At 65.1% G+C, this 56,738-nt stretch carries 51 protein-coding genes, 1 rRNA gene and 1 riboswitch (1 of these 53 running past the window's edge); of the genes, 25 read left to right on the plus strand and 27 right to left on the minus strand.

The features are described from left to right. Positions 1–55 precede the first annotated feature (55 nt). A 16S ribosomal RNA gene (locus GDN70_RS34450) occupies positions 56–1,544 on the minus strand. Positions 1,545–2,685: 1,141 nt separating this feature from the next. Between GDN70_RS34450 and GDN70_RS34455 the strand changes: the two genes are divergently transcribed. Continuing rightward, entirely contained in the window at positions 2,686–4,749 is a 2,064-nt protein-coding gene (locus GDN70_RS34455; protein WP_038948503.1) for a M23 family metallopeptidase, read from the plus strand. A gap of 154 nt (positions 4,750–4,903) precedes the next feature. Next, complete coding sequence (locus tag GDN70_RS34460; RefSeq protein ID WP_038971933.1) at positions 4,904–6,523, plus strand: SMP-30/gluconolactonase/LRE family protein; 1,620 nt, start codon at positions 4,904–4,906, stop codon at positions 6,521–6,523. Positions 6,524–6,668: 145 nt separating this feature from the next. Here GDN70_RS34460 and clpB read toward each other — a convergent pair whose 3' ends face one another. Next, positions 6,669–9,308: an ATP-dependent chaperone ClpB gene (clpB, locus tag GDN70_RS34465; protein WP_038948504.1), complete on the minus strand. Its 2,640-nt coding sequence runs from the start codon at positions 9,306–9,308 to the stop codon at positions 6,669–6,671. Positions 9,309–9,547: 239 nt separating this feature from the next. Between clpB and GDN70_RS34470 the strand changes: the two genes are divergently transcribed. Beyond that, complete coding sequence (locus GDN70_RS34470) at positions 9,548–10,336, plus strand: MOSC domain-containing protein (protein ID WP_038948505.1); 789 nt, start codon at positions 9,548–9,550, stop codon at positions 10,334–10,336. Between the two features lie 127 nt (positions 10,337–10,463). Here GDN70_RS34470 and GDN70_RS34475 read toward each other — a convergent pair whose 3' ends face one another. After that, positions 10,464–11,138, minus strand: a complete 675-nt coding sequence (locus GDN70_RS34475; RefSeq protein ID WP_038971929.1) for a TIGR02594 family protein — start codon at positions 11,136–11,138, stop codon at positions 10,464–10,466. A gap of 217 nt (positions 11,139–11,355) precedes the next feature. On the opposite strand from GDN70_RS34475, the gene GDN70_RS34480 reads away from it, so the two are divergent. After that, positions 11,356–12,219, plus strand: a complete 864-nt coding sequence (locus tag GDN70_RS34480; protein WP_038971928.1) for an alpha/beta fold hydrolase — start codon at positions 11,356–11,358, stop codon at positions 12,217–12,219. 115 nt (positions 12,220–12,334) lie between these two features. Here GDN70_RS34480 and metW read toward each other — a convergent pair whose 3' ends face one another. Beyond that, positions 12,335–12,997 carry a methionine biosynthesis protein MetW gene (gene metW / locus GDN70_RS34485; protein WP_038948508.1) on the minus strand — a complete coding sequence of 221 codons (663 nt, stop codon included), beginning with the start codon at positions 12,995–12,997 and terminating at the stop codon, positions 12,335–12,337. Between the two features lies 1 nt (position 12,998). After that, positions 12,999–14,195 (minus strand): homoserine O-acetyltransferase, encoded by a 1,197-nt coding sequence (locus GDN70_RS34490; RefSeq protein WP_038971930.1) that lies wholly within the window; start codon positions 14,193–14,195, stop codon positions 12,999–13,001. Positions 14,196–14,286: 91 nt separating this feature from the next. Then, a riboswitch (SAM riboswitch) is annotated at positions 14,287–14,366 on the minus strand. A 156-nt stretch (positions 14,367–14,522) separates the two neighbouring features. Between GDN70_RS34490 and GDN70_RS34495 the strand changes: the two genes are divergently transcribed. The 3 genes from GDN70_RS34495 to GDN70_RS34505 are packed head-to-tail and all read left to right on the plus strand — an operon-like array spanning position 14,523 to position 17,440. After that, entirely contained in the window at positions 14,523–15,371 is an 849-nt protein-coding gene (locus GDN70_RS34495) for a chorismate mutase (RefSeq protein ID WP_028139945.1), read from the plus strand. A 36-nt stretch (positions 15,372–15,407) separates the two neighbouring features. Continuing rightward, positions 15,408–16,505, plus strand: a complete 1,098-nt coding sequence (gene hisC / locus GDN70_RS34500) for a histidinol-phosphate transaminase (protein ID WP_038948510.1) — start codon at positions 15,408–15,410, stop codon at positions 16,503–16,505. Further along, positions 16,502–17,440 (plus strand): prephenate/arogenate dehydrogenase family protein, encoded by a 939-nt coding sequence (locus GDN70_RS34505; protein WP_038948511.1) that lies wholly within the window; start codon positions 16,502–16,504, stop codon positions 17,438–17,440. Before hisC ends, GDN70_RS34505 begins: the two co-directional genes overlap by 4 nt. A gap of 54 nt (positions 17,441–17,494) precedes the next feature. Here GDN70_RS34505 and GDN70_RS34510 read toward each other — a convergent pair whose 3' ends face one another. Further along, positions 17,495–18,385, minus strand: coding sequence for a LysR family transcriptional regulator (locus GDN70_RS34510; RefSeq protein WP_038971927.1), 891 nt, complete (start codon positions 18,383–18,385; stop codon positions 17,495–17,497). A gap of 105 nt (positions 18,386–18,490) precedes the next feature. Between GDN70_RS34510 and GDN70_RS34515 the strand changes: the two genes are divergently transcribed. Both GDN70_RS34515 and GDN70_RS34520 read left to right on the plus strand, forming a co-directional pair. Continuing rightward, positions 18,491–19,360 (plus strand): SDR family oxidoreductase, encoded by an 870-nt coding sequence (locus GDN70_RS34515; RefSeq protein ID WP_028139941.1) that lies wholly within the window; start codon positions 18,491–18,493, stop codon positions 19,358–19,360. A gap of 122 nt (positions 19,361–19,482) precedes the next feature. Continuing rightward, entirely contained in the window at positions 19,483–20,151 is a 669-nt protein-coding gene (locus GDN70_RS34520) for an NAD(P)-dependent oxidoreductase (RefSeq protein ID WP_038948514.1), read from the plus strand. 14 nt (positions 20,152–20,165) lie between these two features. Here the strand turns inward: GDN70_RS34520 and GDN70_RS34525 are convergent, their stop codons facing one another. Continuing rightward, positions 20,166–21,350 carry a DUF2125 domain-containing protein gene (locus tag GDN70_RS34525; protein WP_028139939.1) on the minus strand — a complete coding sequence of 395 codons (1,185 nt, stop codon included), beginning with the start codon at positions 21,348–21,350 and terminating at the stop codon, positions 20,166–20,168. 110 nt (positions 21,351–21,460) lie between these two features. Here GDN70_RS34525 and GDN70_RS34530 point away from each other — a divergent pair, with 110 nt between their 5' ends. Further along, the gene (locus GDN70_RS34530) at positions 21,461–22,069 is read left to right on the plus strand and encodes a gamma-glutamylcyclotransferase (RefSeq protein ID WP_028139938.1); all 609 of its coding nucleotides are present in this window, start codon (positions 21,461–21,463) and stop codon (positions 22,067–22,069) included. Here GDN70_RS34530 and GDN70_RS34535 read toward each other — a convergent pair. The 4 genes from GDN70_RS34535 to ftsE form a co-directional block, all read right to left on the minus strand. Continuing rightward, positions 22,066–22,839 carry a 1-acyl-sn-glycerol-3-phosphate acyltransferase gene (locus tag GDN70_RS34535; RefSeq protein WP_038948516.1) on the minus strand — a complete coding sequence of 258 codons (774 nt, stop codon included), beginning with the start codon at positions 22,837–22,839 and terminating at the stop codon, positions 22,066–22,068. The two genes, GDN70_RS34530 and GDN70_RS34535, sit on opposite strands and share 4 nt — an antisense overlap. A 48-nt stretch (positions 22,840–22,887) precedes the next feature. Continuing rightward, positions 22,888–23,592, minus strand: a complete 705-nt coding sequence (locus GDN70_RS34540; RefSeq protein ID WP_028139936.1) for a YdcF family protein — start codon at positions 23,590–23,592, stop codon at positions 22,888–22,890. A 103-nt stretch (positions 23,593–23,695) separates the two neighbouring features. Then, on the minus strand, positions 23,696–24,664 hold the full coding sequence (locus GDN70_RS34545; RefSeq protein WP_028139935.1) for an ABC transporter permease: 969 nt from the start codon (positions 24,662–24,664) through the stop codon (positions 23,696–23,698). Further along, entirely contained in the window at positions 24,657–25,316 is a 660-nt protein-coding gene (gene ftsE / locus GDN70_RS34550; RefSeq protein WP_152103638.1) for a cell division ATP-binding protein FtsE, read from the minus strand. The genes GDN70_RS34545 and ftsE overlap by 8 nt, the downstream gene beginning before the upstream one ends. A 173-nt stretch (positions 25,317–25,489) precedes the next feature. On the opposite strand from ftsE, the gene GDN70_RS34555 reads away from it, so the two are divergent. Next, on the plus strand, positions 25,490–26,368 hold the full coding sequence (locus tag GDN70_RS34555) for an MJ0042-type zinc finger domain-containing protein (RefSeq protein WP_028139934.1): 879 nt from the start codon (positions 25,490–25,492) through the stop codon (positions 26,366–26,368). A gap of 41 nt (positions 26,369–26,409) precedes the next feature. Further along, positions 26,410–26,784 (plus strand): response regulator, encoded by a 375-nt coding sequence (locus tag GDN70_RS34560; RefSeq protein WP_028139933.1) that lies wholly within the window; start codon positions 26,410–26,412, stop codon positions 26,782–26,784. Between the two features lie 288 nt (positions 26,785–27,072). Here the strand turns inward: GDN70_RS34560 and GDN70_RS34565 are convergent, their stop codons facing one another. Together GDN70_RS34565 and GDN70_RS34570 are read right to left on the minus strand one after the other, a co-directional pair. After that, on the minus strand, positions 27,073–28,218 hold the full coding sequence (locus GDN70_RS34565; protein WP_028139932.1) for a DUF4175 family protein: 1,146 nt from the start codon (positions 28,216–28,218) through the stop codon (positions 27,073–27,075). Beyond that, on the minus strand, positions 28,206–30,155 hold the full coding sequence (locus GDN70_RS34570; protein ID WP_152103639.1) for a TIGR02302 family protein: 1,950 nt from the start codon (positions 30,153–30,155) through the stop codon (positions 28,206–28,208). Before GDN70_RS34570 ends, GDN70_RS34565 begins: the two co-directional genes overlap by 13 nt. A 165-nt stretch (positions 30,156–30,320) precedes the next feature. Between GDN70_RS34570 and GDN70_RS34575 the strand changes: the two genes are divergently transcribed. Together GDN70_RS34575 and GDN70_RS34580 are read left to right on the plus strand one after the other, a co-directional pair. After that, the gene (locus tag GDN70_RS34575) at positions 30,321–30,704 is read left to right on the plus strand and encodes a carboxymuconolactone decarboxylase family protein (RefSeq protein ID WP_018316258.1); all 384 of its coding nucleotides are present in this window, start codon (positions 30,321–30,323) and stop codon (positions 30,702–30,704) included. A gap of 245 nt (positions 30,705–30,949) precedes the next feature. Next, the gene (locus GDN70_RS34580) at positions 30,950–31,858 is read left to right on the plus strand and encodes an NAD(P)-dependent oxidoreductase (RefSeq protein ID WP_152103640.1); all 909 of its coding nucleotides are present in this window, start codon (positions 30,950–30,952) and stop codon (positions 31,856–31,858) included. Positions 31,859–32,036: 178 nt separating this feature from the next. Here the strand turns inward: GDN70_RS34580 and lysA are convergent, their stop codons facing one another. From lysA to argH, 3 genes are all read right to left on the minus strand, one after another. Continuing rightward, positions 32,037–33,302, minus strand: coding sequence for a diaminopimelate decarboxylase (gene lysA, locus GDN70_RS34585; RefSeq protein ID WP_028139929.1), 1,266 nt, complete (start codon positions 33,300–33,302; stop codon positions 32,037–32,039). A gap of 23 nt (positions 33,303–33,325) precedes the next feature. Next, entirely contained in the window at positions 33,326–33,616 is a 291-nt protein-coding gene (locus GDN70_RS34590; protein WP_038948523.1) for a lipoprotein, read from the minus strand. A gap of 94 nt (positions 33,617–33,710) precedes the next feature. Further along, positions 33,711–35,108: an argininosuccinate lyase gene (argH, locus tag GDN70_RS34595; RefSeq protein ID WP_028139927.1), complete on the minus strand. Its 1,398-nt coding sequence runs from the start codon at positions 35,106–35,108 to the stop codon at positions 33,711–33,713. 101 nt (positions 35,109–35,209) lie between these two features. Between argH and GDN70_RS34600 the strand changes: the two genes are divergently transcribed. Then, on the plus strand, positions 35,210–35,875 hold the full coding sequence (locus tag GDN70_RS34600) for a TlpA disulfide reductase family protein (RefSeq protein WP_028139926.1): 666 nt from the start codon (positions 35,210–35,212) through the stop codon (positions 35,873–35,875). Positions 35,876–35,881: 6 nt separating this feature from the next. Here GDN70_RS34600 and GDN70_RS34605 read toward each other — a convergent pair whose 3' ends face one another. The 6 genes from GDN70_RS34605 to GDN70_RS34630 form a co-directional block, all read right to left on the minus strand. After that, the gene (locus GDN70_RS34605; protein WP_028139925.1) at positions 35,882–36,076 is read right to left on the minus strand and encodes a hypothetical protein; all 195 of its coding nucleotides are present in this window, start codon (positions 36,074–36,076) and stop codon (positions 35,882–35,884) included. A gap of 225 nt (positions 36,077–36,301) precedes the next feature. Beyond that, the gene (locus GDN70_RS34610; protein ID WP_028139924.1) at positions 36,302–37,183 is read right to left on the minus strand and encodes a 3-hydroxybutyryl-CoA dehydrogenase; all 882 of its coding nucleotides are present in this window, start codon (positions 37,181–37,183) and stop codon (positions 36,302–36,304) included. Between the two features lie 209 nt (positions 37,184–37,392). After that, positions 37,393–38,337, minus strand: coding sequence for an electron transfer flavoprotein subunit alpha/FixB family protein (locus GDN70_RS34615; RefSeq protein WP_152103641.1), 945 nt, complete (start codon positions 38,335–38,337; stop codon positions 37,393–37,395). Continuing rightward, the gene (locus GDN70_RS34620) at positions 38,337–39,086 is read right to left on the minus strand and encodes an electron transfer flavoprotein subunit beta/FixA family protein (RefSeq protein ID WP_018316267.1); all 750 of its coding nucleotides are present in this window, start codon (positions 39,084–39,086) and stop codon (positions 38,337–38,339) included. The genes GDN70_RS34615 and GDN70_RS34620 overlap by 1 nt, the downstream gene beginning before the upstream one ends. Positions 39,087–39,212: 126 nt before the next feature. Then, a complete protein-coding gene (locus tag GDN70_RS34625) occupies positions 39,213–39,785 on the minus strand; it encodes a cob(I)yrinic acid a,c-diamide adenosyltransferase (RefSeq protein WP_028139922.1) in 573 nt (190 codons plus the stop codon). Between the two features lie 86 nt (positions 39,786–39,871). Next, a complete protein-coding gene (locus tag GDN70_RS34630) occupies positions 39,872–40,066 on the minus strand; it encodes a twin transmembrane helix small protein (protein ID WP_028139921.1) in 195 nt (64 codons plus the stop codon). A 316-nt stretch (positions 40,067–40,382) separates the two neighbouring features. Here GDN70_RS34630 and GDN70_RS34635 point away from each other — a divergent pair, with 316 nt between their 5' ends. Then, positions 40,383–41,276 carry a YihY/virulence factor BrkB family protein gene (locus GDN70_RS34635; protein ID WP_028139920.1) on the plus strand — a complete coding sequence of 298 codons (894 nt, stop codon included), beginning with the start codon at positions 40,383–40,385 and terminating at the stop codon, positions 41,274–41,276. Here GDN70_RS34635 and GDN70_RS34640 read toward each other — a convergent pair. Both GDN70_RS34640 and gluQRS read right to left on the minus strand, forming a co-directional pair. Next, positions 41,203–42,483, minus strand: coding sequence for an ATP-binding protein (locus GDN70_RS34640; protein WP_038971916.1), 1,281 nt, complete (start codon positions 42,481–42,483; stop codon positions 41,203–41,205). The genes GDN70_RS34635 and GDN70_RS34640 overlap by 74 nt on opposite strands. Positions 42,484–42,587: 104 nt before the next feature. Beyond that, entirely contained in the window at positions 42,588–43,460 is an 873-nt protein-coding gene (gene gluQRS, locus GDN70_RS34645; RefSeq protein WP_038971919.1) for a tRNA glutamyl-Q(34) synthetase GluQRS, read from the minus strand. Between the two features lie 185 nt (positions 43,461–43,645). Here gluQRS and GDN70_RS34650 point away from each other — a divergent pair, with 185 nt between their 5' ends. After that, a complete protein-coding gene (locus GDN70_RS34650; RefSeq protein WP_028139917.1) occupies positions 43,646–44,299 on the plus strand; it encodes a DNA-3-methyladenine glycosylase in 654 nt (217 codons plus the stop codon). Between the two features lie 72 nt (positions 44,300–44,371). Here GDN70_RS34650 and GDN70_RS34655 read toward each other — a convergent pair whose 3' ends face one another. Continuing rightward, entirely contained in the window at positions 44,372–45,259 is an 888-nt protein-coding gene (locus GDN70_RS34655; RefSeq protein ID WP_152103642.1) for a LysR family transcriptional regulator, read from the minus strand. A 181-nt stretch (positions 45,260–45,440) separates the two neighbouring features. On the opposite strand from GDN70_RS34655, the gene GDN70_RS34660 reads away from it, so the two are divergent. The 6 genes from GDN70_RS34660 (at position 45,441) to GDN70_RS34685 (ending at position 53,005) form a co-directional block, all read left to right on the plus strand. Further along, complete coding sequence (locus GDN70_RS34660) at positions 45,441–46,415, plus strand: nitronate monooxygenase family protein (RefSeq protein WP_028139915.1); 975 nt, start codon at positions 45,441–45,443, stop codon at positions 46,413–46,415. 35 nt (positions 46,416–46,450) lie between these two features. Further along, positions 46,451–47,635 carry an ABC transporter substrate-binding protein gene (locus tag GDN70_RS34665; protein WP_095425148.1) on the plus strand — a complete coding sequence of 395 codons (1,185 nt, stop codon included), beginning with the start codon at positions 46,451–46,453 and terminating at the stop codon, positions 47,633–47,635. Between the two features lie 24 nt (positions 47,636–47,659). Continuing rightward, positions 47,660–49,186, plus strand: coding sequence for an acyl-CoA synthetase (locus tag GDN70_RS34670; protein ID WP_038971915.1), 1,527 nt, complete (start codon positions 47,660–47,662; stop codon positions 49,184–49,186). A gap of 164 nt (positions 49,187–49,350) precedes the next feature. After that, positions 49,351–51,114: an NAD(P)/FAD-dependent oxidoreductase gene (locus GDN70_RS34675; RefSeq protein WP_152103643.1), complete on the plus strand. Its 1,764-nt coding sequence runs from the start codon at positions 49,351–49,353 to the stop codon at positions 51,112–51,114. A gap of 146 nt (positions 51,115–51,260) precedes the next feature. After that, positions 51,261–52,238 (plus strand): peptidyl-alpha-hydroxyglycine alpha-amidating lyase family protein, encoded by a 978-nt coding sequence (locus GDN70_RS34680; RefSeq protein ID WP_038971913.1) that lies wholly within the window; start codon positions 51,261–51,263, stop codon positions 52,236–52,238. A 209-nt stretch (positions 52,239–52,447) separates the two neighbouring features. Continuing rightward, on the plus strand, positions 52,448–53,005 hold the full coding sequence (locus tag GDN70_RS34685; RefSeq protein WP_018316280.1) for an HNH endonuclease: 558 nt from the start codon (positions 52,448–52,450) through the stop codon (positions 53,003–53,005). 9 nt (positions 53,006–53,014) lie between these two features. Here the strand turns inward: GDN70_RS34685 and GDN70_RS34690 are convergent, their stop codons facing one another. Both GDN70_RS34690 and GDN70_RS34695 read right to left on the minus strand, forming a co-directional pair. Then, a complete protein-coding gene (locus GDN70_RS34690) occupies positions 53,015–54,484 on the minus strand; it encodes a GH1 family beta-glucosidase (protein WP_038971912.1) in 1,470 nt (489 codons plus the stop codon). 2 nt (positions 54,485–54,486) lie between these two features. After that, on the minus strand, positions 54,487–55,488 hold the full coding sequence (locus tag GDN70_RS34695) for a family 16 glycosylhydrolase (RefSeq protein ID WP_152103644.1): 1,002 nt from the start codon (positions 55,486–55,488) through the stop codon (positions 54,487–54,489). A 238-nt stretch (positions 55,489–55,726) separates the two neighbouring features. On the opposite strand from GDN70_RS34695, the gene GDN70_RS34700 reads away from it, so the two are divergent. Together GDN70_RS34700 and GDN70_RS34705 are read left to right on the plus strand one after the other, a co-directional pair. Then, positions 55,727–55,948: a dodecin gene (locus GDN70_RS34700; RefSeq protein ID WP_018316283.1), complete on the plus strand. Its 222-nt coding sequence runs from the start codon at positions 55,727–55,729 to the stop codon at positions 55,946–55,948. A 173-nt stretch (positions 55,949–56,121) separates the two neighbouring features. Continuing rightward, a protein-coding gene (locus tag GDN70_RS34705) for a sensor domain-containing diguanylate cyclase (protein WP_173015928.1) crosses the window boundary here: on the plus strand, positions 56,122–56,738 show its beginning. It continues 1,288 nt past the right edge of the window; the window shows 617 of its 1,905 coding nt (coding positions 1–617); it begins with the start codon at positions 56,122–56,124; its stop codon lies beyond the right edge, outside the window.

The raw sequence follows: 56,738 nt of genomic DNA on the forward strand, positions 1-56,738 counted from the left end.
ATGTTTCTAAAACGATCCGATAGTGAGCCGAAGCTCGCTGAAGGATCATCCTTAGAAAGGAGGTGATCCAGCCGCAGGTTCCCCTACGGCTACCTTGTTACGACTTCACCCCAGTCGCTGACCCTACCGTGGCCGGCTGCCTCCCTTGCGGGTTAGCGCACCGTCTTCAGGTAAAACCAACTCCCATGGTGTGACGGGCGGTGTGTACAAGGCCCGGGAACGTATTCACCGTGGCGTGCTGATCCACGATTACTAGCGATTCCAACTTCATGGGCTCGAGTTGCAGAGCCCAATCCGAACTGAGACGGCTTTTTGAGATTTGCGAAGGGTCGCCCCTTAGCATCCCATTGTCACCGCCATTGTAGCACGTGTGTAGCCCAGCCCGTAAGGGCCATGAGGACTTGACGTCATCCCCACCTTCCTCGCGGCTTATCACCGGCAGTCTCCTTAGAGTGCTCAACTAAATGGTAGCAACTAAGGACGGGGGTTGCGCTCGTTGCGGGACTTAACCCAACATCTCACGACACGAGCTGACGACAGCCATGCAGCACCTGTGTTCCAGGCTCCGAAGAGAAGGTCACATCTCTGCGACCGGTCCTGGACATGTCAAGGGCTGGTAAGGTTCTGCGCGTTGCGTCGAATTAAACCACATGCTCCACCGCTTGTGCGGGCCCCCGTCAATTCCTTTGAGTTTTAATCTTGCGACCGTACTCCCCAGGCGGAATGCTTAAAGCGTTAGCTGCGCCACTAGTGAGTAAACCCACTAACGGCTGGCATTCATCGTTTACGGCGTGGACTACCAGGGTATCTAATCCTGTTTGCTCCCCACGCTTTCGTGCCTCAGCGTCAGTATCGGGCCAGTGAGCCGCCTTCGCCACTGGTGTTCTTGCGAATATCTACGAATTTCACCTCTACACTCGCAGTTCCACTCACCTCTCCCGAACTCAAGATCTTCAGTATCAAAGGCAGTTCTGGAGTTGAGCTCCAGGATTTCACCCCTGACTTAAAGACCCGCCTACGCACCCTTTACGCCCAGTGATTCCGAGCAACGCTAGCCCCCTTCGTATTACCGCGGCTGCTGGCACGAAGTTAGCCGGGGCTTATTCTTGCGGTACCGTCATTATCTTCCCGCACAAAAGAGCTTTACAACCCTAGGGCCTTCATCACTCACGCGGCATGGCTGGATCAGGGTTGCCCCCATTGTCCAATATTCCCCACTGCTGCCTCCCGTAGGAGTTTGGGCCGTGTCTCAGTCCCAATGTGGCTGATCATCCTCTCAGACCAGCTACTGATCGTCGCCTTGGTGAGCCATTACCTCACCAACTAGCTAATCAGACGCGGGCCAATCTTTCGGCGATAAATCTTTCCCCGTAAGGGCTTATCCGGTATTAGCACAAGTTTCCCTGTGTTGTTCCGAACCAAAAGGTATGTTCCCACGCGTTACTCACCCGTCTGCCGCTGACGTATTGCTACGCCCGCTCGACTTGCATGTGTTAAGCCTGCCGCCAGCGTTCGCTCTGAGCCAGGATCAAACTCTCAAGTTGGACTTGAACTTTGAACCGGCTGATCACAACGTTTGACGAGGTCCCACCATTATCGACCGAAGTCGATGTGCTGCCTGCGATTCACATCGCTGGCAACGATGGTGTTTCCTTTGAAACGTGTACCGCCGAAGTCTTTCGTCCGGTCCCGACCAGAAAAGCCGAAGCTTTTCAGGAGCGAGACCCGCAAGGACTCCGCCGTCCACGTTTCTCTTTCTTCATCTTCACTTGTCAAACAGCCCGAGACCGTGGAGGCCTCAACCTTCCCGAGAGGAAGGGTTCCGACACCCTTACCGACGATGGATGAACTCCAATCGACTTACGTCGACTGTTGTGTCACTCAACAAGGTGAGGAGCATCAGTGGCGCGTTCGCTCGCCTTGGTCAGTGACCCGGCGGCGCCGCGCTCAGTGGTCGGGTTATAGGCCCCCGCACTCGGGATTGTCAACGCCCATTGTCAACAAATCGTCGCACGGTGGATTATCGCTAAAAACAACGCGTTTCCAGATGGTTACAAGGATCGCGGATGCGTCGATCCGATCGGGGCGGTGAAAAAACTTGAAAAAAGTTTGGGCCCCAGGGGGCTCCGGAGCCGACCTGGGAGGGGTCGTGGGAGGGGACCGGGAAGCGACCTGGCAAGCGACCTGGCAAGCCACCTGGGGAACGGCTTGGCGAGTGGATTGGCGCGCGGGTCGGGATCGACAAAGGGCACTTGGGGAGAGCTTGAGGGGCGGCTTACCGTACCTTCGCGGTGGGACGCAGCTGGCGGCCCCCTCTCGGGAGGCCCCCGCCCTCCGGCGGTTCAGGAAACTTTTTCGATGACAGGCGCCGTACTTGAGCCACAATCCCGCGGCGTTCTGATAAGAGACAAGCTTGAATCGCAGGGATGCCAGTGGGGGCTGCCGGCGGTTTTCATGGGGTCAGAGGAAGGCGATCTTGCAGATGACGCGGCCTTCCTCCGACATTCGAGAGACATCGAGAGAGCTTCACCCGTACAGCTGTTCGTAATTTCGGCCGGCCCCATCGCGGGCCTTCTGAGCACGGACGCCTGCGCGGCTTGCCTTTTCCGGCGATCCCCCATCAAGAGGGCGACCAGGACAAGGTTCGAAAGCGGGCATCTTGGGTCGTTGATTGGGGGACTTGCGTTGAACCACAGGACATCACGCGGCGCTTACGGGCGTGAGACCGGGATCATCGATCTCGGCCACGAGCCGCCGCTGTCCGTCGATGGTTCTGAAGCCGCCGTAATCGACCGCCGCCGCGTCTCGGTGCAATGGTTCAGCGGGACAATCTTGACCGGACTCTGCGGCGCAGCCCTGATTGGCGGCGCCGTTTTCGCATCGCTCGACGGCGAGATGACCTTCGCCAAGGTGCCGGAGCGGGTCGAGGGCGCGCTGCGCGGTGCATTCGGCGCCGCCGATCGCGCCGCCACGCTGCACAAGAGCGACCGCCTGCCGCCGCCGAGCGAATCCACGGCGTCCCGCAACATCATGCGCGTCTCCACGGTGGCCCGCGTCGGCAACCGCGACGTGATGCGGGTGCGCCCCTTCGTCCGGATCGCCGGCAATCTGTCGATGACGACGAGCGACCTGTCGGCGAAGATCCCGCCGTTCAACGCCCAACGCCTGCTCACCGATGTCGGCTCCGATCCGAAGACCGCATCCGACGATCCCAACAATCCCGAAGCGGTCGAGCCCGACGCCGAAGTGTCCTTTGTCACCAAGGACCTGTCGCCGGTGCTGCCGAAAGCCAAGATTTCCGCGGTGGTGGCGCTCGACGACATCCTGATGCGGGTGCGCGATGCCGCCAACTGGCGCGGCAATGGCGGGGTGCGCTACGCCTCGCTCGCCAATGCCGCAGCCGACGTCTCCGGTGCGACCGGCCCGTCCGACATCAGAAGCGCCTACGCCGCGGAAGCCTCGCCGTCCGATCCCTATGCCGGCTTCGAGACGCGCGTGGTGCCGGAAAACGTCACGCTGCTGCCCAAGACCAAGGAGCAGATCACCGGCGGCAATCCCAACGGCGAACGCGTCCATCTGGTCAAGAAGGGCGACAGCGTCGCCTCGGTGCTGCGCGATCTCGGCGCGAACGCCGACGAGATCAAGGCGATCACCGCAACGCTCGGCCCTCGCGGCCGCGACGGCGGCCTCAAGGACGGCGAGAAGCTCCGCATCCTGATGGCGCCGGCGAGCCCCGGTGCCCGCCTCCAGCCCTACCGCGTCGTCGTCGCCAACGAGACCATGGTCGAGGCGATCGCTGCGCTGTCCGATCTCGGCAAATACGTCGCGGTCGACGTCTCCAGCATGAACACCGTCGCCGATGCCGCGGCCAGCGCCAGCAGCGATGACGACGATGATGACGACGGCTCCGGCGTGCGGCTCTACCAGAGCATCTACGAGACCGCGATGCGCAACAAAGTGCCGATGCCCGTCATCGACGACATGATCAAGATCTACTCCTACGACGTCGATTTCCAGCGCAAGGTGCAGCCGGGCGATTCCTTCGACGTGTTCTACGCCGGCGAGGACGAGGGCGTGACGTCGACGGAGAAGAACGACGTGCTGTTCGCCTCCCTCACGGTCGGCGGCGAGACCAAGAAATACTACCGCTACCAGAGCCCCGACGACGGCGTCGTCGACTACTATGACGAGACCGGCAAGAGCGCGAAGAAATTCCTGGTCAGGAAGCCCGTCAACAACGCCATCATGCGCTCCGGCTTCGGCGGCCGCCGCCACCCGATCCTGGGCTATGTGAAGATGCACACCGGCGTCGACTGGGCCACGGCCTACGGCACGCCGATTTTCGCCTCCGGTAACGGCGTGATCGAGAAGGCCGGCCCCGAAGGCGGCTACGGCAAATATATCCGCATCAAGCACAACAACGGCTACGAGACGGCCTACGGTCACATGTCCGCCTTCGCCAAAGGCATGGAGATCGGCAAGAAGGTGCGGCAGGGCCAGGTGATCGGCTTCGTCGGCTCATCCGGCCTGTCGACCGGCCCGCACGTCCACTACGAGATCCTGGTCAACGGCCGCTTCGTCGATCCGATGCGCGTGAAGCTGCCGCGCGGCCGTTCGCTCGAGGGCCCGATGCTCGCAGGCTTCGAGAAGGAGCGCGACCGGCTCGACGGCATGATGAGCGGCCGCGGCGGCGCCATCGCCCGCATGTCGGATGCGACCGGCGGCCCGTTGCAGGTCAGCAACCGCTAATTGCAACCGGCCGACATCGGCCGGACATCTCCAGAACACGATCCGAATTCGACGTTCTCGCGCGAGGCCCCGCTTGGCGGCGTCTCAACGTCAAGTTTCGTTTGCCAAAGCGGCACCAGGGGCGAATACTTTCCAAAAAACGGGAGGTCTCGCCATGAAGAACAGGCTCGCCTGCGCAGCGGTCGTCGCTGCCCTTTTCGCCACCACGAGCGTATCGGCCGAGACTTGGGAGGTCACCAAGCTGGTCCAGGGCTCGGCATTCCATGGCGTGCATGGGCTCGGCATCGACAAGGCCGGCCATCTGTTCGCCGGCAGCGTCGCCGGCGCCGCTCTCTACGAGGTGGACGTATCAGGCGGTACCGCCAAGGTTGCAATCCCCTCGCCGATCGGAATGGCCGACGACATCGCGTTTGCGCCCGACGGCACCATGGCCTGGACCGGATTTCTCACCGGCGATCTCTATGCGCGCAAGGGCGACGGCCCGATCAAGAAGCTCGCGAGCGGCCTTCCCGGCATCAACTCGCTCGCCTTCCGCAAGGACGGCAGGCTCTATGCCACCACCGTTTTCCTCGGCGACACGCTCTATGAGATCGACGTCGAGGGCGTGAAGCCGCCGCGCCAGATCATGGAGAAGATGGGCGGCCTCAACGGCTTCGAGTTCGGTCCCGACGACAAGCTCTACGGTCCGCTCTGGTTCAAGGGCCAGGTCGCGAAAGTCGATGTCGACAAGGCCGAGCTGACCGTCGTCGCCGACGGCTTCAAGGTCCCGGCCGCGGTGAACTTCGATTCCAAGGGCAATCTCTTCGTGGTCGACACCGCGCTCGGTCAACTCGTCCGGGTCGATCCCAAGTCGGGCGCCAAGACCCTGGTCGCGCAACTGAAGCCGTCGCTGGACAATCTCGCGATCGACGACAAGGACCGCATCTACGTCTCCAACATGGCCGACAACGGCATCCAGGAGGTCGATCCCGCGACCGGCCAGGCCAAGCAGATCATCATCGGCAAGCTCGCTTTGCCCGGTGGCATCGGCGTCACCTCGGAGAACGGCAAGGATACGATCCACCTTGCCGACGTGTTCGCCTATCGCACGGTGGACGGCGCAACCGGCGAGGTCACCGAAAAGGCGCGCATGCACGCCGCAGGCACCACGCTGGAATATCCGATGAGCGCGACGGCGAAAGGCAACGACGTGGTGCTGTCGAGCTGGTTCACCGGCACGGTGCAGGTGATCGACGCCAAGACCGGCGCGACGCGCGACATGCTGCACGGCTTCAAGGCGCCGCACGATGCGATCACGCTCGCCGACGGCAGCATTTTGGTAGCCGAGCTCGGCACCAAGTCGCTGGTCAAGGTGAGCGGCGAGCACGGCAAGGATCGCACCACGCTGATCGGCGACCTCGAGGGCCCGGTCGGGCTCGTCCGAGGCAAGTCCGACGAAGTCTACGTCACCGAAGCCTTTGCAGGCACCGTGTCCCGGATCGACAGCAACGGCGAAAAGACCGTGGTCGCCAAGGAGCTGAAAATGCCCGAAGGCATCGCGCGCGGGAACGACGGCAAGCTCATCGTGGCGGAAGTCGGCGCCAAACGGCTGATCGAGATCGCGCCGGAAAGCGGCAAGATCACCGAGATCGCCGCCAATCTCCCGATCGGCCTCGCGGGCGCTCCCGGCGGATTGCCGACCAACATTCCGACGGGCGTCGGCATCGGAGCTTCAAGCGTGATCTATTTCTCGTCCGACATCGAGAACGCCATCTACAAGGTGGTGAAGAAATAGCGTCTGATCCCCACCGCGTTAGCTAAAGCGGGATGCTGCGCACCTTTTCGGACCACGCTTTTGCCAGCGCCCCCCAAAACAAAACGCCCCGGAGAGGCTGACCTCTCCGGGGCGGCTTGTCGTTTCAGGCTTTGATCGCCCGCGTTCAGTTCAGCTTCCGCTTCGCCACTGGCGCCTCGAACTGGGTGATCTCGGCGGTCTGCGGTGCCTTGCCGTTGAAGGTCAGCACGTTGCCTTCGGAGGAGATCGCGACACTGTCGCCGTCCCTGACGTCGCCGGCCAGGATCATCTCGGCGAGCGGGTCCTGGACGTGACGCTGGATCACGCGCTTGAGCGGCCTTGCGCCGTAGGCGGGGTCCCAGCCCTTGGCGGCGAGCCAGTCGCGGCCAGCGGCGTCGAGCGTCAGCACGATCTTGCGATCGGTCAGCAGCTTCTGCAGCCGCGCGAACTGGATCTCGACGATCCGGCCCATCTCGCTCCGCTGCAAGCGGTGGAACAGGATGATCTCGTCAACGCGGTTGAGGAATTCGGGGCGGAAATGCCCGCGCACCATTCCCATCACCTGCTCGCGCACGGCCGAGGTGTCCTCGCCCTCCGGCTGATTCACCAGGAATTCCGAACCGAGGTTCGAGGTCATGATGATCAGCGTGTTGCGGAAGTCGACGGTGCGGCCCTGGCCGTCGGTCAGGCGGCCGTCGTCGAGCACCTGCAACAGGACGTTGAAGACGTCGGGATGCGCCTTCTCGATCTCGTCGAACAGCACCACCTGATAGGGCCGGCGCCGCACCGCTTCGGTGAGCGCGCCGCCCTCGTCATAGCCGACATAGCCCGGAGGCGCGCCGATCAGCCGCGAGACCGAGTGCTTCTCCATGTATTCGGACATGTCGAGGCGGACCATCGCGGTCTCGTCGTTGAACAGATACTCCGCGAGCGCCTTGGTCAACTCGGTCTTGCCGACGCCGGTGGGCCCTAAGAACATGAACGAGCCCGTGGGGCGGTTCGGGTCCTGCAGGCCCGCGCGCGAGCGGCGCACGGCAGTTGCGACCGCACGCACGGCCTCGGCCTGGCCGACGACGCGGGTGCCGAGCTGCTCCTCCATCTTCAGGAGCTTTTCCTTCTCGCCCTCCAGCATCTTGTCGACGGGCACGCCGGTCCAGCGCGAGACCACCTGGGCGATGTGGTTGGCGGTGACCGCCTCCTCCATCATCTCGCCGGAGCCTTCGCGCGCCTCGATATCCGCAAGCTGCTTCTCGAGCTGCGGGATCCGGCCATAGGCCAGCTCGCCGGCCTTCTGGAATTCGCCGCGACGCTGGGCGTCGGCGAGATCGACGCGCAGGGCGTCCAGCTCCGATTTCAGCTTCTGGGCGTTGGAGAGCTTGTTCTTCTCCGCGCTCCAGCGTGCCGTCAGCGCCGCGGACTTCTCCTCGAGCTCGGCCAGCTCCTTCTGGAGCGCCTCGAGACGGGATTTGGAGCCGGGATCACTTTCCTTCTTGAGAGCTTCCTGCTCGATCTTGAGCCGGATGATCTCGCGGTCGAGCGAATCCAGCTCTTCCGGCTTGGAATCGACCTGCATCTTCAGCCGGGCCGCGGCCTCGTCCATCAGGTCGATCGCCTTGTCGGGCAGGAAGCGGTCGGTGATGTAACGGTTGGACAGCGTCGTCGCGGCAACAAGCGCGGAATCGGTGATCCGCACGCCATGGTGCTGCTCGTACTTGTCCTTGAGGCCGCGCAGGATCGAGATGGTGTCCTCGACCGAGGGCTCGCTGACAAAGATCGGCTGGAAGCGCCGCGCCAGCGCGGCGTCCTTTTCGACATGCTTCTGGTATTCGTCGAGCGTGGTCGCGCCGATGCAGTGCAGCTCGCCGCGGGCAAGCGCGGGCTTGAGCAGGTTGGAGGCGTCCATCGCGCCGTCGCCCTTGCCGGCGCCGATCAGCGTGTGCATCTCGTCGATGAACAGGATGAAAGTGCCCTCGCTCCCGGTCACTTCCTGGAGCACGGCCTTCAGCCGCTCCTCGAACTCACCGCGGTATTTTGCACCCGCGATCAGCGCGCCGAGGTCGAGCGAGAGCAGCTTCTTGTCCTTCAGGCTCTCCGGCACGTCGCCGTTGACGATGCGCAGCGCGAGGCCTTCGGCGATGGCGGTCTTGCCGACGCCGGGCTCGCCGATCAGGACGGGATTGTTCTTGGTCCGGCGCGACAGCACCTGGATGGTGCGGCGGATCTCCTCGTCGCGGCCGATGACCGGATCGAGCTTGCCGTCGCGCGCGGCCTGGGTCAGGTCGCGGGCATATTTCTTCAGCGCGTCGTACGCGTTCTCGGCGGTGGCCGAGTCTGCGGTGCGGCCCTTGCGCAGGGCCTCGATCGCCGCATTGAGGTTTTGCGGGGTGACGCCGCCCTTGGCGAGGATGGTGCCGGCCTCGCTGGTCTTCTCCAGCGTCAGGCCGAGCAGCAGCCGCTCGACGGTGACGAAGCTGTCGCCGGCCTTCTCGCCGGCCTTTTCGGCGGCATCAAAAGTACGGGCGAGCTCGGGCGCCAGATAGATCTGCCCGGCGCCACCGCCACTGACCTTCGGCACCTTGCCGAGGGCATCCTCGGTCGCCTTCAGAATTGCACGGGAATTGCCGCCGGCGCGGTCGATCAGACCGGCAGCCAGCCCCTCATTGTCGTCCAGGAGGACCTTGAGCACGTGCAGGGTGGAAAACTGCTGGTGTCCCTCGCGCACCGCGAGCGACTGCGCTGACTGGACGAAGCCCCTGGAGCGTTCGGTGTATTTGTCGATATTCATCTTTTCTGTCCCTCGGCCTGCCCCTGGAGCCCTCTAAGGCACTCCAAACGGCATCTTCACTGGGTTTCCGATTACCGCATTGACGTTTCTCAACCGGTAACGGTCGTGTTTTGCCGACGTCGCCGCCGGCCTGAGGCAGATGTGGGAAGCAGGCTGCAGATGCGAAAGAGGCCAGTTCACAATTTCGTGCGCTGATCCGCCGGCTTGGCGGGGCCGGCTCGAATCCCTTAAGTAGCGGCATGACAGCTAGCCAGACCGCCGAGATCACCGGCCTTTACCGCTACCCGATCAAGGGCCTGACACCGGAGCTCCTGCACCGCGCCCCCTTGCGGACGGGCCAGACCCTGCCCGCCGACCGCCGCTACGCCATCGAGAACGGTCCGAGCGGCTTTGATCCCGAACGGCCCGAGTGGAGGCCGAAAATCCAGTTTCTGATGCTCGCACGCAATGAGCGGCTTGCCGAGCTCGACAGCCGGTTCGACGACGCTACCAATGTCTTGACCATCCGCAGGGACGGCCAGACCGTCGCCAGCGGCGATCTCGAGACCGCGGCCGGGCGCGCCGCCATCGAGCGCTACTTCGCGGAGAATTTTCAGCCGGAGCTGAAGGGGCCGCCAAAAGTCCTGTCAGGCCGCGACCACAGCTTCTCCGACGTCGCCCGCAAGGTGGTCTCCATCATCAATCTCGGCAGCGTCCGCGCCATCGAGACCATGCTGGGCGGCGCTGCCGTGCATCCGCTGCGCTTCCGCGCCAATCTCTATGTGAAGGGTTGGCCGGCCTGGTCGGAGCTCGATCTCGTCGGCCAGACGCTGGCGATCGGCGCGGCGCGCCTGAAAGTGGTCAAGCGCATCGTCCGCTGCCCGGCCACCAATGTCGACCCGTTGACGGCCAAGCGCGATCTCGAGATTCCGCCGACGCTCTCGCGCAACCTCGGCCACATGGACTGCGGCATCTATGCCGAGGTGATCGAAGGTGGCGACATCGGCGTCGGCGATGCGGTTGCGGCGGAAGAGCCGAAGCTGGTGTGAGCGAACTCCGCTGCCGTAGGGTGGGCAAAGGCGCTCTTGCGCCGTGCCCACCATCTTTATCGAGCGGACGGAAGTGGTGGGCACGCTTGCGCTTTGCCCACCCTACGGCACCGTCGCTATGGCACCGTTAGTTCGGCATGACATAGGCATAGATCCGGCCGCGCGAGACCGGCGCTTCGCGGACGCGGTTGCCGTTGTTGCCGGAGATCATGATCGGATTGCCCTGCGCGTCGATGCCGGTGATGATGCCGACATGACCGCCGCGGCGGCCGCGCGACATCACCGCGATGGCGCCGACCTGCGGACCGGAGACACGGGTGCCGTAACGCGCGAACGAGCTCGCCATGTCGGAGCCCGAACCCTTATGGCCGGTGTGCTCCAGCACCATGTTCATGAAACGCGCGCACCACAGGCTGCCGCGCCCGGTCGGGTTGCCGCCGACATAGCGGCGCGCCTCGGATACCAGGCTCGATCCGCCGCCGAAGCCGCCGCTATTGGCCATTGCGGTGTTAGCCATGGCGGTATGGGCCATGCCGCCGCTGTTGGCGTTCGGATCATAGCTCGCCTGGGTGTCGGCGAATCCGCCCGCCTGCAATTGCGCCGCGCTGCGCTCGAAGCGCGAGCTGCGGGCATGGTGGCGGTAATGATGATGCCTGGCGTGGTGCACGTAAGCGTGCCGCTCTGCGCTATGACGATGATGCGGCCGCGCTGAGGCCGGAGAAACCAATGCGGCAACCGCCGCGAACAAAATCGCCAGCGCGACAACACAACGCGACAGGCGAGACGCAAACAACTCAAACATTCTTCATCCTTCGTTGACACCCCACTTCCCAATCGGCCCGTGCAACGGCCGACATCGGTCTGGCCGTTAAGCCGTCCGATGTGGCGAGAAAAAGACGCGGGCTGCCTGCGAATAGCTGCGATGATTTTGCGCCGATACTGGCTTGAGGCTGCCGCATTGCCGACAACAGCATTAACTGCAATCCTGCAAAGGCGGCTTTAAGAGAGGGAAACGGTTAATGCCCCACGCCACGACCAGGGACGACGTCCGCATCTATTTCGAAGAAGCGGGTCAGGGAACGCCAATCATTTTTCTGCACGAGTTCGCGGCCGACTACACCAATTGGGAGCCGCAGATGCGCTACTTCTCGCGCGGCCACCGCTGCATCACCTATTCGGCGCGCGGCTACACGCCGTCGGACGTGCCTGAGGGCGAGGTCTACAGCTACACGCATTTCTACACCGATGCGCTCGCAGTGCTCGATCATCTCAGGATCGAGCGGGCCCATCTGGTCGGCCTGTCGATGGGCGCCTACTCGTCGCTTCAGATCGGATTGAACGCGCCGCAGCGCGCGCTGTCGATGACGCTGGCCGGCGTCGGCTCCGGCTCGGAGATCGAGAACATGGAGGCCTGGCGCAAGCAGTGCCGCGCCAATGCCGAGCAATTCGAGACGCTGGGCTCCGCCGAGGTCGCAAAGGTCACGCGCGAGGCGCCGAGCCGGATTCCCTTCCTGGTGAAGGACCCGCGCGGCCATGCCGATTTCTATGCCGCGCTGGCGCGCCACGATTCCAAGGGATCGGCGCGCACGATGCGCGGCTTCCAGGGCGGCCGCCCCTCGATCTACACGATGACGGACGCAATCAAGCGCGCATCGACGCCGGCGCTGATCATCTGCGGCGACGAGGACGATCCGTGCGTCGGGCCGAGCCTGTTCCTGAAGCAGCATCTGCCCACGGCGGGGCTGGCGATGTTTCCGAAGTCCGGCCACGTGCTCAATCTCGAAGAGCCCGCGCTGTTCAACGAAAGCGTGGAGCGGTTCGTGACGCTGGTGGAAGCGGGACGATGGCCGGCGCGCGACCTGAGGTCGCTGGCTCCACACTAGCTGTCATTCCGGGATGCGCCGAAGGCGCAGACCCGGAATCCATCGGGCTGCGGGCGTTGTTGCACGATGGATTCCGGGCTCGCGCTACGCGCGCCCCGGAATGACGCCTACGGCGTCACTTCCCCCCGCCCCGGCTGAGCAGGAACACTGCCTGCTCCCCGAACATGTTCCACACCCACCAGGGCAGATTCAGCGGCACCGGGCGGCCGTAGAGATCGAGCGCGACCGAGCGCTCCATCTTGACGTTGATCTCGTCGCAGAGCTGCACGAAATCCTTGATGGTGCAGAAATGGATGTTGGCGGTGTCGTACCAGGTCGCCGGCAAATTCTCGGTGCGCGGCATGTGGCCGCCGACCAGGAGCTGGAGCCGCATCTTCCAGAAACCGAAATTCGGGAACGAGACGATGGCGCGGCGGCCGATGCGCAGCAGATTCTCCAGCACCACGCGCGGCTGCCGGGTCGCCTGCAGCGTCTGCGACAGGATCACGTAGTCGAAGGCGTCGTCGGGATAATTGACGAGGTCGGTGTCGGCATCGCCCTGCACCACCGCAAGGCCCTTGGCGACGCAGCGATTGACGCCCTCGCGCGACAGCTCGATGCCGCGGCCGTCGATGCCGCGGGTCTCCAGCAGCTGAAGCAAATCGCCCTCGCCGCAGCCGACGTCGAGCACTTTCGAGCCCGGCTTGACCATGTCGGCGACCAGCAGATGATCGGCGCGAAACTGGCCGGACGATCCGGTCGCAAGGCCGCCCAGCGGCAATACTTCCTGCACAGACATGCTAGCCATCCTTCAGTCCACGCGCCTTGCCCGCCGATTGCAGGAAGGCGCGGGAGATGTCGAAGAATTCGGGCACGTCGAGCAGGAAGGCGTCGTGGCCGCGATCGGTCTCGATCTCGGCGAACGACACCCGTGCGCTCGACGCATTCAGCGCGTGCACCAGCGCGCGCGATTCCGAGGTCGGAAACAGCCAGTCGCTGGTGAAGGAGACCACGCAGAAGCGGGTCGCAATTCCCGCGAACGCCTTCGCGAGCACGCCGCCATGGTCGGCGGCGATGTCGAAATAGTCCATCGCACGCGTCAGATAGAGATAGGAATTGGCGTCGAAGCGCTCGACGAAGGAAGAGCCCTGATAGCGCAGATAGGACTCGACCTGGAAGTCGGCGTCGAACGAGAAGGTCGGCAGCTCGCGGTCCTGCATGCGCCGTCCGAACTTGCGATGCAGCGCCGCGTCCGAGAGATAGGTGATGTGCGCCGCCATCCGCGCCACCGCGAGCCCGCGATGCGGATGGATGCCATGATCGGCATAGCCGCCGCCGTGCCAGTCGGGATCGGCCATCACGGCCTGGCGGCCGAGCTCGTGAAAGGCGATGTTCTGCGCCGAGTGCCGCGTCGCGCAGGCGATCGCCAGCGCGGAGAACACGCGGCCCGGATAGGCCGCGGTCCATTGCAGCACCTGCATGCCGCCCATCGAGCCGCCGACGACCGCGAACAGCGTGTCGATGCCGAGCCGGTCGACCAGCATCGCCTGCGCACGCACCATGTCGGGGATGGTGATGACGGGGAAATCGAGGCCCCAGACCTTGCCGGTGGAAGGATTGAACGAGGCCGGCCCGGTCGAGCCCATGCAGCCGCCGATCACGTTGGAGCAGATGATGAAGTAGTGCTTGGGATCTATGGGTCGGCCGGGGCCGACCAGCGTCTCCCACCAGCCGGGCTTGCCGGTGACGGGATGCACGTTGGCGACATGCTGGTCGCCGGTCAGCGCATGGCAGATCAGCACCGCGTTGGAGCGATCGGCGTTGAGCTCGCCATAGGTCTGGTAGGCGATCTGGAACGGGGTGAGATCGACGCCGCAATCGAGCCGCAGCGGCTGCTCGGCGCCGAAATGCGCGATCTGCGAGCTTGGATGATCCACCTCGTGCGACCGCTCGTCGGCGCTGATCGCAGGACTCGGTATCGACTTGACGCCACCCATCTGACCATCGACCTCGTTTGCGATCAAACGCGTGATCGCCACTTGCATCAGGCCATGAAAAACCCGGCCTGAACGATAGGTTCGGCCGGGATCGGAAGCGTCCCCGGCCTGTTTAGCGAGTTTTTTAACGTGGCTGCAAGCCGGCCGGCTCAAATGACCACGGAACGGGCAAAAGCTACCGTCTTGGGCGGTTTTCGTCAAGTCGCGGCCCGGATCGGCCCAATTCGTCTCTCACGCGTCGTCCGAAAAGGACGTGATTTCTCTTTGCTTTCGCTGCCCTGACTGCCTAATCAGGACATCCCCCATCGAAACCATCGACAGCCAGACATGTCCCAACGTCCGCCCGCGCCACCATCGCTTCAGGAACTGCGCAAGGAGATCGACGCGATCGACGAGGGCATGCATCGCCTGCTGATGCAGCGCGGCGACATCATCGACCGCCTGATCCAGGTGAAGCAGACCCAGGAGGTCGGCTCGGCGTTCCGCCCGGCGCGCGAGGCCGCCATGATGCGCGAGATCGTGCAGCGCCATCGCGGCATCCTGCCGCTCGACACGGTCGAGAGCATCTGGCGCGTCATCATCTCGACGTTCACTTACGTGCAGGCGCCGTTCTCCGTGCATGCCGACATCTCGGCGAGTGAGCCGGCGATGCGCGATTCCGCGCGCTTCCATTTTGGCTTCACCGTGCCTTACGTCGCGCATTTCAGCGCGCAGGCCGCGGTCGAGGCGGTGGCGAAATCCAAGGGCGATCTGGCGCTGGTCTCGGCAACGTCCAGCCGCACACCCTGGTGGCTCTTGCTCGAAACGGAAGGCGCGCCAAAAATCATCGCGCGGATGCCCTTCGTCGAGCGTGCCGATCATCCGGCCGCACTGCCGGTGTTCGCGATCTCGCGCGTCGCCGACAGCGCCCTGGTGACGGAGGTCGAGACCTTCAGCGTCCGCGTGTCCGGGTGGAACGCCGAGGTCGCGCGCGCCCTGTCGCCGCTCGCCGAGATCGTGGCGGTGCCTGATACCGCCTTCGACGGCGCGGCGCTGCTGGTCTCGGTCACGAGCGCGACCAGCATCGACAAAATCAGGGCTGCCCTGATCGAGGCGGGGGCCTCGGTGCGCTCTACAGCCCTCGTCGGCAGCCACGCAACGCGCTATACGGTGCCCCCGACCGGGGCCAAATCGTAAACCACGCGCCGCGCCCCGCCATTTTCGGAGTTCAAGATGTCCCGCCCCGTGCCGAATCCCGGCATTCTCGATATTGCGCCCTACACGCCCGGCAAGAGCCCGGTCGCCGAGCCGGGCCGCAAGGTGTTCAAGCTGTCGGCCAACGAGACGCCGTTCGGGCCCTCGCCCAAGGCGATCGAGGCGTTCAAGCACGTGGCGGATCACCTGGAAGACTATCCGGAAGGAACCTCGCGCGTGCTGCGCGAGGCGATCGGCCGCTCCTTCGGGCTCGACCCGAACCGCATCATCTGCGGCGCCGGCTCGGACGAGATCCTCAATCTGCTCGCCCACACCTATCTCAGCCAGGGTGACGAGGCGATCTCCACCACGCACGGCTTCCTGGTCTACCCGATCGCGACCATGGCGGTGGGCGCCAAGAACGTCGTCGCGCAGGAGACCAACCTCACCTGCGACGTCGACGCCATCCTCAAGGCGGTGACGCCGAAGACCAAGCTGGTCTGGCTCGCCAACCCCAACAATCCAACCGGCACCTATGTGCCGTTCGACGAGGTCAAGCGCCTGCGCGCCGGCCTGCCGTCGCACGTGCTGCTGGTGCTCGATGCCGCCTATTGCGACTACGTCTCGCGCAACGACTACGAGATGGGGATCGAGCTGGTCGCTACCACCGAGAATACGGTGGTGACGCACACCTTCTCCAAGATCCACGGCCTCGCGGCACTGCGCATCGGCTGGATGTTCGGCCCCGAGCACATCATCGACGCGGTCAACCGCATCCGCGGCCCGTTCAACGTGTCGACGCCAGCAATGTATGCCGCGGTCGCCGCGATCGAGGACACTGCGCACCAGGCGATGTCGAAGCAATTCACCGAGACCTGGCGCAACTGGCTGACCGAGGAGATCGGCAAGCTTGGGCTGAAGGTGACGCCGAGCGTCGCCAATTTCGTGCTGATCCACTTCCCGACCGACAAGGGCAAGACCGCGGATGACGCCGACGCCTTCCTGACCAAGCGGGGCCTCGTGCTGCGCGGCTTGAAGAATTACGGCCTGCCGCATTCGCTGCGCATGACCATCGGCACCGAGGAGGCCAACCGCCTCGTGGTCGACGGCTTGCGCGACTTCATGGCCGGCAAATGAGCAGCGCACCGCACTTCCAGCGCGTCGCGCTGATCGGCTTCGGCCTGATCGGCGGCTCGATCGCGCGCGCTGCGAAGCTCCAGAGCCTGGCGGGCGAAATCGTCACCACCGCGCGCTCGGAGAAGACCCGCGCGCGGGTGATGGAGCTCGGGATCGTCGATCAGGTCGTGGCGACCAATGCGGAAGCAGTGAAGGATGCCGATCTCGTCATCCTCTGCATTCCCGTCGGCGCCTGCGGCGAGGTCGCGCAGGAGATCGCCGCGCATCTGAAGCCCGGCGCCGTTGTCTCCGACGTCGGCTCGGTCAAGGGCGCCATCGTCAGGGACATGGCGCCGCATCTGCCGAAGACCGTTCATTTCGTGCCGGCGCACCCCGTGGCAGGCACCGAGCATTCGGGGCCGGATTCAGGTTTCGCCGAGCTCTTCATCAATCGCTGGTGCATCCTCACCCCGCCGGAAGGCGTCGACGCGGCCGCGACTGATCGCCTGCGCGCCTTCTGGGCGGCGATGGGCGCCAAGGTCGAGGTGATGACGCCGGACCATCACGATCTCGTGCTCGCGATCACCAGCCATCTGCCGCATCTGATCGCCTACACCATCGTTGGCACCGCCGACGAGCTGGCGCAGGTGACGGAGTCCGAGGTGATCAAATTCTCCGCCGGCGGTTTCCGCGATTTCACCCGCATCGCGGCGTCCGACCCGACGATGTGGCGCGACGTCTTCCTCGCCAACAAGGAGGCCGTGCTGGAGATGCTCGGCACCTTCACCGAGGACCTCGCAAAACTGACCCGCGCGATCCGCCGCGGCGACGGCGAAGCCCTGTTCGACCATTTCACCCGCACCCGCGCCATCCGCCGCGGCATCGTCGAGATCGGCCAGGATTCGGCGGCCGCGGATTTCGGCCGGCAGCACGGGCAGCTCGGCAACAAGCCGTGAGTTCGTAGCTCGGATGGCGCCAGCGCGGGAGCGATCTCGATCTGCTCCCTTGACCTAGTCGATGAAGGCCGCGAGCTCACCCGGCGTCCCCGAGGGAAAGGCTTCCTTGAGAAAGTCGAGGAACGCGGATACGCGAGCGCTGAGCAGCCGGCGCGAAGGGTACAGCGCCCAGAGGACGATCTCCGGTCCGTCGACATCACCCCAGTGGACGAGCTTGCCGGCCGCCAGGTCGTGACTCACAAGCGACACAGGAAGGCGAGCGGCGCCCACGCCTGCGCGGACCGCATCGCGAACCATAACGATCGAGGACAGGCGAAGCACCGGATCGGTCGAGATCCGTGAGTTTCCGATCGAAGACTTCACCTCCCACGCCGATGTCAGATCGCTCGCACCACGCACCACGGTCGGAACGGCAAGATCGTACGCAGGGCGACTGAGGTCGGGGCTCGCGACCACGACCAGCCGATCGCGCATCAGGATTCGTCCGACAAGGGTTTCGTCGGGGTCGGGATTGACGCGGATCACGAGGTCATAGCCTTCCTCGATCATGTCGACGGCGCGGTCTTCCGTCGTGACCTCGAGCCGCACCTCCGGATATTTCAGAGCGAACGCAGCGGCCAGCTTTCCCATCGCAGTTTGCGAGAAAAGCAGAGGCGCGCTGATCCGCAAGCTGCCTCGCGGCTTGGCACCGCCTGAAGCGATCGCCGCCGCCGTCTCGTCGAGTTCGGCGAGCAATGTTCCCGTCCGCTCATAGAGCGCCCGCCCTTCCTCGGTGAGCTTCAGCGTGCGGCTTCCGCGCTCGAAGAGGCGCAAGCCAAGGCTGCCCTCCAGCTCGGAGACCCGGCGCGAGAGCGTCGCCTTCGGGCGGCCGGCAGCCCGGGCGGCCCGTCCGAACCCGCCGTGACGGGCGACAAGGTTGAAATCGGCGAGTGCGAGCAGATCCATATGTTCCACCAATGAGACGGTCTGTACAAATATAGCGTCTATCGGCCCGCACGTGGGTCACTAATTTGCGGGGGTGTCCAGCAACCCACCCCGGAGAGTGAACCCATGACCATCCTCGTGACCGGCGCCACCGGCAATGTCGGCCGCCAAGTCGTTGAACAGCTCGTCAAGCGCGGCGCCGATGTTCGCGCCCTCGTCCGCGATCCTGCAAAGGCCAACCTGCCGCCGGGCGTGAACGTCGTGCAGGGCGACCTCCTGGACGTTGACTCGCTGCGCAGTGCGTTCTCAGGCGTCTCCACCCTGTTCCTGCTCAACGCCGTGGTAGCGGACGAATTCACCCAGGCGCTGATCGCCCTCAACATTGCGCGAGAAGCTGGCGTCGAGCGGCTCGTCTATCTGTCGGTGATCCACAGCGATCTGTACGTGAACGTGCCGCACTTCGCGGGCAAGTTCGGCGTCGAGCGGATGATCGAGCAGATGGGCTTCAACGCCACCATCCTGCGCCCCGCCTACTTCATGAACAACGATCTCACGATCAAGGACGTGGTGAGCGGATACGGCGTCTACCCCATGCCGATCGGCGGCAAAGGACTGGCGATGATCGACGCCCGCGACATCGGTGAAATCGCGGCCATCGAGCTCGTCCGCCGCGACAAGTCCGGCGCATCACTTCCGCCCGACCGGATCAATCTCGTCGGTCCGGACACACTGACCGGCGCGAAGGCTGCCGCCATCTGGTCGGAGGTGCTGGGTCGCACGATCGCATATCCGGGTGACGATCCTGCCGGCTTCGAAAAGAACCTCAGGCAGTTCATGCCGAGCTGGATGGCCTTCGACATGCGGCTGATGAGCGAGCGCTTCCTCACCGACGGAATGATCCCCAATGCCGGCGACGTCGAGCGTTTGAACACTCTCCTCGGCCGTCCGCTGCGCTCCTATCGCGACTTCGTCTCTGAGATCACGGCTTCGGCCTGACGGCAGCGGCATCAGCCCAAGGGCCCGCGAGCTGCTCGCGGAAGGCAAGCTCTGATCGTCACAACGAACATGAACCAGGGGGCGGCCTCCACGGAGACGTCCCGCATTCCGAGGTCACGACCATGCAAGACTCCGAAACCGATAACATCCGGACTGTCCCACCGAAGATACTGATCCTTGGCGCGACCGGCGCCACCGGCCGCCTGATCGTCAACCAGGCGGTGGCGCGAGGGTACGACGTCGCGGCGCTCGTGCGTTCTGGCGAGAAAGCGCGTGATCTGAAGGGTGCCAATCTCATCATCGGCGATGCCCGCGACGAGATCGCCTTGCGTCAGGCACTCAAGGGCCGTGATGCCGTTGTCAGCGCACTCGGCACACCGGCGAGCCCGTTCCGCGAGGTGACGCTGCTCTCGGCGGCGACACGCATGCTTGTGAATACGATGAAGGCGCAACAAGTCTCGCGCCTCGTCTGCATCACCGGAATTGGCGCAGGTGATAGCGCCGGCCATGGCGGGTTTGTTTTCGACAATCTGATTTTCCCGCTGCTCTTGCGCAAGGTGTACGCCGACAAAAACCGCCAGGAGGCCATCGTCAGAAACAGCGGGCTCGACTGGGTTCTCGTTCGGCCCTCAGTCCTGAACGACAAGCCCGGCCGCGGCTCGGTCCGAGCCCTGACGGACCTCTCCGACTTCCGTGGAGGAAGCATATCGCGACAGGACGTTGCGACCTTCGTCCTGGATCAACTGCGCGCCGATGCCTGGCTGCATCGTGCGCCGTTGATCACGTGGTGAACTCAGCCCACGCTCTAATACAGCGGCGGGATCTGGCCGACCTTGACCGGGCCGAGCAGCACGGCGCCGTCGACGAATTTCAGCGGGAAGCTTCTCGCCTTCTTGCCTTCCAGCGTGCTCTCGGTGCCGATCGAGTTGATGCCGGCGGCGACGCCGGCATTGGCGTTCTGCTTGATCACCTTGCCGAGGCCGGGCACGGCTCGGTCGAGCGCGCCGAACAGATTGTTGAGGTCCTGCGATTTCACGCCGGGCGCGACGCGATCGAGCGTTGCCTGCGGCACGCCCTCCTCGAGCATCTTCTCGATGCCGAGCGCCGGGATCACGCGCTCGAGGCCCGTGACGGTCATCTGCAGTTCGCCGTCGAGCCGGCCATTGGCGGAGAGGCCAAGCGTGCCGGCCGCAACCGCGATCATCTCGCCCTGCTGGATCCGCGACTGCACGATCTCGATATGACCGCCGGCGGCCTGGATCTCGCGGAAGCGCTGCGGCCAGGGCTTTGGCGTCAGGTCGGAGAGGCCCGTGATCTTGGCGCGCGTGTCCGCCTCGAACGGCTCGGCGAGCAAGGGATGAACGCCCTGGATGCTGCCCTGCGCGACATGGAGCACGGTCTCGATCACGGGATGATCGGCTGGCGATCCGTCCGCGAGGCGCCCGTGCAGTTCGACCTGCTTGGCACGCGCGAGCGGCACCTGCATGCTGCCGTCGAGACGATTGATGTTGGGATCGTCGAACACGATCGAGGCGCGGTCCGGCACCGCCGGCAGGCCGACCACGCTGCTGCGGCCCTTGCTCCAGTTCACCACGAAGGTGTTTTGCGTGACACCGTCGGTCAGCGTCGCGGGCGCGGAGAATTCGGCGATGACGAGCTTGGGATCGTACACCTGCGCAACGACCAGGATGTTGTCGAGCTTGGCCGTGAACGGCGTCTTGCTCGCGTTCTGCGAGACCAGGGCGACGCTGGCGCCGGAGCACTGGACCTCGAAGCGGAACGGGAATCCGGCGATCGAGCGCTTGGCGCAATCATAGATGCGGCCGGACTTGGCCTCCTGCGCCCGCCAGGCATCTGCGGCCACTTCGGCCTGCGAGGCCGCATAGAACCAGAAGCAGCTCCAGGCGACGGCGAGGATCAGGACGAGGAGGGGGGCGATGAAAAGGCCCCAACGGGAACGGCGGCCTGCGGCAACGGTCATATTGGACATGCGGCGACCCTTTGGCCCCAGATTTTGGCAAATGTAAGCGAGGCCAGCCCCCGACGAAAGGCGGAGAATTCACTTCGCTTGGGGGCGCGGTTCTGGTAGCCGTGCCCGAAATGTCCGAAATCACCCTCCCCTCCGTCACGACAGCCACGGGCGACCTCTGGGTGTTCGGCTACGGTTCGCTGATGTGGCGACCGGGCTTCGACTTCGAGGAGCGCGTCCCGGCGCGGCTGGTCGGCGAGCACCGGGCGCTCTGCGTCTATTCCTTCGTCCATCGCGGCACGCCGGAGAAGCCGGGCCTGGTGCTCGGGCTCGACCGCGGCGGCGCCTGCCGCGGCATCGCCTTCCGTGTCGCTGAAAAGAACCGCACCGAGGTCGTCGCGTATTTGCGGGCGCGCGAGCAGGTCACCTCGGTCTATCGCGAGGTGATGCGCTCGGTGTGGCTGGAGAACGATGCGCGCCAGCGCGTCTCCGCGCTCGCCTATGTCGTCGACCGCGGCCATGTGCAATATGCCGGCCGCCTCTCGCTCGCCGAGCAGCACCGCCATGTCGTCCAGGGCCACGGCCAGTCCGGCGCCAATCGCGACTATGTCACCGCGACGGTGAAGGCGATCGAGGCCGAAGGCTTTCGCGACGCCCAGCTGCATCAGCTCGCGACCATGCTGCATGGCGATGCGCATTCCCTGCACCCGCCGGCTCCCGATGATCGAGAGAGCCGCTAGCTCTCCGACGGGGCGTAACTCGGCGAGGCGCCGATCAATTGCTCCTGCTCCTTGCGGCCGGCTTCGACGAGGCGGCTGGTTGCCTCTTCGATGGCCGTTTGCACACGGGAGAGAAACTCATCCTTCGGCAGGCCTGACGGCAACGGATCGAGGAATTCCACCACGAGCGTGCCGGGATAGCGCATGAAGGTGCGGCGGGGCCAGAACAGGCCGGAGTTGAGCGCGATCGGCAGGCACGGCACGCCGCAGGACGAATAGATCTGCGCGAAGCCGGTCTTGTAGTCGGGCGGCGCGCCCGGCGCGCGGCGCGTGCCTTCCGGAAAGATCACGAGCTGCCGGCCCGAGCGCACCGCCTCGCGCGCCCGCCGCGTCATGTCCAAGAGCGCCTTCACGCCGGCCTTGCGGTCGATCGCGATCATCCCGGTCTTGACCAGGAACTGGCCGAACACCGGAATCTGCATGAGCTGACGCTTGAGGATGAAGATCGGACGATTGAAGAATCCGGGCAGCACGAACGTCTCCCAGAACGACTGGTGCTTTGCCACGATCACCAGCGGCCCCTGCGGTATCTTCTCGACGCCGCGGAATTCGACCTTGATGTTGCAGACCACGCGCATCAGGACCAGCGTCGCCTTGGCCCACCATTCCGCAACCGTCAGCATGGCGCGCGGCGGCAATGCGAAGGTCGGCAGCGCCATGATCGCGAGGCAGACCAGCACGGCGTAGAACAGCACGTTGAACACGAGCGAGCGCAGGAAAATCAGGAACATCGACGATCCGATTATTTTGCCGATTAATTTGCCGATCAATTTGGCTTGTTAATTGGCTTGGGCGGTGGCGGGCCGCTTGGGCTGATGACCTGCAGGCTGCTCCGACATCTCGGGCGAAAGGTCAATCCCGAAATCCTCCAGCCGCACCCTGAGCTCGGCCGCGACGTACTTGACATATTCCGACAGCAGCAGCCGCAAGGTGGACGCCGAGGTCCACCACGGCTCCTCGCGCCATTTGTCGCCGACCACCGCGAATGGGATCAACGTCGTCTGCGGCATCGCATGCGAGAATTCCACCAGCGCGCGCGGCATGTGATAGTTCGAGGTGACCACGATCAGCGACTTGAACCGCCGGCCGTCGGCCCAGCGCCGCGCCTCCGCCGCATTGCCGCGGGTCGAGAGCGCGGTGCGGTCGAGATCGACACAACAGGTCATGAAGGACTGGTTCTCCGGCAACGTCCGGGAGATGTCGCTCGCCGTCGACGTCGGGTGCACGCCGGAGATCAGGAGCCGCCTGCCGTAGCCGGCAGCGAGCAGCTCCATCGCGTCCGACACCCGCGAGGAGCCGCCGGTCAGGACCACGATGCCGTCTGCCTTGCGGCTTGGGGCGATCTCGGCGCCGCGCAATTGCGACAGGAACGCGATGAAGCCCGCCGCCGCGCCGACGAAGGCGAGCGCAATCGTCGACACCAATGCCGCGCGCAGCCAGCCGCGCGGCAGGTTCGGCGATCGATCGTCGGTCGGCGAGGTCATATGATGTCGGTGATCCCTTCCCTGAGGTGATTTTAAAAGGTTTTGAGGCGAAGTGGAGTCCCGGTTTCTTCGCCCTCTCCTGCGGGAGAACGGAAGAAAGAACTCAATCCACATCGTTCAACGTCGCAAACAGGGTCTGGCGCGAGGCCACCGCGGTGATGGCGCCGATCAGCACGGCCTGGGCCGCGAGCACGATGTAGCCGGATGGCCGCAGCGAGAAGGTGCCGAGCAGAGCCGCGAACTGGTCGCCGACGGGGGTACCGGAAAACCAGCCGGCGATCGACTCGGAGAAGCCGAACACCAGCATGGCGGCGCCGCCGCCGATCACGCCGCCCTCGAGGCCCAGCCTCAGGAAATGACGCAGGAAGTGATTGGCGATGTAGCGGTCGCCGGCGCCGACGAAATGCAGCACCTCGACGATCGGACGGTTCGCCGCCATGGCGCCACGGGTCGCGAACGAGACCGAGATGATGGTGGCGATGATGACCAGCGCGAGGATGCCGAGGCCGGCGAGCACGGTGGCGTTGGTCATCGAGCGCATCCGCTCGATCCAGGCGCGGTGATCGTCGACGCTGGCACTTGGCGCGACCTGGGTCACGCGCGCGCGCAAGACGCCGAGATCGAGCAGCGTGCCGGGTTGCACGCGCGCGATGATCATGCGCGGCACCGGCAGGTCGTCCATCGACAGCCCGGTGCCGAGCCAGGGCTCGAGCAGCTTGCCGCTCTCCTCCCGGGTGAACGGCTTGACCTCGACGACGCCGGCTTGCGCACGCATCGCCTCCGTCACCGCCGCGGTGTCGCGTTCGAGATCGCGGCCGGCCTGCGGGCGAACCTGGATGGTGATTTCGCTGGCGACGTCCGACTGCCATTCCGCGGCGGATGCGCTCACCAATAGCACCGTGCCCGTGGTCATCGACGCCAGGAAGGTCATGATGGCGACGACGGCGACCAGCGCGCGGCCCTGGATCGAGGCCCGCGGCACGATCGGCGACATGTTGCGCGCGTTGGCCGGAAGCTGCGGACGCTCCTGTCCGAGGTCGACCAACACGCCGCGCTCGTCGGTCCTACTCATAGACGTGCAACCGTCCCTGGTGCAGCACCAGCCGCCGGGCCTCGTACTGGTCCATCAGGCCGATGTCGTGGGTCGCGATGATGACGGCGGTGCCCGATTTGTTGAGCTCGATGAAGAGCCGCAGCAGGCGGCGTCCGAGCGTCGGATCGACGCTGCCGGTCGGCTCGTCCGCGAGCAGCAGTTGCGGCCGCGAGATGACGGCGCGCGCGATCGCCGCGCGCTGCTTCTCGCCGCCCGACAGGATCGGCGGCAGCGCGTCCATGCGGTCGCCGAGCCCGACCCAGCGCAGCAGGTCGATCACCTCCTTGCGATAGCTCGCCTCGCTGCGGCCCATGACGCGGAACGGCAGCGCCACGTTCTCATAGGTCGTCATGTGATCGAGCAGGCGGAAATCCTGCAGCACGATGCCGATGCGCTTGCGCAAATCGGCGATCTCGTCCTTGCCGAGACGCGAGATGTCGTGGCCGAACAGATTGACGAGTCCCCGCGTCGGCCGGTGCGACAGGAACAACAGGCGCAGCAGCGAGGTCTTGCCGGCACCGGAGGGGCCGGTAAGAAACTGGAACGAATGCGCCGGGATCTGGAAGCTGAGGTCGCGCAGGATCTCCGGCCCCAGACCGTAACGCAATCCGACATTTTCGAACCGAACCAAGCTCAGCTCCGTTCGAGAGGGGACGCGGGTCGCACTGCTGCGCTCCGCCATACGCGACCAACGGGTTTTGCCGCCGTTATGGTTTCCGGTTCGTTAACGGTCGCGCTGTAGCATACATCGTAGCATCCTTGCCGCGCGGCTCTCCCCGACGCGGTCATCGTCAAGGCTCGTCCATGCATATCGTCTGCCCCCATTGTATGACATCCTACGCCATCAAGCTTGCGAGCCTTGGGGCGAACGGACGGGCGGTCCGCTGTTCCCGCTGCAAGGAGACCTGGATCGCCCATGCCGAGGATGCCATCGAGGAGGCATCCGTCCCGGCCATGGCCGCGGCCAGCCAGGCCGACGACCAGACCGATCTTGCCGAGCAATGGAACTCCTATGCCAAGGACGACGGCGCCACCGATGCGCCCGTCGTCGACAGCCCCTCGATTGCCAGCGACTGGCCCGACGAAGAGGCCAAGGAAACCGAAGACGAGTGGTCCGCGGCCGCCCGGGAAGCCGAGGAGGAGGTCGTCGGCGCGCAGCACCAGTCCTGGTTCCGCGGCTTGTTCGGCCGCCGCGGCGCGCGGGTGAGCCGTCCAGTCGCCACCGCGTCGCCCAAAAAATCCCATTTCGGCCTGCCGACCGCCTGCGCCGCCATGGGCGCGCTGGTTCTGGCGCTGGTGATCTGGCGCGGCGACATGGTGCGGCTGCTGCCGCAGACCGCCGCCTTCTACAAGATGGTCGGGCTCGAGGTGAACCTGCGGGGCCTCGCCTTCAAGGACGTGAAGCTGTCCAGCGAGACCGTGGACGGTAAGCAGGTGCTGGTGATCGAGGGTGTGATCGTCGGCGAGGGCAAGAAGCCGCTCGACATTCCGCGGCTGCGCTTTGCCGTGCGCGACGGGCAAGGCGCCGAGATCTACGCCTGGAATACGGTGCTGGAGCAGACCGTGCTGCGGCCCGGCGAGCGCGCCTTCTTCCGCTCCCGCCTGGCCTCGCCGCCGCCGGAAGGCCGCAATATCGACGTTCGCTTCTTCAACCGGCGCGACATTGCCGGCGGCAGCGTATAATCGCGCCGCCCGGTACCGAGGTTGGTCCGAAAGTTGGTCTCATGCCGAAGATCTTGATCGCCGATGACGAAGATTCGATGCGCACGCTGGTGGCGCGCGCCATCGCCATGGACGGGCACGAAACGGTCACCGCGCAGGACGGCGCCGAGGCGCTGGAGATCCTGACCCGCGAGGACGGCGCCTTCGACCTGCTGCTGACCGACATCCAGATGCCTATCATGGACGGCATCGCGCTGGCGCTCTCCGCCGCGCGCGATTTTCCCGATCTGACCATCTTGCTGATGACAGGCTTTGCCGACCAGCGCGAGCGCGCCTCGAACCTCAATGCGCTGGTGCACGACGTCGTGACAAAACCGTTCTCGGTCGCCGACATCCGCACCGCGGTGGCGGATGCGCTGGCGGCGAAGAAGGGGTAGTGGCGGGCAACCTTAACCACACATACCGCTGTCATGCCCCGGCTTGCCGTCTTCGCTGACGCTTCGCCGGCCGAGTACCCGCGTGGGCCCGGCGTAGCATCGCGGAGCCGGGACCGGGGCATCCAGTACGTCGCGGCCTATCGACTTAGTCACTGCTGTCTCTGGAATACTGGATCGCCCGGTCCCGGCTCCGCGATGCTACGCCGAGGCCCACACGGCGCTGGCACGCCGAAGCTTCAGCGAAGGCGGCAAGCCGGGCGATGACAGTGAGCTCGTGGCGACTTCGCCTCAGAAATCCTTCAGCAGCCGCTCGATGTAATCGAGCTCGATCTGCGGGCGCGAGCTGTCGCCGAGGCGGCGGCGGAGCTCTTCGAGGATGCGGCGGACGCGCTGGGCGTCGATCTCGCCCGGGATCTTGACGGTGTAGTCGTCGCTGAGATCGCGGCCGTGAAGCGGGCGGCCCAGCGGATCGGTCTGATTGCCGCCGCTTTGCTGCCGGCCGGCCCGATTGCCGGGACCATCGCCCTGCCCGTCGCCATCGCCCTGCTGCATCGCCTCGGCCATCTTCTGCGCGCCCTTGCGCATCGCGTCGAGGGCCTTGCCCTGCGAGTCCACGGCGCCATCGGCATTGCCTTCGCCGAGCTTCGAGCCGGCATCGCCCATGGCGCCGTCGGCGGCATCGAGGCTGCCGTCATCATCGCCCTGGTCGCCGTCCTGATCGCCGCTCTGGCCCGGATCGCCCTGCTGCCCTTTCTGACCCTGCTGACCCTTCTGGCCTTTCTGTCCCTTCTGCGCGAGGCCGCGCTTGGCGAGCTCGTCCTGCAGCTTCTTCAGGCGGTCGCGCAGCGACTGCTGATCCTGCTGCAGGTCCGACATCGACTGGTCGCCCTGCGGCTTGCCGCGCGAGCGGTCACGCCGGGAATCCTGGCCCTGCTTGAAAGTCTTGTCGCGCAATTGCTGCTGCTTGCGGATCATGTCGCTGAGCTCGTTCAGCGCCTGCTCCATGTCGCTCTCGCCGGACTGCCCGGGCTGCGCCATCTGGAGATTTTCCATGATCTGCGCGAGCTGCTCGAGCATGCGCTGGGCCGCCTCTTTGTTGCCCTCGCGCGCCGCCTTCTCGATCTGCCGCAGCAGGTCATCCAGATCGCGCTGCGTGATGACGGAACGATCGCGATTGGACGACTGGCTTCTTTCCGTGGCGCGCTTGTACTCCTCGAGCTTCTGAATGGCGTCGGACTGGTTGTTCAGGCTCTTCCCGGATTCCTTCTGCCTGAGGCTGTCGCCGGATTCCTGCATCGCCTTTTCCGCGCTGTCGAGCAGCGCATCGGGATCCTGATCCAGCTGAGCCGCGGCCGGCGAGACGCCGCCCAACAGCATGGCGAGGCAGGCGATCGACATCGCCTTCAAGACTGGCACGGGTGCTAGCTTCCGCATTTCCGGTCCCGCGTAAACTGGTTGGTCTTGTCGTCCCCCGCCTTGTTGGCACGGCTGTTCGCCGATTTGCGATAGGCCTGAAGCTGCTCGCGCAAGACGTCCTGCTGCTGCGCCAGCTCGGCGAGCTGCTCGGGCGTCGCATGCTGGGTCTTTTGTCGCAGCTCGACTGCCTTGTCGAGGATGAGCTGGACCTCCGCCGGGAACGGCTGCCGGGCGCCGAGCGGATTCTGCTCGGCGCGGCGGGCGAGATCGCGCACCTTGCCGGCCATGGCCTCACGCAGCTTCTGCGTCAGCACCCTGAGCTCGTCCTCGCTGGCTCCGCGGTCCAGCGCCGCCTTGAGCGCATCCTGCGCCGAGCGCAGCGCGGCGTTGACACTGCCGGCGACGCCGTCATCCTCGATGGTCGTCGCGAAGGCCCACATGCTCGCCACCACGTTGCGCAGCGCATCGTCGGTGCGGGCGGCCTCGAGCTGGCTCGCCAGACTCCGGAGGCCGAGATAGCAGCCGGCATCCGGCGTGAACAATTCGGGTGCGATCATGAGCGCGTCGAGCGCGGTGTAGACGTCGGAATTCCTGTTGGCGTCGAGCGCGAGGATGCGGCGCTGCTCGATCAGCGCGCGCGCGAGCGAGTTGGTGAACAGACGCTCGGGCAGGCGCATGTTGAAGGGTTCGCTCCTGGCCTCGTTGCCGGCCTCGTCCTTGGCGGTGAGCGTCAGCGTGACGTCGGCGCCGGCATAGGGGTCCTCGCTGAGATCCTTCACGGTCTGGCCGACGCCGTTGCGGGTGCGCGCGTTCGGCAGCACGAGCGGGAATTGCGGCGGCTGGAACAGCGGACGCGCCGCGGCCTTGCCGTCGGAATCCTTGCTGCCATCCTTGACGGCATCTTTGGCGTCGGCGGGGCGCAAGGCAATCTGCGCATCCGCGCCGGTGACGCCGTAATCGTCCTCGATCTTGTAGGAGAGCTGGAGCCCGCCGCGCGCTTGGCGCTCGGGATCCTTGGCGAGCGCGATCGTCGGTGCACGGTCCGGCGTTGCCGCAAACGCCCATTGCGGCTGGCCGGAGGGCGCGCGGACATGCGCGGTGCCGTCTGCGGTGATGGTGAAATGCTTCTCGCTGGTGCCCTTGGGCGCGGCTTCCGCGGGAGCGGCCTCCTTGAGGCCGCCGGAGACGACGACATCCAGGCTGCCGCCGGAGGAGCGTACGATCAGGGTTGAGCCGGCGGGAACGGCAAGCGGGCCGGCGGCGGGCACCGCCGCGGCCTCCTTGTTGGCGGCCGACAGGATGACCGGCGGCTTGCCGGTGTAAAGCGGCGGAGTGACCCAGGCATCGACGCGAACATTGGCCGGCGCCAGCACGCCGTTCCAGTCGAAAGCGGCCCCGAGCCGCATCGCGCGCTCATCGCCGGCGGCGAAGAAGGTCGCGACCAGCATCACCATGACCAGCGCGCGCAGCGCCCAGGGATCATGCAGCGCCAGCCGCGGATGCGGCAGACCGGCGCGGATGCGCTTGAGCGAGGCCAGCGTACGCTCGCGCTGCGCCTGCCACAGCGCCTGTGCGACCGGGTCCTGCGAGGACAGCGTGTCCGTCAGCGTCGTGGCCGGGCGATGACGGATGCCGGAGCCACGATCGAGCCGGCTGAGTGCCTCCTCGCGGCTCGGCCAGCGGAAGCGAATCAAGGGAAACAGGACGGCAATGGCGATGCCGGCGAAAACGACGAGACCGATGGCACGGGCAATGAACGGCAGCGCCAGCCAGAGGCCGGCCCAGGACACCACCAGGAACAGCCCGACGACGGTCAGAAGCCGCGCCAAATTCGGCCAGGCACGCTCCCACGCGATGGCATAAATGGCCCGATCGAGGGCCTGCGCCAGCTTCAGCCGCGACAGAGCATCGCTGTTGCGGATCGGGTCTGACGGGTCGGGGGTGACGCCGTTCAATCAACTCTCCAGGTTGCCCGGTAGAGAAGCCTATCACAACGGCAGCACTGAGGCATCCGTTCCGGCACGGGAGACACCCCTTTTCCCGCATAACACGAGGACGTGACTGGCCCGCGGCAACCCCGTAATTTCCGCGCCGCCCCGAGGGACAAGAGAGGAAACGCCATGGACAAGAAGATGCACGACAAGGGCCTGGAAGTCCGCAAAGCGGTGCTGGGCGAGGCCTATGTCAACAACGCACTGAAGAACGTCGACGATTTCAACCGCCCGTTCCAGGAGATGCTGAACGAATATTGCTGGGGCACGGTGTGGGGCCGCGAGGAGCTGCCGCGCAAGACCCGCAGCATGCTCAACATCGCCATGATCGCGATCCTCAACCGCCAGCACGAGTTTCGCGCGCATCTGAAGGGCGCGCTGACCAATGGCGTCAGCCGCGAGGAGATCCGCGAGATCCTGATGCAGGTCGCGATCTATGGCGGCATGCCCGCCGCCGTCGACAGCTTCCGCATCGCGCGCGAGGTGTTCGCGGAGATCGACGGCAAGGCGTGAGGGCACGCGGGGTCAGGGACGCAACGCCCTCACCTCCGTCGTCCCGGACAAGCGAAGCGCAGATCCGGGACCCATAACCACAGGAAGATGTGGTTGCGGGGACTCGGAGTGACCGCTTTTGAGCACGACTCCTCCCTGGGGTTATGGGTCCCGGATCTGCGCGCGCTAAGGCGCGCTTGTCCGGGACGACATCGAGGCTGGAGTGCGCGTATTTCAAAACGACAACGAAAAAAGAAGGAAACACCATGGACATCGGATTCATCGGGCTCGGAAACATGGGTTTCCCGATGGCGCGGCGGCTGATCGAGGCGGGACACAGGCTCGTCGTGTTCGACACGCGCAAGGAGGTGACGGGCAAGCTCGAAGCGCTCGGCGCTAAGCCAGCGACATCGCCGAAGGACGTCGCCGACCAGGTCGAGACCGTGATGGCGAGCCTGCCCTCGCTGCAGGCTTCGCTCGATGTTGCAACGGGAGCGAACGGCGTCATCGAGGGCAGCCGCGCAAAGCGCTTCATTGATCTCTCCACCGTCGGATCCGCGATGGCCGTGAAAATTCACGGCCTCCTCGCCAAGCGCAACATCGTGCAGATCGACTGCCCCGTCTCCGGCGGCGTCGGCGGTGCCGAGAAGGGCACGCTGGCGGTGATGGTGTCAGGGCCGAAGGCGGAGTTCGAGCTGCTCAGGCCCCCCCTCGACGTGATCGGAAAAGTGTTCTTCATCGGCGAGAAGCCCGGCGCGGCGCAGACCATGAAGCTCGCCAACAATTTCCTGTCGGCCACCGCGATCGTGGCGACCTCGGAAGCGGTCGTGATGGGCGTGAAGGCCGGGCTTGATCCCGCCGTCATGATCGACGTCATCAATGCCGGCTCCGGCATGAACACCGCGAGCCGAGACAAGTTTCCGCGCGCCGTGCTGCCGCGCAGCTTCGACTTCGGCTTCGCCACGGGCCTGATGGTGAAGGACGTGCGGCTGGCGCTGGAGGAGATGAAGCAGCTCGGCCTGTCGATGGAGGTCGCCGACGCGGTCGGGCGGTTGTGGGAGACCGTGATCAGCGCGGAAGGCGCCGAGTCCGATTTCACCGCGGCGATCAAGCCGATCGAGAAGAAGGCGGGCGTTGTGGTGGGTGGAGCGAAGGGTGGGGTGACGGGGAAGTAGCGATCCCAATCTCCGCTCGTCGTCCCGGACAAGCGAAGCGCAGATCCGGGACCCATAGCCACAGGGGGGGTGTTCGGCGAAGGCTCGGAGTTACCAGCTTCGAGTCATAACCACTTCCTGTGGTTATGGGTCCCCGCCTACGCGGCGACGACACCGCGGCTGTTGAGCCGGCGTCGTCTCACAGCCACGGCGCCGGCGTGTCCATCGCGATCAGCTGCTCGACCTCGATGCGCGGACGGACCACGGCGTACTGATCGTCCTTCACCAGCACCTCCGGCACCAGCGGCCGCGTGTTGTAGGTGCCGGCCTGCACCGCGCCATAGGCGCCCGCGGTCATGATGGCGATGAGATCGCCGGGCGCGGGCGTCGGCAGCGTGCGGTCGAGTGCGAGATAGTCGCCGGTCTCGCAGACCGGGCCGACGACATCGGCCATGATGGTGGCCGCGCCCTTGGCGGGCTGCTTCACCGGCAGGATGTCGTGATGTGCCTCGTACAGCGTCGGGCGAATGAGGTCGTTCATGGCGGCGTCGATGATGACGAAATTCTTGCCGTCGCCGTGCTTCACATAGATCACCTTGGCGACCAGGATGCCGGCATTGCCGACGATCATGCGGCCCGGCTCGAACATCAGCGTGCAGCCGAGATTGTGGCTGACGCGCTTGACCATGGCGGCATAGGCCGCCGGCGCCGGCGGCGCCTCGCGGTCCATGTAATAGGGAATGCCGAGGCCGCCGCCGAAATCGACATGGGAGATGTTGTGGCCGTCGGCGCGCAGCGTCTGCACGAATTCGGAGAGGATGCGGAAGGCGGTCTCCATGCCGGAGAGGTCGGTGATCTGGCTGCCGATGTGCACGTCGGTGCCTGTTACCTCGATGCCCGGGAGCTTGGCGGCGCGGGCATAGACCTCTCGCGCATGCACGATCGGGATGCCGAACTTGTTCTCGGACTTGCCGGTGGAAATCTTGGCGTGGGTGCCGGCGTCGACATCGGGATTGACGCGGAGCGAGATGCGCGCGGTCTTGCCCGTCTCGGTCGCCAGGCGCGACAGCAGCTCGAGCTCGGGCTCGGATTCGACGTTGAGACAGAGGATGTCGGCGGCGAGCGCGGCGCGCAGCTCCTGTTCGGTTTTGCCGACACCGGAGAACAGGATCTTATTCGGCGGAATGCCGGCGGCCAGCGCGCGCTTCAATTCACCACCGGAGACGACGTCGGCGCCGGCGCCCAGCTTGGCCAGCGTGCGCAGCACCGACTGGTTCGAGTTCGCCTTCATGGCGTAGCAGACCAGCACCTTCTCGCCGGCGAAGGCCTCGGTGAAGACGCGATAGTGCCGCTCCAGCGTCGCGGTCGAATAGCAATAGAACGGCGTGCCGACGGTTGCGGCCAGCTCGGACAGGTTCACCGCCTCGGCGTGCAGCACGCCGTTGCGATAGTCGAAATGGTTCATGACGCAGGCTCGGTTGTCCCGGCTTATTTCTTGCCGGGAGGTTCGTCCAGGAGCGGATCGAGAATGAACGGTTTCTTCCTGCCCTTGGCCGCCGCGGGCGCGGCATCCGCACCGTAGGTGGGATTGAACACGCTCGGCGTCCTCTGGGCCTCGGTCTCGGTGTCGGTTGGCGCAGCACCGTTGGCCGTGGGCGCGTTGGCGGTCGGCGGCAAATCCAGCGGGCCCTTGCGGCCGCAGCCGGCAAGCGCAAGCGCCGTCAGGCTCAAGACAATGATGGCCCACCCCGAGCCGGCCGGGCGAAACTTTGACGTCACGACGAAATCCCCACTACGCGGGGCGCACCATACAGAGATTGGCGCGCTCTGGCGAGAGCCGGATGACCATGAAACATAAGCGAAATTTTGCCCCTCAGCCCAATTTTCGCTCTTTTTCCAGCCGCTTCGCCCAGGCCTTGGCCTGCGACGCCACGTTCTTCGGCGCGGTGCCGCCGAAGCTGGTGCGGCTCTTCACCGACGATTCGACCGAGAGCACGCCGAGCACGTCCTTGGTGATTTTCGGCTCGATCGCCTGCATCTCCTTCAGCGGCAGCTCGTGCAGCGCGACGCCGCCCTCGGCGGCCTTGGCGACGATGCGGCCGGTGACGTGATGGGCTTCACGGAACGGCATTTTCAGCGTCCGCACCAGCCAGTCGGCAAGGTCGGTCGCGGTGGCATAGCCCTCGCCCGCAGCAAGCTTCATCTTGGCTTCGTCAGGCACGAGGTCGCGGACCATGCCGGTCATGGCGCGGATCGCCAGCGACAGCGCGGCAAAGCCCTCCATGGCGCCCTGCTTGTCCTCCTGCATGTCCTTTTGATAGGCGAGCGGCAGGCCCTTCATCACGATCAGGAGACCGTTGAGCGCGCCGATGACGCGGCCGGTCTTGGCGCGCACCAGCTCGGCGGCATCCGGATTGCGCTTCTGCGGCATGATCGAGGACCCAGTGGTGAACTTGTCGCTGAGCCGGATCATGCCGACCAGCGGCGAGGTCCAGATCACGATCTCCTCGGCAAAGCGCGACATGTGGACGGCACAGATCGAGGCGGCCGACAATGTCTCCAGCACGAAGTCGCGGTCGGAGACGGCATCGAGCGAGTTCGCCATCGGACGGTCGAAGCCAAGCGCCTTCGCGGTGGCGTGGCGGTCGATCGGGAACGAGGTGCCGGCCAGCGCGGCGGCGCCGAGCGGGGATTCATTGAGCCGCTTGCGCGCATCCTGGAAACGGCCGCGATCGCGCGCGGCCATCTCGACATAGGCGAGCAGATGATGGCCGAAGGTCACGGGCTGCGCGGTCTGCAGATGGGTGAAGCCGGGCATCACGGTGGCGGCATGCTCCAGCGCGCGATTGACCAGCGCGGCCTGGAACGCGGCGAGCGCCGCGTCGGTCTCGTCGAGAACATCGCGGACATAGAGACGGAAATCGGTCGCGACCTGGTCGTTGCGCGAGCGCGCGGTGTGCAGGCGGCCGGCGGCGGGGCCGATCAGCTCGGACAAGCGGCTCTCGACATTCATATGGATGTCCTCAAGCGCGCGCTTGAACTCGAAGCCGCCCTTGCCGATCTCTGACAAAATCGTGTCTAGACCCTTGCCGATATTTTTCGCATCAGAGCCCGTGATGATGCCCTGGCTGGCAAGCATCGCAGCGTGGGCCTTGGACGCGGCAATGTCCTGGGCGAAGAGGTGACGATCGACGTCGATGGAGACGTTGATCTCTTCCATGATCTCGTCGGGACGTTCCGAGAACCGGCCGCCCCACATCTTGTTGCTCATGATCCCCTGCTCACGCCTTGATTTGCCGCACGTTTGCTGGCCGCCGCCAGCCGTATTAAGAGGCCCCTGATAGCCATATCTGCGACCGGATGACAAACGATATGCTCGACAAGACGCCCTCCGCCACGCGCCGGGTCCCCCTCGTCATCGCCACCGTGGCGGTCGGAGGGCTGGCCGGCTTCGCCGCGCTGTACGGACTGGGCCTGGGCCGGTCGCCTGGCGGCGATCCGGCCTGCAAGCCGGCGGTTGCGACGGCGCAGAAAATCGCCCCCCTCGCCCACGGCGAGCTGGCGGCGCTGACCATGGCGAGCGCCCCCCTGAAGCTGCCCGACCTCGCCTTCGAGGACGCCGACGGCAAGCCGAAGAAGCTGTCCGATTTCCGCGGCAAGACGCTGCTGGTGAACCTCTGGGCCACCTGGTGCGTGCCATGCCGGAAGGAAATGCCGGCGCTGGACGAGCTCCACAGCAAGCTGTCGGGCCCGAATTTCGAGGTGGTGGCGATCAATATCGACACCCGCGACCCCGAGAAGCCGAAGACGTTCCTGAAAGAGGCCAATCTGACCAGGATCGGCTATTTCAGCGACCAAAAAGCAAAGGTTTTTCAAGATCTTAAGGCGATAGGCCGGGCGCTTGGCATGCCCACCTCCGTGCTGGTCGATCCGCAAGGCTGCGAGATTGCGACGATTGCGGGACCGGCGGAATGGGCGAGCGAGGACGCGCTCAAGCTGATCCGGGCGGCGACGGGCAAGGCCGCCGCGGCGCTCTAGGGATTTTTAGGCGGTGACGTTGAGATTGGCGCCGACGCCGGCACCGACATTGGCCAGCGAAGGCTGCCCGGCACCCATCAGCGTCAGGACGGTGGATTTCTCCATGTCCATGTTCTGCTTGGTCAGCGTCGCCGAGATATTCGACTGCAGCGCGCCTTGCTGAGCGGCCAGCATGGTGCTGACCATTGCCATCATGTCCATTACGCGAACCCTCTTACCGGCTGCAGCCTAGGCGCGAGGGGTTAATGAGACATGAATTGTCACAGGACCGTGGTGTGGCCTCTTGTCTGTGTCCCGGACGCGGCGCGGCACGAAGTGACGCACCGCAGAGCCGGGACCCATGCTTCAGCGTGCACGAGGCTTCTGGGCCCCGGCTCTGCAGCGCATCGCTGACGCGCTGCGCAGCGTCCGGGGCACGAAACCGCCTTAGCGCGTCGGAACCGGCTTGGCGCCGCGGTAATCGTAGAAGCCGCGCTGGGTCTTGCGGCCGAGCCAGCCGGCCTCGACATATTTCACCAGCAGCGGGCACGGGCGGTACTTGGAATCGGCCAGCCCCTCATGCAGCACCTGCATGATGGAGAGGCAGGTATCGAGGCCGATGAAATCAGCCAGCTCCAGCGGGCCCATCGGATGGTGGGCGCCGAGCTTCATGGCCGCGTCGATCGCCTCCACGTTGCCGACGCCTTCATACAGCGTGTAGATCGCCTCGTTGATCATCGGCAGCAGGATGCGGTTGACGATGAAGGCCGGGAAATCCTCGGAGACCGCGACCTGCTTGCCGAGCTTGGCAACGAATTCCTTGGACGCCTCGAAGGTCTGGTCGTCGGTGGCGATGCCGCGGATCAGCTCCACCAGCTCCATCAGCGGCACCGGATTCATGAAGTGAATGCCGATGAAGCGCTCGGGCCGGTCGGTGGCGGCGGCAAGCCGGGTGATCGAGATCGAGGAGGTATCGGAGGCGACGATTGCCTCGGGCTTCAGGACCGCGCAGAGCTCGTGGAAGATCTTGCGCTTGACCTCTTCCTTCTCGACCGCGGTCTCGATCACGAGGTCGCAGTCGGCGAGGTCGTCCAGCTTCTCGGCGGACGTGATGCGCGCCATCGCCTTGGCCTTGTCGTCCTCGGAGACGGCCTTCTTGGAGACCTGGCGCGCCAGATTGCCATTGATGGTGGCCATGCCCGACTTGAGGCGATCAGGCGAAACGTCGTTGAGCACCACGTCGAAGCCGGCCAGCGCCGCGACATGCGCGATGCCGTTGCCCATCTGACCCGCGCCGATCACGCCGACCTTCTTGATCACTGCCGCCATAATGTCATCCACCGGAACGGCGCGCGACGAGCGCGCCTGCTATCCCCCGAGCCGGGAGGTCTGATTTGATCAGAAGCTTGATTTAATCAGAACCCGGGCTCGAAACCTAGATTGGATCGCTTCCCCGGCGTGCCCCACGCCAAAGAAAACGCTTCAGAAATGAAACACCGGCCGGAGTTTATGCCTCCGGCCGGTGTTTTTAGCGTCTTTTACTTGCCAAGCTTGCCAAGTTCGGCCGTCAACTCCGGAACCGCCTGGTAGAGATCGGCGACCAGGCCGTAATCGGCAACCTGGAAGATCGGCGCGTCCTCGTCCTTGTTGATCGCGACGATCACCTTGGAGTCCTTCATGCCGGCCAGATGCTGGATCGCGCCGGAAATGCCGACGGCGACATAGAGCTCGGGCGCCACCACCTTGCCGGTCTGGCCGACCTGCCAGTCGTTCGGCGCATAGCCGGCGTCCACCGCCGCACGCGAGGCACCGACACCGGCCCCAAGCTTGTCGGCGAGCGGCTCGATGTACTTGGCAAAATTCTCGCGGCTCTGCATGGCGCGGCCACCGGAGACGATGATCTTGGCCGAGGTCAGTTCGGGACGATCGCTCTTGGCGACCTCCTCGCCGACGAAGGACGACAGGGCCGGATCGGCCGCCGCCGCGACGGTCTCGACCGGTGCGCTGCCACCCTCGCCGGCTGCGGCGAAGGTCGAGGTCCGCACCGTGATGACCTTCTTGGCGTCCTTGGACTTCACGGTCTGGATGGCGTTGCCGGCATAGATCGGGCGCTCATAGGTGTCGGGGGCGACCACCTTGATGATTTCCGAGACCTGCATGACGTCGAGCAGGGCGGCGACGCGCGGCATCACGTTCTTGAAGCGCGAGGTCGCGGGCGCGACGATCGCATCATAGCCGGAGGCCAGCGAAACGATCAGCGCGGCCAGCGGCTCGGCGAGATCGTGCGCGTAGAGCTCGCCATCGGCGAGCAGCACCTTCTTGACGCCGGCAAGCTTGGCAGCGGCATCCGCCGCGGCCTTGGCGTTCTGGCCGGCAACGAGGACCTCGACGTCCGCGCCGAGCGCGGCAGCCGCGGTCAGGGTCTTGTTGGTCGCATCCTTGAGCGACGCATTGTCGTGTTCGGCAATCAGCAGCGTCGTCATCAGAGCACCCCGGCTTCGTTCTTGAGTTTCGACACCAGCTCAGCGACGTCCTTGACCTTGACGCCCGCCTTGCGGCCGGCCGGCTCCGTCGTCTTGACGACCTCGAGACGCGGAGCGACGTCGACGCCGTAATCGGCGACGGTCTTGTCCGCGATCGGCTTCTTCTTGGCCTTCATGATGTTCGGCAGCGAGGCATAGCGCGGCTCGTTGAGACGCAGATCGGTGGTGACGATCGTCGGTCCCTTCAGCTTCACGGTCTGGAGTCCGCCGTCGACTTCGCGGGTGACCTTGAAGTCAGAACCTTCGACCTCGAGCTTCGAGGCGAAGGTCGCCTGCGACCAGCCGAGCAGCGCAGCCAGCATCTGGCCGGTCTGGTTGCTGTCGTCGTCGATCGCCTGCTTGCCGAGAATGATCAGGCCCGGCTGCTCTTCTTCGGCAACCTTCTTCAGGATCTTGGCGACCGCGAGCGGCTCGACGGTGCCCTCGGCCTTCACCAGGATGCCGCGATCGGCGCCCATGGCAAGACCCGTGCGGATCGTCTCCGACGCCTGCGCAGGTCCAATCGAAACCACCACGACTTCGGTCGCCTTGCCGGCTTCCTTCAGGCGCAGCGCTTCTTCGACCGCGATTTCGTCGAACGGGTTCATCGACATCTTGACGTTGGCGAGTTCAACGCCCGATCCATCGCCCTTGACGCGGACCTTGACGTTGTAATCGACCACCCGCTTTACCGGCACTAAGACCTTCATCGATCCTCTTTCACTCAATTTAGGAGGGGGGTTATCAACTGGCGCGGAACCTAAAGGCCCGATCTGCCCCGGTCAACGCGCGAACGGGCCTAATTTTAGCCCTCTGAAATGCGAGAGCTCGATGGGTCAGCGGTTCTGGCCCGGAACCCAGAGCACGTCGCCGGCGCCATTCCCGTTGGCGGCTCGGCTGGCCACGAACAGGAAGTCCGACAGGCGGTTCATATATTGGATGCCAGCTGCACTGACCTGCTCCCCGGGTCGGGCCGCCAGTTCCACGATCACCCGTTCCGCCCTGCGGCATATCGTGCGCGCCACATGGAGATGAGCAGCAGCCGGAGTGCCGCCGGGAAGCACGAAGGAGGTCAGCGGCGCGAGCTTGTCGTTGAGCGCATCGATGTCGCGCTCGAGCCGTTCGACCTGGCTCGCCACCACCCGCAGGCGCTCGGCTTTGCCGTCACGTTCCGGAACCGCAAGGTCGGCGCCGAGATCGAACAGATCGTTCTGGATGCGGCCCAGCATCGCGTGGAGCTCGGGCGCATCCTGGGTATGGAGCCGCACCACGCCGATCGCAGCATTGGTTTCGTCGACCGTGCCATAGGCCTCGATACGCAGATCGTATTTTGGGCGGCGCTCGCCCGAGCCGAGGGCCGTCGTGCCGTCGTCACCGGTCTTCGTGTAGATGCGATTCAGTACGACCATAGAGGCCTCTTAATTTTGGGCATGATCTCGTCGGAAAACCGCTTCACACTTTGCGCTAACGCGGCCCTTCGGGTCCGGATCATGCCTTACCGCCCCATCGCCCAGACCGCGAGCATTGCGATGACGATCGCCACGAACTGAAGCAGCACGCGCCAGCGCATCAGCTTCTGCGAGGTATTGGGCGAGCCGCCGCGCATCATGTTGATGAGCCCGAGCAGCAGCACCAACGCCACGGCGCCGGCTGCCGCCGGCAGGATGAAAGTCGTCAGGAGAGATGCCATTGGGGGGTGATAACACCGTGCGCGCCGGTCCGCCATGGTGCCGCGGCAGCCTCCGGCGTCCTTCCGGGCGATGCGAAGCGTCGAGCCAGGAATCCGTCGGGCCACCCCTACTGCGGCGAAATGGATTCTCAGATGCGCAATTGCGCATCATAGCTCGCGCTGCGCGCGCCCCGGAATGACAGCGAGGCGCTTCGCGAACTGGCTTTTGGGGCAAGAATATCAGATGGTAGCGCGATGATTTCCGATTTGCGCCCATTGCCTATTCTCCTGATCTCTCCCTACGTGCAGGGAGAGCGAGCAGCGGTGTAGGTGCCACGTGAAAGCCATCCGCTACATTTACTGCGTCTTGGAGGATGCGTTCTACACGTTCCTGGCCGACGACGGCTGGGCGATCGCGAGCCACATCGCCCTGTCGACGCTGATGGCGTTGTTCCCGTTCCTGATCGTGCTGACCTCACTCGCGGGCTTCTTCGGCTCCAAGGAACTCGCCGACCAGGCCGCCAGCCTGATGCTGCAGATCTGGCCGAAGCAGGTCGCCGATTCGATCTCGGGCGAGGTGCATGACGTGCTGACCACGACCCGCACCGGCATTCTGACGATTGGCGCGGCGCTGTCGGTCTATTTCGCCTCCAACGGCGTCGAGGCCCTCCGGGTCGCACTCAATCGCGCCTATGCGGTGGTGGAGATGCGGCGCTGGTACTGGCTGCGTCTGGAATCGATTGTCTACACGCTGATTGCGGCCTTCACCGCGCTCGCCATGGCGTTCCTGATCGTGCTCGGACCGCTCTTGATCGAGGCGGCGCGGCGCCACATCCCGCTGTTCGTCGAGTCCAACGAAAGCATCCTCACCTGGCTGCGCTACGGCATCACGATCGGTGCACTGGTGGTGGCGCTGATCATCCTGCACGTCTGGCTGCCGGCGGGACGGCGCGGCTTCCTCCAGATCCTGCCCGGCATCGTCTTCACCATCGTGGCGTCGCTGATCTCCGGCATCGTGTTCGGACAATATCTGGCGCGCTTCGCCAACAATTACGTGACGATGTATGCGGGGCTCGCCTCGGTGATCATCGCGCTGGTGTTCCTGTATTTCATCGCGGCGATCTTCGTTTACGGCGGCGAGCTCAATGCCGCGATCATCAAGTCACGGCTTCCTCACGGCGTGTCGCTTCAAGCAGCGCAGTCGCTAAAGCCCGCGGAGACACAGGCTTGATCAGGAAGGCGTCGGCGCCGGCCTCGCGCGAGGCCGCCTCGTCCTCGCCGCGACCGGACACCCCGATGATCGGGATCCGAGCCAGCGGCGCCTGCATGGTGCGGATCCGCCTGATGGCCTCGACGCCGTCGATGCCGGGCAGCACCATATCCATCAGCACCGCATCGAACGCCCCTTGCGCCAGCCGGCCGACTGCATCCTCGCCGCGCCCGATGAACTCGGCATGATGGCCGAGCTCGGTCAAAATCGTGTTGAGCACGACGCGGCCGAACGGATTGTCCTCGACGCTGAGGACGCGCAGCGCCGCGACCGCATCCGCCTCGGTCTCGCCCTTCGCCTTGCGGGATTTGCTGGGGCCCGCCGCATCGAGCGACACCGTCAGCGTAAAGGTGGCGCCGCCGCCGCGGCGCGGTGCGACGGTGATGTCGCCGCCCATCGCGCGCGCCAATTGCTTGACCGAGGACAGCCCTAAGCCGGCGCCGCCGAAGCGCGAGGCAATGGTGACATTGGCCTGGGTGAACGGGCGGAACAGCCGCTTGATCTCGGCCATGGTCAGACCGATGCCGCTGTCGGACACCGCGAAGGCGACGCCGACCCTGCCCTTCTCTTTTGACTTGCCCTTTGCCTTGCCTTTGGCAGGACGCCAGGGCGCGACCTCGAGCGCCACGCCGCCCTGGTCGGTGAACTTCACGGCATTGTCGATCAGGTTCTCGAGCGCGGCGCGCAGGCGGACGGGATCGCCGACCACGAGGCCGGGGAGCTTGTCGGAGATCTCGACCTGGGCCTGGAGACCCTTGGCCGCGGCACGCCCGGCCAGTGAATCGCCGGCGCTGCGGGCGAGCGTGCGGAGATCGAACAGGTCCTGCCGCAGCGTACTTCCGGCCTTGCTGGCGCCCTTGCCGGTTCTGGCGGCATCCACGAACAGCGTGGCAAGGCTCGCCAGATGCTCGGCACCGGCCTTGATGGTGTCGGCCCAGCGCCGTTCCCGCTCGCCGAGATCGGAGGTCGCCAGCAGGTCGCTGATCGCCAGGATGCCGGTCAGGGGGGTGCGGACCTCATGGGCAAAGGCGGCGAGCGCCGCCTGGACGACATCCGGCGCGACCGTCTTGGTGCTGCGCTTGCGCAACCCGCCGGTCGTCCCGGACCGCTTCCGAGGCGGTCGCCTGGACGTCCGCGTGGTGCGCGCTGGGCGCTTTTTCGCCGCCATAAATCCCCTTCGAAGTGTCCCCTTCGAACCCCGGGCTGTCGGCCAAGCATGGCACGGCGGAACCCCCGGAGTCACGGCGGCGTTTCGCTAACCCCCAGAGAAACTTAACCTAATCCCACCAGCCGACGGATGCCGGCAGGCGTGATGCCGGCCGCACGCAAGGCGTGAAGACCGGTCGAGCCGCTCGATTTCGACAGCTTCCGCCCCTCGCTGTCGCAAATCAGCCGGTGATGACGGTAGGCGGGTTCGGGCAGGCTGAGCAGGACCTGGAGCAGGCGGTGGACGGCGGTGGCGTGAAACAAGTCCTGGCCGCGCACGATCTCGCTGACGCCCTGAAGCGCATCGTCGACGACGACGGACAGGTGGTAGCTGGTCGGTGTCTCCTTGCGCGCCAGGATAACGTCACCCCAGGCCTCGGGCCGCGCCGGGACGGTGCCGTGCTCGCCATCGGGCCCCTCGCCCAGCTCATTCCAGGTCAGGCCGCCGACGCGCCGACAGGCGACCGCCATGTCGAGCCGCAGCGCGTAGGGCGCGCCGCTGTCGATCAGGCGCGCCCGCGCGTCAGCAGGCAGCGATTTGGACTCGCCGGGATAAAGCGGCGCGCCGTCGGGATCACGCGGCCACGGGCCATCCGCCTCGCGCGCGGAAACGAGCTTTGCGATCTCGGCGCGGCTTTCGAAGGCGGGATAGACGAGCCCAAGCGCCGACAGCTTGTCCAGCGCGGCACGATAATCGGCGAGATGCTCCGACTGTCGCCGCACCGGTGTCTCCCAATCAATTCCGAGCCAGGCCAGATCCTCGTAGACCGCCGCCTCGAATTCCGGCCGGCAGCGCGTCGTGTCGATGTCCTCGATCCGCAGCAACAGCCGGCCGCCCGACTCGCGCGCGCGGTCGAAATTCAGCAGCGCCGAATAGGCGTGGCCAAGATGGAGGTAGCCGTTCGGGCTCGGAGCGAATCGGAAAACGGGTGGTGTCATGAGAAAGAACTCGTCATGGCCGGGCTTGACCGCCTCGGCTGTCATTCCGGGCGGTCCGCAGGACCGAACCCGGAATCTCGAGATTCCGGGTTCGACTTCGCATCGCCCCGGAATGACGGAGTAGGATAATAGATAAGCGGGTCAAGCCCGGCCACATGACGTCCGAAAGAGTTTGCCAAACTGCAATGACCATCCATCTCGAATCCCAGTCCGATCTCGAAGAGGCCGTCCACGCGCTGATCAAGCGTGACCCGCGCCTCAAACCCGTGTTCGAGATCGCGGGCATGCCGGCGCTGCGGCGGCGCGAGCCGGGTTTTGCGGGCCTTGCCCACATCGTCTGCGGCCAGCAACTCTCGACCGCGAGCGCGGCGGCAATCTGGGGACGGTTGTCGGCCGCCTTCGATCCGTTCGACCACGACGCGGTGCGCCGGGCCCGCACTGACCGGCTCGGGCGGCTCGGCCTGTCGGCTGCCAAGATCAAGACGCTGAAGCATCTCGCCCGCGAGATCGGCGCGCAGCGACTGAACCTCGACGTGCTCGCCGAGGAGGATGCCGACGCCGCGCATCACACGCTGATCGCGCTGCCCGGCATCGGCCCCTGGACCGCGGACGTCTACCTCCTGTTCTGCCTCGGCCATGGCGATGCCTGGCCCGCCGGCGATCTCGCCGTGCAGGAGGCCATCAAGGTCGGCCTCGGCCTTCAGGCGCGGCCGACGGAGAAGCAGATGGCGCCGCTCGCCGAGCCCTGGCGTCCGCTGCGCGGCGCGGCGGCGCATCTGTGGTGGAGCTATTATCGCGCGGTGAAGAAGCGCGAGGGCGTGCTCGCCGGCTCGGGCTAAAGCGCGACGCGATTAGGATGAAACGTCATCGCGCTTTTCGGAAAACCGCTGCGCACTTTCCCGGATCATGCTTTAGCCCCGCAGCCTCGCGCGGTCGGCCCGGGCGCATTCGGCGACGAAATCCACGACAGCACGCACCGCCGGAAGCTCGACGAGGTCGGGATGGGCCAGCAGCCACAGGTCCGCCACGCTGGCGAGCTTTTGCGGGGCGACGCGTACGAGGTCGGGATAGCTTTCTGCGACGAAGCAGGAGAGCGCCGAGATGCCAATCCCGGCGCGGACCGCCGCCAGCATGTCCCCCTGGGAAGAGCAGCGCATCACCACCCTGGCCTGCCGGGTGACGACGTCGCTCCAGCGCGCAAGCTGTGCATTCGACGCCTGGTCGGCGAAGCCGACGACGCTATGCTCCTTCCACTCGCCGCGCCGTTCAGGCAAGGACCGCCCCGCGGCATAATCGCGCGAGGCGTAGAATCCGGTCCCAAGGCGGCCGATCTTGCGACCGACCAGGTTTTCCTCGCCGCTGTCGAAAGGCCGCAGCACCACGTCCGCCTCACGCCGACGCACGCTCGCCGGAAACGGGTGGGTGATGATCTCGAGCTGGACATGGTCATGCCCACGCAGGAAGGCGGGCAGGCGCGGCATCAGCCAATGCGAGGCCAGCGTCGCGCCGATCGAAAGCTTGACGATGCCGCGCGCCTTATGTCCCCCGGCCGCGACCGCGGTCTCGGCCCGCAGCGCCGCCGCCGCCATGGCCTCGGCGTGCTCGCGCAATGTCCGTCCATCCGCGGTCAGTGCCAGGCCGTCGGCGGCGCGCGCCAGCAACCTGGTGCCGAGCTGGGCTTCCAGCGCCGTGATCTTGCGACTGACGGTCGGATGGCTGGTGTGCAGCCGGCGGGCGGCCGCGGTGAAGCTTCCGGTATCGGCGACCGCGACGAAGGTCTTGCAGAGATCCCAGTCCAATCGGCTCCCCCCGTTCATATCTGAAAGGCTATCCGTTCATTATTGAACGACCGGAGGGCGCCGTCCAACCTTATAGTGGGTTCAAATCCGCGACACGGGCGGCAATCGCCCGCGCGACAATCAACACGGAAACGCCTCGTCATCCGCCCGCCGGCGGGGCCGCGTTTTCAGGGAGGACATGATGGCGCTGCCCGCTCTCTTGAAGGATTCGCTCGCGCTGCCGGTGGTGGGCTCGCCGCTCTTCATCGTCTCCGGACCGGAGCTGGTGATCGCCCAGTGCAAGGCGGGCGTCGTCGGCTCGTTTCCGGCGCTCAACGCCCGTCCGGTCGAGAAGCTGGACGCGTGGTTGAGCCGCATCGAGGACGAGCTCGGGCAATACAAATCGCTCAATCCGGGCAAAAAGGTCGCGCCCTACGCGGTCAACCAGATCTGCCACGCCTCCAACGACCGCCTGATGAAGGACATGGAGACCTGCGTGAAACATCGCGTCCCCATCATCATCACCTCGCTGCGGCCGCCGGCGGAGATCGTCGAGGCCGCGCATTCCTATGGCGGGCTGGTGTTCCACGACGTCATCAACGTCAAGCATGCGCGGAAAGCGGCCGAGCACGGCGTCGACGGCCTGATCCTGGTCTGCGCGGGCGCCGGCGGGCATGCCGGAACGCTCTCGCCCTTCGCGCTGGTGCGCGAGGTCAAGCAATGGTTCAAGGGCACGATCCTGCTGTCGGGCGCGATCAGCGACGGCTTCGGCATCGCCTCCGCGCTGACGCTTGGCGCCGACCTCGCTTATATGGGCACGCGTTTCATCGCGACCAGGGAAGCCAACGCCGACGAAGCCTACAAGTCCGCGCTGACGCAGCATGCCGCGCACGACATCGTCTACACCAACCTCTTTACCGGCGTGCACGGCAACTATCTCGGCCCCTCCATCGCCGCCGCGGGGTTAGATCCGGACAATCTGCCGATGGCCGACAAGACGAAGATGAATTTCGGCTCAGGCGGCAACACGAAATCAAAGGCGTGGCGCGACATCTGGGGTTCGGGCCAGGGCATCGGCCAGATCACCGATGCGCCTGCCGTCGCCGACCTGGTCGACCGGATGAAGGCGGAGTTCGATCAGGCCCGGCAGGATTTCCTGCTCCGCGCCAGCGCCTGACGTCTCGGACTACAAGAAAAAAACGGGAGGACACCATGAAGCTCGCAGCCGCATTGATCGGCATGTCGTTGCTGACGCTCGGCGCCGGCAGCGCCCGCGCCGACGGCAGCGCCGAGATCCGCATCGGGCAGACCCTGCCCTATAGCGGCCCGGCCTCCGGCTTCGGCGCGATCGGGCGGACGCAGGAAGCGTTCTTCGACAAGATCAATGCCGATGGCGGCATCAACGGCCGCAAGGTCAAGTTCATCACGCTGGACGACGCCTATTCGCCGCCGAAGACGGTCGAGCAGACCCGCAAGCTGGTCGAGCAGGACGAGGTGCTGATGATGTTCGGCTCGCTCGGCACCGCTACCAACAGCGCGGTGCAGCGCTATCTCAACGCCAAGAAGGTGCCGCAGCTGTTCGTGCTCTCGGGCGCCACCAAATGGGCCGAGCCGCAGAAGAATCCGTGGACGATGCCGGGGATGGCGGCCTACGAATCCGAGGGCGTGGTCTATGCCAAATACATCTTGCAGACCAAGCCCGACGCCAGGATCGCGATCCTGGCGCAGAACGACGATTTCGGTCGCGACTATGTCGCAGGCTTCAAGCGCGCGCTCGGAGCCAAGGCGGCCGGCATGATCATCGCCGAGCAGACCTACGAGACCAGCGCGCCGACGATCAGCTCTCAGCTCTCGACCCTGAAGGCCTCGGGCGCCAACGTGCTGTTCGGCGTCGTGCTCGGAAAATTCACCTCGCAGATGGTCAAGGGCGTGGCCGAGATCGGCTGGAAGCCCGAACTGTTCTTCGTGCCGACCTCGGCTTCGTCGATTTCGTTCCTGGAGCCGGCCGGGCTCGACAACGCGGTCGGCCTGATCTCGTCGAGCAACCAGAAGGACACGATGGACCCGCAATGGGCCGACGATCCCGGCGTGAAGGAGTATTTTGCCTTCATGAAGCAATACCTGCCGAACGCCGACCTTTCCAACTCCAACTACGCGGCCGGCTACCACTATGCGACGCTTCTGATGACGGTGCTGAGGGCGTGCAAGGAAGACGTCAGCCGCGACAACATCATGCGCCAGGCGGCCTCGCTGAAAGAGGTGAAGCTGCCGCTGCTGCTGCCGGGAATCTCGGTTACGACCGGCGCCGACGATTATCTGCCGTTCCAGCAGCTTCAGCTCCGCCGCTTCAATGGCAAGAGCTGGGTCGGCTTCGGCGACGTGCTGGACGACCGCTAGGCTCGTGCGGGACAAGGACACGCCATGATCATCAGCGGCGAGCGCCGGATCAGCTATGACGAGATCCAGTCACGCATCAGGCGGGCGGCAAGCGGGTTTCGCGCCCTGGGCCTTGCCGAGGCCGCGCCGGTTGCGATGATGCTGCGCAACGACTTCGCCCTGTTCGAGGTGGTTGCGGCCTCCGCCGCCCTCGGCAGCCCGGTGGTGCCGATCAACTGGCATCTCAAGGCCGAGGAGGTCCGCTACATCCTGACCGACAGCGGCGCGAAGATCCTGGTCTGCCACGCCGACCTGCTGCCGCAGATTCGTGACGGCGTGGCGCCGGATGTCCGCCTTCTCGAGGTCGCGACGCCGCCCGAGCTGGCGGCGACCTTCGCCATTGCCCCGGAGCTGACCGCGGTCCCGCCCGGACTGACCGATTGGGAGCGCTGGCGCGACGGCCATACCGAAACCCAGGAACCGCCGCGCCGGGCCGCGGCAATGATCTACACCTCGGGCACGACCGGGATGCCGAAGGGCGTGCGGCGCATGCCGATGCAGCCCGAGCAGGCGGCCGCTTCCGAACGTGTCGGCGCGATCGCCTATGGCATCAAGCCGCGGGACAACCAAATCGTGCTGATCAACGGGCCGATGTATCACTCGGCGCCGCATTCCTACGGCATGATGGCGTTCCGCAACGGCTGCACCATCGTCCTCCAGCCGCGGTTCGATGCGGAGGAGCTGCTGGCACTGATCGAGCGTCACCGCGTGACGCACATCCACATGGTCCCGACGATGTTCGTGCGGCTGCTGCGGCTGCCCGAGACGGTCAGGCGGCGCTACGACCTGTCGTCGCTGCGCTTCGTCGTGCACGGGGCTGCGCCCTGCCCGCCCGAGGTGAAGAAGGCGATGATCGATTGGTGGGGGCCGGTCATCAACGAGTATTTCGGCTCGACCGAGACCGGGATCCCGGTGTGGCACTCTGCCGAGGAGGCGCTGAAGAAGCCCGGCACCGTCGGCCGCGCCATCGAAGGCGGCATCGTCAGGATCTTCCGCGACGACGGCAGCGCGTGCAATGCCAACGAGGTCGGCGAAATCTACATGCGCCAGACGGCGGTGCCCGATTTCGATTATCACGGCAAGGCGCAGGCGCGCGCCGAGGCGGGGCGCGACGGCCTCGTCAGCGTCGGCGACGTCGGCTATCTCGACGAAGACGGCTATCTGTTCCTGTGCGATCGCAAGCGCGACATGGTGATATCAGGCGGCGTCAACATCTATCCCGCCGAGATCGAGAACGCGCTGATCGGCATGCCCGGCGTGCGCGATTGCGCCGTGTTCGGCATTCCCGACCCGGAATATGGCGAGCGGCTATGTGCCTGCATCGAGCCCGACACCGGCGACCAGCTCTCCGCCGCCGCAGTGCAGGCTTTTCTGCGCGAGCGGCTGGCGAACTTCAAGGTGCCGAAGGAGATCCGGTTCCTGGATGCGCTGCCCCGGGAGGCGACCGGAAAGATCTTCAAACGCAAGCTGCGCGATCCCTATTGGACCGGCCGCGGTCCGGGCGGCGCTTAAACCTTCTCCGGCCGGCGTCCGTGCGAGCGGAATGCCAGGCCATATTCCGCCCGAGCAGGGCTGCATGCCTGCCTCGCTCGGGTCCGCAGCTTTTGGCGGGCGAGGAAACCGTATAGCGTCCGATCTCAGAGGAAACGCCGCGAAAGACGGCCAAGAGGTCGCGCATGCTCGACAAGACCAAGGATCTATCCGCGTGCGCCCAGGCCTGGCTCGATGAATTCGAGCGCGCGCTGGGCACGCCCGATCCCGCCACGCTGGACCGCCTCTTCCTCGCCGACAGCTTTTGGCGCGACGTGCTGGCGCTGAGCTGGAACCTGCAAACGATCGCCGGCCGCGAGACGATTGCGCAAGCGCTGGCCGCGCTCGCGCCCAAGGCGGCACCGACCAACTTCAAGATCGCGCCGAACCGCGCGCCGCCGCGCTGGGTGACGCGTGCCGGCACCAACACCATCGAAGCGATCTTCACGTTCGAAACCGCGACCGGCCGTGGCAGCGGCATCCTGCGGCTCATTCCCGACAAGACCGACGGCGACCGCCTGAAGGCCTGGACGCTGCTCACCGCGCTCGACGAGCTCAAGGGATTCGAGGAGCAGCTCGGCACGTCGCGACCGCGCGGCCAGGCCTATTCCCGCGATTTCCGCGGGCCGAACTGGCTGGATTTGCGCAACGCCTCGCGCGACTATGCCGATCGCGACCCTGCCGCGCTGGTGGTCGGCGGCGGCCAGGCAGGGCTCGCGATAGCAGCCCGGCTGAAGCAGTTGAAGGTCGACGCGCTGATCGTCGATCGCGAGATGCGGATCGGCGACAATTGGCGCAAGCGTTATCATGCGCTCACCCTGCACAACCAGGTGCAGGTCAATCACCTCCCCTACATGCCGTTTCCGCCGAACTGGCCGGTCTATATCCCCAAGGACAAGCTCGCTAACTGGTTCGAGGCTTACGTCGATGCGATGGAGCTGAACTTCTGGGCCGGCACCGAGTTCGAAAGCGGCGCCTATGATGAGGTCGAGGGCCACTGGACCGTCACGCTGCGCCGGGCCGACGGCAGCAGGCGCACCATGCATCCGCGCCACGTGATCATGGCGACCGGCGTCAGCGGCATCGCCAATATTCCAGACATTCCGACCCTCGACAATTTCAAGGGAACGCTGCTGCATTCCAGCCGCTATGAGGACGGCGAGACCTGGACAGGCAAGCGCGCGATCGTCATCGGCACCGGCAACAGCGGCCACGACATCGCGCAGGATCTGTATTCCAGCGGCGCCGAGGTGACGCTGGTGCAGCGCGCAGCCACGCTGGTCACCAATATCGAACCGTCGGCGCAGCTCGCTTATGCCACCTACAACGAAGGCACGCTCGAGGACAACGACCTGATCGCGGCCTCGATGCCGACGCCGCTGGCGAAGAAGACGCATGTGATGCTGACGGAGCAATCGAAGCAGCTCGACAAGGAGCTGCTCGACGGCCTCTCGCGCGTCGGTTTCAAGCTCGACTTCGGCGAGGCCGGCACCGGCTGGCAGTTCAAATACCTCACCCGCGGCGGCGGCTATTATTTCAACGTCGGCTGCTCCAACCTGATCGTCGAGGGCGCGATCAAGCTCAGGCAGTTTGCCGACATCGAGGGCTTTGTACCCGAGGGGGCGCGGATGAAGGACGGCGCGCGGCTTCCCGCCGATCTCATCGTGCTCTCCACCGGCTACAAGCCGCAGGAATATCTGGTGCGAAAGCTGTTTGGCGAGGCCATCGCCGACCGCGTCGGCCCGATCTGGGGCTTTGGCGACGGTCTTGAGCTGCGCAACATGTATGCGCGCACCAGGCAGCCCGGGCTCTGGTTCATCGCCGGCAGCCTCGCGCAGTGCCGGATCAACTCGAAATACCTCGCGCTCCAGATCAAAGCGATCGAGGAAGGGATTTTGGGACGGGCATAACGACAATCGTCATTCCGGGGCGCGCGTCAACGCGAACGATGATGCGCAATTGCGCATCTGAGAATCCATCTATCCGCGGAATATGCAACACAATGGAGTCCGGGGCTCACGCTTCGCGTGCCCCGGAATGACAGTAGGACAGATTCATGCCAGCCATTCTCGGCAGCGGCGAGCACCGCTACCGCGCCGTCGACAATTTCGCGAAACTCCCCGACGGCTGGCAGCTCACCGACGTCGCCTCCGTCGCGGTCGACAGCAAGGACCGCGTCTACGTCTTCAACCGCGGCGCCCATCCGATGGTGGTGCTCGACCGCGAGGGCAATTTCCTGCGCAGTTGGGGCGAAGGGCTGTTCTCGCGCGCGCACGGCCTGCACATCGACGCCGACGACAATCTCTACTGCACCGATGACGGCGACCACACCGTGCGCAAATGCACCACCGACGGCAAGGTGCTGCTGACGATCGGCATTCCCGAGAAACCGGCGCCGTTCATGAGCGGTAATCCCTTCCATCGCTGCACCCACACCGCGCTGTCGCCGAAGGGCGAGATCTACGTCTCCGACGGCTATGGCAATGCGCGCGTGCACAAATTCACGCCGGACGGCAAGCTGCTCAAGAGCTGGGGCGAGCCCGGCACCGATCCCGGCCAGTTCAACATCGTGCACAATATTGCCACCGATGCAGATGGTTGGGTCTATGTCGCCGACCGCGAGAACCACCGCGTCCAGGTGTTCAATGGCGAGGGCAAATACGAGACGCAGTGGAACAATTTGCATCGGCCCTGCGCGCTGTGCTGTTGCGGCGGGGCCAAGAGCCCGACCTTCGTGATCGGCGAGCTCGGCCCGGGCCTTGCCATCAACCGCAAGGTGCCCAATCTCGGGCCGCGGCTGTCAATCGTGGACGCCAAGGGCAAGCGCATCGCGCGCCTCGGCGGCGAGGAAGGGCCGGGTGTTGCGAGCGGAAAGTTCCTGGCGCCCCACGGCATCGCGCTGGATTCCAGGGGCGACATCTATGTCGGCGAGGTCGGCGTCACCAACTGGGACACCAGCTTTCCCGACGAGGAGATGCCGGCCGCAGTGCGCACGACGCGGTGCTTGCAGAAGCTGGAGCGGGTACGGGAGTAGCCGCGGCAGGCCACGACGCGCTGGTCACGCAGTTCCGCGCCAGCCGCGTACCTCCCCAAATCGCGGCTTGTTGAGCACCTTCGCCACCCCGGCGCCGCATTGCTTGCACCTGAATAAGTCGCTCAGCGGGCTTCACAATCCCGTCACGCTGCATGTAGTATGTCAGTACATGCTGCTTCGCAGCGTATATTGGAGGCCGGGAGCGTTACTTGAACGCACATGTCTCGCAAGGCAGTTGGCCGGTGTTGGTGCTGAATGCGGACTTCCGGCCGCTGAGTTACTACCCGCTGTCTCTTTGGTCGTGGCAGGACGCGATCAAGGCGGTGTTCCTCGATCGCGTCAACATCGTCGCACATTACGACCAGGCGGTTCATAGCCCCACGCTGCAAATGCAGCTGCCGAGCGTCGTCTCGCTCAAATCCTTCGTCAAGCCGACCACCCATCCGGCCTTCACCCGGTTCAACGTCTTCCTGCGCGACCGTTTCGCCTGCCAATATTGCGGCTCGCCCGAAGACCTGACCTTCGATCACATCATCCCGCGCAGCAAAGGCGGCCAGACCACCTGGGAGAACGTGGTCGCGGCATGCTCGCCGTGTAACCTGCGCAAGGGCAATCTCACGCCGGTGCAGGCAAAAATGTTTCCGCGCCAGCACGCCTTCGCCCCGACCGTGCACCAGCTTCACCGCAACGGCCGCCTGTTCCCGCCGAACTATCTGCATGATAGTTGGCTGGACTATCTGTACTGGGATACGGAGCTGGATCCGTAGGGTGTGGCCTCACCCCCCGATCGCATTCCGTGCCACCACGTCGCGATAGAACGCCGCGCTCAGCTTCGGCAGCCTTGCCTGGGTCTCGAAATCGACCCGGTAGAGGCCGAAGCGCTTGCCGTAGCCGAAGATCCACTCGAAATTGTCCATCAGGCTCCAGAGGAAGTAGCCGCGGATCGGCACGCCCTCGGCGGTCGCGCGCTGCATCTGGGACAGGTAATTGCGCAGGAACATGATGCGGTCGAGGTCGTAGACCTGGCCGTCGGCAGAGATCTTGTCCTCGGACGAGGTGCCGTTCTCGCTGATGTAGATATTCTCGATGTTCCAGATCTTTGCCGCAAGGCGCGGCGCCCAGTAGATCACTTCCGGGCCGACCCGCAGCCAATCCGAATTCATGTGCGGGAACGAGGTGGGGAACGGCAGCACGTGGAAGCCGGGCGCGCGGTCGGAAGCCGTGACGTAATATTGCGGCGCGTAGATGTTGAGGCCGACGAAATCGTTCGGCGCGCCGATGATCTTCAATTCCTCGGCGGTGAATTTCGGCGCGTCCGCGCCGGCATAGGCCAAAAAGCCCTCGGTGTATTTGCCCTCCAGCACCACGCCGAGGAAGCCGGCGTTGAGCTCGCGCGTCGCGATCTCGGCGGCGCGGATGTTTTCCGGCGTCGCGATCGCCGGCACGCAGGCGGCGATGTTCTCGGCCGCACCGACACGGGTGCCGGCGCGGCCGGCGGCGCGGATTGCCTGCACCGCAAGCCCGTGCGCCAGCGCGACGTGATGGCGCGCCTGGTTGAGTAGTGCGGTCGGCAGCTTGAGACCGGGCGCATCGATGCCCCAGCCATAGCCGAAATTCACGAAACGCCCGACCTCGTTCACGGTGAAGATATTCTTCACCCGATCGGTCAGACGCGCGGCGACATGCGCAGCGTAATCGGCAAAAGCCTTCGACGTGTCGCTCGACGACCAGCCCCCGACGCGGTCCTGGAGTGCCTGCGGCAAGTCCCAATGGTAGAGCGTCGCGTAAGGCTCGATGCCGTTCGCGAGCAGTTCGTCAACAAGGCGGTGGTAGAAATCGAGCCCCTTGGGATTGAGCTGGCCCGTCCCATCCGGAAACACGCGCGGCCATGCGATCGAGAAACGGTAGGCCTTGACGCCGAGCGCCTTGATCAGCGCGACGTCCTCCTTGTAGCGATGATAGTGCTCGTTGGCGCGGTCGCCGGTCGAGCCGTCCTCAATCTTGCCGGGCGTGTGGCTGAAAATATCCCAGATCGATTTGCCGCGACCGTCCTCGTCGACCGCGCCTTCGATCTGGTAGGATGAGGTCGCCGTGCCCCACAGAAAATCCTTCGGGAACGGCGCCGGCAGGTGGCGGTCGGTCGAAGCGGACTTTTCATTCTCCGCGGCCCCGGCACCTGCTGCTACGCCCAGCGCGGCGAGGCCCGTGAGCTTGGCAAAACGGCGCCGCGAGACATCGGCTGACATCGTTATCTCCGTGCCAGCTCCAGATCGATCTGATAGACGGAAATCCGGTCGATCTCGAATGCGACGCTCGCTGGCGATTCGGCATCGACCTGACTGACGCCCGGAAAAAACTTCGACCCGATCGCGAGATTGACGATCATGTACATGGGATCGTCGAAGCCGATCGGCACCTTGATGTCGGAGACCGGCCTGCGGTCGATGAAATAGACCAGTCGATCCTCCTGCCACAACACACCGTAATTGTGGAATACGCTCGAGGCGTCGCCGACCGCGAAATCGAAGCCGCAGGACTGGATCTTCTGGGTCGAAGGGATCCGCCAATGGGTCGTCATCACCAGATCTCCCGGCCGTTCGCCGCGGCCTTCCAGCACATCGACCTCCGGCGGCCAGCCGCCGTCGTCCGCCAGCATCCAGAACGCCGGCCATACCGCATGGCCGACCGGCACCTTGGCGCGAATTTCGAAATAGCCGTGCTTCTGGGCGAACGTGCCCTGGGTCGTCAGGATGCCTGAGATGTACTCGTTGTTGAACAGCAGCGGTTTCAATTCCGGCGGCGTTCGGCTGGCGATGATCGACAGCACGCCGTCCTTCACCTTGAACGGATCGAGCCCGAGCGGCGCGGCCGCGCGGCCGGCATAGCGCGGATCGACGTAGATCTGCTGCTCGCCATTGGCGCTGGTCTTGCGCTTGAAGTCGGAGCCGTCGCCGCCCCAATAGCGTGCCTCTGGCCAGGCCGCGCCGCCGGCATAATGCGGGACCCAGCGTCCGTTCGACAGCGGATGCTGGTCAAAATCCTCGCTGAAGGTCCGGCGCAGGGGCAGGAACACCAGCGAGGCTAAACTGACCGTGTCCAGCCGGCGACACACGATGGTGGAGGGATCGGTCGTCACCTGCAGAGCCATGCTCGCCGGCGCGCGATCGAGCTCATCCTGCGCGATACAAGGCGCAGGCAGCACGCCGAGGCCGATCGCAACCAGAGTGCCCCTCGTCCAACGGCCGATCATCACCGCACTCGAAGATGCCACGACATGCGCAGAGGTTAGCTCATCCGTCTTCGCGCGGGCAACCGCGGCATCCGACGCCGGCGGGCGATTTGAAAACCATTCTTCTCGCCTCCGCTCCGGGGCCAGCGGGCACTGGGAACCCGAGGCGCCCACGCCCGTTCAGAGTCAACGCCATGCGCTCGCATGCACGTTCCATCGAGCGCGTTTGTCCGCTGCAAGATGAAACAAGGGAAGACCCATGGCCGCAACCGAGAGTGATCATGTCTACAAGATCCTGGACCTCGTCGGATCGTCCGAAACCTCGATCGAGGACGCGATCAAGAACGCGATCAGCCGCGCGTCCAAGACCATCCGCGAGATGAAATGGTTCGAGGTGGTGCAGACGCGCGGCCATATCGAGAACGGTGCCGTGCGGCACTATCAGGTGACGCTGCGCGTCGGCTTCACCCTGGAGGGATGAGGCGGCAGGCGGCAGAACGGAATTGTCGCACTGCGGTAGCGTGGCCCGACGATCTGCCCCAACGATGTCGGCAATCCTTCCGGTTGATTACGGACCCCGCACAATCATTGCAGATTTTGCAAGAGGCCGTTAAGACGAAAGTGAGAGGTTTGCCCCGATTTGGAGCAAGCCTGATGGTCACGAGCCGCGAATTCGGCAAGACGCGCCTTCCGCTCTGGGCCGCGGGCTTCGTTGGGCTGATCTGCGTGACGATCCTGGGCCTCAGCGCCTGGCGCGAATGGGAAGCTCGCAATGTCGACCTCAGGAACGCCGAGATCGACGTCACCAACCTCGCACATTCACTGATCCAGCACGCGGATGATACGTTCGAGCTGGTCGATACGCTCCTGGTCGGACTGGTCCACCGGCTCGAACTCGACGGGACTGGCCCCGACACGATCACGAAGCTCCAGGCCTATCTGCCGACGCGCAAATCATCGGACCGCATCCGCGGCATCTTCGTCTATGACGCGACGGGCCGGTGGCTTGCCACGACCGAGCGCCTCGACTTTTCCAAGCTCAACAACAGCGACCGGGAATATTTCCAGCGCCACCGCGACTCCACGGAGACGGGCACGCTGATCGGACCGCCCATCAAGAGCCGCTCCGGGGGCCAGTGGATCATCACGGCGTCCCGGCGGATCAATGATCCCGACGGCGGCTTCGCCGGCGTTGCCCTGCTCACGATCGACGTCAGCTATTTCGTCAAATTCTACGAGCGGTTCGACCTAGGGCCGAACGGCTCGGCATC

Source organism: Bradyrhizobium sp. TM102 (genome assembly GCF_009176685.1).
GTDB classification, from domain to species: domain Bacteria; phylum Pseudomonadota; class Alphaproteobacteria; order Rhizobiales; family Xanthobacteraceae; genus Bradyrhizobium; species Bradyrhizobium ottawaense.

Excerpts from the sequence above, each read along its gene's own strand:
- GDN70_RS34460 (WP_038971933.1), top strand. The coding sequence starts at position 4,904 with ATGAAGAACAGGCTCGCCTGCGCAGCGGTCGTCGCTGCCCTTTTCGCC.
- clpB (WP_038948504.1), bottom strand. The coding sequence starts at position 9,308 with ATGAATATCGACAAATACACCGAACGCTCCAGGGGCTTCGTCCAGTCA.
- GDN70_RS34470 (WP_038948505.1), top strand. The coding sequence starts at position 9,548 with ATGACAGCTAGCCAGACCGCCGAGATCACCGGCCTTTACCGCTACCCG.
- GDN70_RS34475 (WP_038971929.1), bottom strand. The coding sequence starts at position 11,138 with ATGTTTGAGTTGTTTGCGTCTCGCCTGTCGCGTTGTGTTGTCGCGCTG.
- GDN70_RS34480 (WP_038971928.1), top strand. The coding sequence starts at position 11,356 with ATGCCCCACGCCACGACCAGGGACGACGTCCGCATCTATTTCGAAGAA.
- metW (WP_038948508.1), bottom strand. The coding sequence starts at position 12,997 with ATGTCTGTGCAGGAAGTATTGCCGCTGGGCGGCCTTGCGACCGGATCG.
- GDN70_RS34490 (WP_038971930.1), bottom strand. The coding sequence starts at position 14,195 with ATGGGTGGCGTCAAGTCGATACCGAGTCCTGCGATCAGCGCCGACGAG.
- GDN70_RS34495 (WP_028139945.1), top strand. The coding sequence starts at position 14,523 with ATGTCCCAACGTCCGCCCGCGCCACCATCGCTTCAGGAACTGCGCAAG.
- hisC (WP_038948510.1), top strand. The coding sequence starts at position 15,408 with ATGTCCCGCCCCGTGCCGAATCCCGGCATTCTCGATATTGCGCCCTAC.
- GDN70_RS34505 (WP_038948511.1), top strand. The coding sequence starts at position 16,502 with ATGAGCAGCGCACCGCACTTCCAGCGCGTCGCGCTGATCGGCTTCGGC.
- GDN70_RS34510 (WP_038971927.1), bottom strand. The coding sequence starts at position 18,385 with ATGGATCTGCTCGCACTCGCCGATTTCAACCTTGTCGCCCGTCACGGC.
- GDN70_RS34515 (WP_028139941.1), top strand. The coding sequence starts at position 18,491 with ATGACCATCCTCGTGACCGGCGCCACCGGCAATGTCGGCCGCCAAGTC.
- GDN70_RS34520 (WP_038948514.1), top strand. The coding sequence starts at position 19,483 with ATGCAAGACTCCGAAACCGATAACATCCGGACTGTCCCACCGAAGATA.
- GDN70_RS34525 (WP_028139939.1), bottom strand. The coding sequence starts at position 21,350 with ATGTCCAATATGACCGTTGCCGCAGGCCGCCGTTCCCGTTGGGGCCTT.
- GDN70_RS34530 (WP_028139938.1), top strand. The coding sequence starts at position 21,461 with ATGTCCGAAATCACCCTCCCCTCCGTCACGACAGCCACGGGCGACCTC.
- GDN70_RS34535 (WP_038948516.1), bottom strand. The coding sequence starts at position 22,839 with ATGTTCCTGATTTTCCTGCGCTCGCTCGTGTTCAACGTGCTGTTCTAC.
- GDN70_RS34540 (WP_028139936.1), bottom strand. The coding sequence starts at position 23,592 with ATGACCTCGCCGACCGACGATCGATCGCCGAACCTGCCGCGCGGCTGG.
- GDN70_RS34545 (WP_028139935.1), bottom strand. The coding sequence starts at position 24,664 with ATGAGTAGGACCGACGAGCGCGGCGTGTTGGTCGACCTCGGACAGGAG.
- GDN70_RS34555 (WP_028139934.1), top strand. The coding sequence starts at position 25,490 with ATGCATATCGTCTGCCCCCATTGTATGACATCCTACGCCATCAAGCTT.
- GDN70_RS34560 (WP_028139933.1), top strand. The coding sequence starts at position 26,410 with ATGCCGAAGATCTTGATCGCCGATGACGAAGATTCGATGCGCACGCTG.
- GDN70_RS34565 (WP_028139932.1), bottom strand. The coding sequence starts at position 28,218 with ATGCGGAAGCTAGCACCCGTGCCAGTCTTGAAGGCGATGTCGATCGCC.
- GDN70_RS34575 (WP_018316258.1), top strand. The coding sequence starts at position 30,321 with ATGGACAAGAAGATGCACGACAAGGGCCTGGAAGTCCGCAAAGCGGTG.
- GDN70_RS34580 (WP_152103640.1), top strand. The coding sequence starts at position 30,950 with ATGGACATCGGATTCATCGGGCTCGGAAACATGGGTTTCCCGATGGCG.
- lysA (WP_028139929.1), bottom strand. The coding sequence starts at position 33,302 with ATGAACCATTTCGACTATCGCAACGGCGTGCTGCACGCCGAGGCGGTG.
- argH (WP_028139927.1), bottom strand. The coding sequence starts at position 35,108 with ATGAGCAACAAGATGTGGGGCGGCCGGTTCTCGGAACGTCCCGACGAG.
- GDN70_RS34600 (WP_028139926.1), top strand. The coding sequence starts at position 35,210 with ATGCTCGACAAGACGCCCTCCGCCACGCGCCGGGTCCCCCTCGTCATC.
- GDN70_RS34605 (WP_028139925.1), bottom strand. The coding sequence starts at position 36,076 with ATGGACATGATGGCAATGGTCAGCACCATGCTGGCCGCTCAGCAAGGC.
- GDN70_RS34610 (WP_028139924.1), bottom strand. The coding sequence starts at position 37,183 with ATGGCGGCAGTGATCAAGAAGGTCGGCGTGATCGGCGCGGGTCAGATG.
- GDN70_RS34615 (WP_152103641.1), bottom strand. The coding sequence starts at position 38,337 with ATGACGACGCTGCTGATTGCCGAACACGACAATGCGTCGCTCAAGGAT.
- GDN70_RS34620 (WP_018316267.1), bottom strand. The coding sequence starts at position 39,086 with ATGAAGGTCTTAGTGCCGGTAAAGCGGGTGGTCGATTACAACGTCAAG.
- GDN70_RS34625 (WP_028139922.1), bottom strand. The coding sequence starts at position 39,785 with ATGGTCGTACTGAATCGCATCTACACGAAGACCGGTGACGACGGCACG.
- GDN70_RS34630 (WP_028139921.1), bottom strand. The coding sequence starts at position 40,066 with ATGGCATCTCTCCTGACGACTTTCATCCTGCCGGCGGCAGCCGGCGCC.
- GDN70_RS34640 (WP_038971916.1), bottom strand. The coding sequence starts at position 42,483 with ATGGCGGCGAAAAAGCGCCCAGCGCGCACCACGCGGACGTCCAGGCGA.
- gluQRS (WP_038971919.1), bottom strand. The coding sequence starts at position 43,460 with ATGACACCACCCGTTTTCCGATTCGCTCCGAGCCCGAACGGCTACCTC.
- GDN70_RS34650 (WP_028139917.1), top strand. The coding sequence starts at position 43,646 with ATGACCATCCATCTCGAATCCCAGTCCGATCTCGAAGAGGCCGTCCAC.
- GDN70_RS34660 (WP_028139915.1), top strand. The coding sequence starts at position 45,441 with ATGGCGCTGCCCGCTCTCTTGAAGGATTCGCTCGCGCTGCCGGTGGTG.
- GDN70_RS34665 (WP_095425148.1), top strand. The coding sequence starts at position 46,451 with ATGAAGCTCGCAGCCGCATTGATCGGCATGTCGTTGCTGACGCTCGGC.
- GDN70_RS34670 (WP_038971915.1), top strand. The coding sequence starts at position 47,660 with ATGATCATCAGCGGCGAGCGCCGGATCAGCTATGACGAGATCCAGTCA.
- GDN70_RS34675 (WP_152103643.1), top strand. The coding sequence starts at position 49,351 with ATGCTCGACAAGACCAAGGATCTATCCGCGTGCGCCCAGGCCTGGCTC.
- GDN70_RS34680 (WP_038971913.1), top strand. The coding sequence starts at position 51,261 with ATGCCAGCCATTCTCGGCAGCGGCGAGCACCGCTACCGCGCCGTCGAC.
- GDN70_RS34690 (WP_038971912.1), bottom strand. The coding sequence starts at position 54,484 with ATGTCAGCCGATGTCTCGCGGCGCCGTTTTGCCAAGCTCACGGGCCTC.
- GDN70_RS34695 (WP_152103644.1), bottom strand. The coding sequence starts at position 55,488 with ATGATCGGCCGTTGGACGAGGGGCACTCTGGTTGCGATCGGCCTCGGC.
- GDN70_RS34700 (WP_018316283.1), top strand. The coding sequence starts at position 55,727 with ATGGCCGCAACCGAGAGTGATCATGTCTACAAGATCCTGGACCTCGTC.